This window comes from Wenzhouxiangella sp. YN1, from assembly GCF_056324145.1.
In genome coordinates this window covers 55,927-100,143 of record NZ_JBJNIO010000146.1, presented here as the reverse complement: position 1 = coordinate 100,143, position 44,217 = coordinate 55,927, and the positions used below count along the sequence as shown (strand labels likewise).

Annotated in this window: 41 protein-coding genes (1 of these 41 only partly in view); 19 read left to right on the top strand and 22 right to left on the bottom strand. The window is 61.8% G+C overall.

Annotated elements, in window-relative coordinates:
- Positions 1-163: 163 nt before the first annotated feature.
- From ACEWQZ_RS07270 to ACEWQZ_RS07250, 5 genes are all read right to left on the bottom strand, one after another.
- Positions 164-1,123 (bottom strand): GIY-YIG nuclease family protein, encoded by a 960-nt coding sequence (locus ACEWQZ_RS07270; RefSeq protein ID WP_476482415.1) that lies wholly within the window; start codon positions 1,121-1,123, stop codon positions 164-166.
- Positions 1,120-2,514 carry a restriction endonuclease subunit S gene (locus tag ACEWQZ_RS07265; protein ID WP_476482414.1) on the bottom strand — a complete coding sequence of 465 codons (1,395 nt, stop codon included), beginning with the start codon at positions 2,512-2,514 and terminating at the stop codon, positions 1,120-1,122. The genes ACEWQZ_RS07270 and ACEWQZ_RS07265 overlap by 4 nt, the downstream gene beginning before the upstream one ends.
- Positions 2,511-3,443: an Abi family protein gene (locus tag ACEWQZ_RS07260; RefSeq protein ID WP_476482413.1), complete on the bottom strand. Its 933-nt coding sequence runs from the start codon at positions 3,441-3,443 to the stop codon at positions 2,511-2,513. Before ACEWQZ_RS07260 ends, ACEWQZ_RS07265 begins: the two co-directional genes overlap by 4 nt.
- A 188-nt stretch (positions 3,444-3,631) precedes the next feature.
- Positions 3,632-5,620 (bottom strand): type I restriction-modification system subunit M, encoded by a 1,989-nt coding sequence (locus tag ACEWQZ_RS07255; RefSeq protein WP_476482412.1) that lies wholly within the window; start codon positions 5,618-5,620, stop codon positions 3,632-3,634.
- A 131-nt stretch (positions 5,621-5,751) separates the two neighbouring features.
- Positions 5,752-6,276 (bottom strand): phage integrase N-terminal SAM-like domain-containing protein, encoded by a 525-nt coding sequence (locus tag ACEWQZ_RS07250; protein ID WP_476482411.1) that lies wholly within the window; start codon positions 6,274-6,276, stop codon positions 5,752-5,754.
- A gap of 279 nt (positions 6,277-6,555) precedes the next feature.
- Here ACEWQZ_RS07250 and ACEWQZ_RS07245 point away from each other — a divergent pair, with 279 nt between their 5' ends.
- The 5 genes from ACEWQZ_RS07245 to ACEWQZ_RS07225 all read left to right on the top strand — a co-directional run bounded on the left by ACEWQZ_RS07245 (position 6,556) and on the right by ACEWQZ_RS07225 (position 11,248).
- Positions 6,556-7,374 carry a pentapeptide repeat-containing protein gene (locus ACEWQZ_RS07245; protein ID WP_476482410.1) on the top strand — a complete coding sequence of 273 codons (819 nt, stop codon included), beginning with the start codon at positions 6,556-6,558 and terminating at the stop codon, positions 7,372-7,374.
- On the top strand, positions 7,374-8,003 hold the full coding sequence (locus ACEWQZ_RS07240; RefSeq protein WP_476482409.1) for a nucleotidyltransferase domain-containing protein: 630 nt from the start codon (positions 7,374-7,376) through the stop codon (positions 8,001-8,003). The genes ACEWQZ_RS07245 and ACEWQZ_RS07240 overlap by 1 nt, the downstream gene beginning before the upstream one ends.
- Complete coding sequence (locus tag ACEWQZ_RS07235) at positions 7,996-8,283, top strand: hypothetical protein (RefSeq protein ID WP_476482408.1); 288 nt, start codon at positions 7,996-7,998, stop codon at positions 8,281-8,283. The genes ACEWQZ_RS07240 and ACEWQZ_RS07235 overlap by 8 nt, the downstream gene beginning before the upstream one ends.
- Before the next feature lie 1,099 nt (positions 8,284-9,382).
- Positions 9,383-10,597 (top strand): group II intron reverse transcriptase/maturase, encoded by a 1,215-nt coding sequence (ltrA, locus tag ACEWQZ_RS07230; RefSeq protein WP_476482407.1) that lies wholly within the window; start codon positions 9,383-9,385, stop codon positions 10,595-10,597.
- Between the two features lie 156 nt (positions 10,598-10,753).
- Positions 10,754-11,248, top strand: coding sequence for an anthrone oxygenase family protein (locus ACEWQZ_RS07225; protein WP_476482406.1), 495 nt, complete (start codon positions 10,754-10,756; stop codon positions 11,246-11,248).
- Between the two features lie 157 nt (positions 11,249-11,405).
- On the opposite strand, the gene ACEWQZ_RS07220 is transcribed toward ACEWQZ_RS07225, so the two are convergent.
- A protein-coding gene (locus ACEWQZ_RS07220) for an IS3 family transposase (protein WP_476482405.1) occupies positions 11,406-12,493 on the bottom strand; the annotation gives its coding sequence in 2 pieces (ribosomal slippage) (positions 11,406-12,238 and positions 12,238-12,493; 1,089 coding nt in all).
- A gap of 257 nt (positions 12,494-12,750) precedes the next feature.
- Between ACEWQZ_RS07220 and ACEWQZ_RS07215 the strand changes: the two genes are divergently transcribed.
- The 7 genes from ACEWQZ_RS07215 (at position 12,751) to truD (ending at position 20,661) form a co-directional block, all read left to right on the top strand.
- Complete coding sequence (locus ACEWQZ_RS07215) at positions 12,751-14,985, top strand: NADP-dependent isocitrate dehydrogenase (RefSeq protein WP_476482404.1); 2,235 nt, start codon at positions 12,751-12,753, stop codon at positions 14,983-14,985.
- Between the two features lie 313 nt (positions 14,986-15,298).
- The gene (gene ppnN, locus ACEWQZ_RS07210; protein ID WP_476482403.1) at positions 15,299-16,699 is read left to right on the top strand and encodes a nucleotide 5'-monophosphate nucleosidase PpnN; all 1,401 of its coding nucleotides are present in this window, start codon (positions 15,299-15,301) and stop codon (positions 16,697-16,699) included.
- A gap of 88 nt (positions 16,700-16,787) precedes the next feature.
- A complete protein-coding gene (gene dapE, locus ACEWQZ_RS07205) occupies positions 16,788-17,972 on the top strand; it encodes a succinyl-diaminopimelate desuccinylase (RefSeq protein ID WP_476482402.1) in 1,185 nt (394 codons plus the stop codon).
- Entirely contained in the window at positions 17,957-18,241 is a 285-nt protein-coding gene (locus ACEWQZ_RS07200) for a septum formation initiator family protein (RefSeq protein ID WP_476482401.1), read from the top strand. The genes dapE and ACEWQZ_RS07200 overlap by 16 nt, the downstream gene beginning before the upstream one ends.
- 5 nt (positions 18,242-18,246) lie before the next feature.
- On the top strand, positions 18,247-19,113 hold the full coding sequence (locus ACEWQZ_RS07195; protein ID WP_476482400.1) for a winged helix-turn-helix domain-containing protein: 867 nt from the start codon (positions 18,247-18,249) through the stop codon (positions 19,111-19,113).
- Positions 19,114-19,210: 97 nt separating this feature from the next.
- Entirely contained in the window at positions 19,211-19,636 is a 426-nt protein-coding gene (locus ACEWQZ_RS07190) for a hypothetical protein (protein WP_476482399.1), read from the top strand.
- A complete protein-coding gene (gene truD / locus ACEWQZ_RS07185) occupies positions 19,633-20,661 on the top strand; it encodes a tRNA pseudouridine(13) synthase TruD (RefSeq protein WP_476482398.1) in 1,029 nt (342 codons plus the stop codon). The genes ACEWQZ_RS07190 and truD overlap by 4 nt, the downstream gene beginning before the upstream one ends.
- A gap of 32 nt (positions 20,662-20,693) precedes the next feature.
- Here the strand turns inward: truD and ACEWQZ_RS07180 are convergent, their stop codons facing one another.
- From ACEWQZ_RS07180 to hppD, 10 genes are all read right to left on the bottom strand, one after another.
- The gene (locus tag ACEWQZ_RS07180; RefSeq protein ID WP_476482397.1) at positions 20,694-21,095 is read right to left on the bottom strand and encodes an FHA domain-containing protein; all 402 of its coding nucleotides are present in this window, start codon (positions 21,093-21,095) and stop codon (positions 20,694-20,696) included.
- A 236-nt stretch (positions 21,096-21,331) separates the two neighbouring features.
- Entirely contained in the window at positions 21,332-22,486 is a 1,155-nt protein-coding gene (locus ACEWQZ_RS07175) for a cystathionine gamma-synthase (protein ID WP_476482416.1), read from the bottom strand.
- A gap of 94 nt (positions 22,487-22,580) precedes the next feature.
- The gene (locus tag ACEWQZ_RS07170; RefSeq protein WP_476482396.1) at positions 22,581-23,954 is read right to left on the bottom strand and encodes a pyridoxal-phosphate dependent enzyme; all 1,374 of its coding nucleotides are present in this window, start codon (positions 23,952-23,954) and stop codon (positions 22,581-22,583) included.
- A 143-nt stretch (positions 23,955-24,097) separates the two neighbouring features.
- Positions 24,098-24,316, bottom strand: a complete 219-nt coding sequence (locus tag ACEWQZ_RS07165; RefSeq protein ID WP_476482395.1) for an HP1242/YdcH family protein — start codon at positions 24,314-24,316, stop codon at positions 24,098-24,100.
- A gap of 275 nt (positions 24,317-24,591) precedes the next feature.
- Positions 24,592-25,590, bottom strand: coding sequence for an OmpA family protein (locus ACEWQZ_RS07160; RefSeq protein ID WP_476482394.1), 999 nt, complete (start codon positions 25,588-25,590; stop codon positions 24,592-24,594).
- Positions 25,587-25,970, bottom strand: coding sequence for a DUF4398 domain-containing protein (locus ACEWQZ_RS07155; RefSeq protein WP_476482393.1), 384 nt, complete (start codon positions 25,968-25,970; stop codon positions 25,587-25,589). Before ACEWQZ_RS07155 ends, ACEWQZ_RS07160 begins: the two co-directional genes overlap by 4 nt.
- Positions 25,971-26,012: 42 nt before the next feature.
- A complete protein-coding gene (gene maiA, locus ACEWQZ_RS07150; RefSeq protein WP_476482392.1) occupies positions 26,013-26,681 on the bottom strand; it encodes a maleylacetoacetate isomerase in 669 nt (222 codons plus the stop codon).
- A gap of 15 nt (positions 26,682-26,696) precedes the next feature.
- Complete coding sequence (locus ACEWQZ_RS07145) at positions 26,697-27,683, bottom strand: fumarylacetoacetate hydrolase family protein (RefSeq protein ID WP_476482391.1); 987 nt, start codon at positions 27,681-27,683, stop codon at positions 26,697-26,699.
- Positions 27,684-27,777: 94 nt separating this feature from the next.
- Positions 27,778-28,905 carry a homogentisate 1,2-dioxygenase gene (locus ACEWQZ_RS07140; protein WP_476482390.1) on the bottom strand — a complete coding sequence of 376 codons (1,128 nt, stop codon included), beginning with the start codon at positions 28,903-28,905 and terminating at the stop codon, positions 27,778-27,780.
- 147 nt (positions 28,906-29,052) lie between these two features.
- The gene (hppD, locus tag ACEWQZ_RS07135; protein ID WP_476482389.1) at positions 29,053-30,099 is read right to left on the bottom strand and encodes a 4-hydroxyphenylpyruvate dioxygenase; all 1,047 of its coding nucleotides are present in this window, start codon (positions 30,097-30,099) and stop codon (positions 29,053-29,055) included.
- Positions 30,100-30,254: 155 nt separating this feature from the next.
- Between hppD and ACEWQZ_RS07130 the strand changes: the two genes are divergently transcribed.
- The 3 genes from ACEWQZ_RS07130 to ACEWQZ_RS07120 all read left to right on the top strand — a co-directional run bounded on the left by ACEWQZ_RS07130 (position 30,255) and on the right by ACEWQZ_RS07120 (position 32,622).
- Positions 30,255-30,689, top strand: a complete 435-nt coding sequence (locus ACEWQZ_RS07130) for a MarR family winged helix-turn-helix transcriptional regulator (RefSeq protein ID WP_476482388.1) — start codon at positions 30,255-30,257, stop codon at positions 30,687-30,689.
- Positions 30,690-30,704: 15 nt separating this feature from the next.
- Positions 30,705-31,436, top strand: a complete 732-nt coding sequence (locus ACEWQZ_RS07125; RefSeq protein WP_476482387.1) for a pseudouridine synthase — start codon at positions 30,705-30,707, stop codon at positions 31,434-31,436.
- 61 nt (positions 31,437-31,497) lie between these two features.
- Positions 31,498-32,622 (top strand): M14 family metallopeptidase, encoded by a 1,125-nt coding sequence (locus tag ACEWQZ_RS07120; protein ID WP_476482386.1) that lies wholly within the window; start codon positions 31,498-31,500, stop codon positions 32,620-32,622.
- 56 nt (positions 32,623-32,678) lie between these two features.
- Here ACEWQZ_RS07120 and ACEWQZ_RS07115 read toward each other — a convergent pair whose 3' ends face one another.
- The 4 genes from ACEWQZ_RS07115 to ACEWQZ_RS07100 all read right to left on the bottom strand — a co-directional run bounded on the left by ACEWQZ_RS07115 (position 32,679) and on the right by ACEWQZ_RS07100 (position 38,069).
- Entirely contained in the window at positions 32,679-33,344 is a 666-nt protein-coding gene (locus ACEWQZ_RS07115) for a putative 2OG-Fe(II) oxygenase (RefSeq protein WP_476482385.1), read from the bottom strand.
- A gap of 81 nt (positions 33,345-33,425) precedes the next feature.
- Positions 33,426-36,326 (bottom strand): TonB-dependent receptor plug domain-containing protein, encoded by a 2,901-nt coding sequence (locus tag ACEWQZ_RS07110; protein ID WP_476482384.1) that lies wholly within the window; start codon positions 36,324-36,326, stop codon positions 33,426-33,428.
- 295 nt (positions 36,327-36,621) lie between these two features.
- Positions 36,622-37,287, bottom strand: coding sequence for a response regulator transcription factor (locus ACEWQZ_RS07105; RefSeq protein WP_476482383.1), 666 nt, complete (start codon positions 37,285-37,287; stop codon positions 36,622-36,624).
- 11 nt (positions 37,288-37,298) lie between these two features.
- Complete coding sequence (locus ACEWQZ_RS07100; protein ID WP_476482382.1) at positions 37,299-38,069, bottom strand: 3-hydroxybutyrate dehydrogenase; 771 nt, start codon at positions 38,067-38,069, stop codon at positions 37,299-37,301.
- A 161-nt stretch (positions 38,070-38,230) separates the two neighbouring features.
- Between ACEWQZ_RS07100 and ACEWQZ_RS07095 the strand changes: the two genes are divergently transcribed.
- Positions 38,231-40,054, top strand: a complete 1,824-nt coding sequence (locus ACEWQZ_RS07095) for a 3-hydroxybutyrate oligomer hydrolase family protein (protein WP_476482381.1) — start codon at positions 38,231-38,233, stop codon at positions 40,052-40,054.
- A gap of 16 nt (positions 40,055-40,070) precedes the next feature.
- Here the strand turns inward: ACEWQZ_RS07095 and ACEWQZ_RS07090 are convergent, their stop codons facing one another.
- On the bottom strand, positions 40,071-40,508 hold the full coding sequence (locus ACEWQZ_RS07090; RefSeq protein ID WP_476482380.1) for a hypothetical protein: 438 nt from the start codon (positions 40,506-40,508) through the stop codon (positions 40,071-40,073).
- Between the two features lie 111 nt (positions 40,509-40,619).
- Between ACEWQZ_RS07090 and ACEWQZ_RS07085 the strand changes: the two genes are divergently transcribed.
- The gene (locus ACEWQZ_RS07085) at positions 40,620-41,567 is read left to right on the top strand and encodes a YihY/virulence factor BrkB family protein (RefSeq protein ID WP_476482379.1); all 948 of its coding nucleotides are present in this window, start codon (positions 40,620-40,622) and stop codon (positions 41,565-41,567) included.
- Positions 41,568-41,597: 30 nt separating this feature from the next.
- Here ACEWQZ_RS07085 and ACEWQZ_RS07080 read toward each other — a convergent pair whose 3' ends face one another.
- Positions 41,598-42,638: a tRNA-queuosine alpha-mannosyltransferase domain-containing protein gene (locus ACEWQZ_RS07080; protein ID WP_476482378.1), complete on the bottom strand. Its 1,041-nt coding sequence runs from the start codon at positions 42,636-42,638 to the stop codon at positions 41,598-41,600.
- A 93-nt stretch (positions 42,639-42,731) separates the two neighbouring features.
- Between ACEWQZ_RS07080 and ACEWQZ_RS07075 the strand changes: the two genes are divergently transcribed.
- Positions 42,732-44,036, top strand: a complete 1,305-nt coding sequence (locus ACEWQZ_RS07075; RefSeq protein ID WP_476482377.1) for a replication-associated recombination protein A — start codon at positions 42,732-42,734, stop codon at positions 44,034-44,036.
- A 121-nt stretch (positions 44,037-44,157) separates the two neighbouring features.
- A protein-coding gene (locus ACEWQZ_RS07070; RefSeq protein WP_476482376.1) for a hypothetical protein crosses the window boundary here: on the top strand, positions 44,158-44,217 show its beginning. Its footprint extends 345 nt past the window's final position; 60 of the gene's 405 nt are visible here — the first part of the coding sequence; the start codon lies at positions 44,158-44,160; its stop codon lies beyond the right edge, outside the window.

Sequence of the window (44,217 nt, the reverse complement as noted above, 5' to 3'; positions counted from 1 at the left end):
TCAAAAATGCCAAATCCTGGCGAATCAATGCCATCCAGACCCACCATCGAGCCGAACCTGCAAGCTGGGTGACCAAAATCCATCAAAGCCGGCTTGACTCAGCGTGAAAGAGGCAGTCTGATGAATAAGCTGGGTTAACTGTTATCCGCGGCGCTCTCAGCTTTCAGATTGGCTCGTTGGGCTGAGTCGAAGCGGGCTCGCTTTGTTCAACCTGCTCGCTCTGCCATTCGCCGTAGGTCTTCCGCGTTGTTTTCTCAAGCCACGTAGTGCGCCCGTTTGCAGGCCGCCCCGATATGACCGCAGCGGCAGCGCTGGGGCTGGAAAAGGCCTGATCCGTGGTGAAATGAATATGGCCTGACGAATCGGCCGCCAGCACGCCGCTGTCTTTCAGTTCATTGTAGAGCGCCTGATAACTGGCATATGTGCTCTTGCTCGACCAGGTCTTGCGCGCTCGGCTGCCGGCCAGCACAACAAGCTCGCCGTCCACTTCCCGGGCTTCTGCCGTGATGTCGTACTTGGGGATTTCCATGACGAACGTCGCCGCCGGCTGGTGCTCGTCGTTCTGCTGTTTGAGTCGTTCGGCAAGCTTTTGCTGATCGCGCAGAAAATCAAAGCCGAGCACCGGCAGAATGATGCGTATCTGTTCTGTAAAGAACGCCATGTCCGCCCGATCGGATTCCGGCAGGTTGCCGTAGTCGTGCGCGGTGCCGTTGAGCAACAGGCAGCCACCCGATTGCCCGGCAAGGGCAATCAGCCGGCTCTCCAGGAACTTTACGTGGGCCTTGGTCAGATTTTCATCCTTGCTGGTCACCAGACAGACTCGTTCCCAGAAGTCCTTGCCGCCCTTGCCGGCCTTGCCCTCTGGCCGGTTGTGCTGCGTCAAGCGGGCGGCCACATCATCGGATTCGCCAATATAAACCTGCGGGCGCATCGGGTTGTCCGGGTCCGGGCCAACCAGAAAGTAGACGCCGGTACGGCCGCATTCCTTGCGCTTGATCAGCTCTTTCAGCTTGCTGCGCGGCCCCGTGAGTGCATGCCCGGTCCAGTTAACGATTTCGGCGGTCAGCAGGCCGTTGGGCGTGCCGTCGACCAGAAAGAGCCGGATACTGCGTCCCTGTTTCATACGGTCTCCGTTTGAGTTGCCTCAGCGGAAGTCGATGAACCTGCTGGCGGCTGCCAGCCGCGCACGTCGATCTTGCCGGTCACGGCGGCGGAGATCAGGGCGGAGCGGCGTTCCTGGAGCAGCTCGATGGCTGATTCAGCTTCTTTCACCAGGGCATCGATGCGGGCGGTTTCTTGGTCGAGGAAGGCCTGGATCATCAGCTGGTCTTCATAGGGTGGCCAAGCTATAGCGAAGTTTCGAACGAAATTATCAGGGACACGCTTTTGACCACCAGCGCCGTACATCTCTGATTCACCGAGCGCACGGAAAGACTCAGAAGTGCTGATCCGGTATAGATAGTCGCTCGTCGTCAAGCTCCCCTTGGGCCGCATGACAATGAGCTCAGTCGTGCCAAAGGCGATTCCCTGCTCGAGGTTACGCATGACAGCCCCTTTGCCGTTTTCAAAACACGGTGTAATCTTTGCAATGGCTACATCGCCCTCACGGGCATAGGTATATCCTGCCAAAACTTCGTCAATTGGTCGCGTTTGATCGAGAGACAGGGTTCCATCTTCTCCTATGGACTCCATAGGAATGAAAGTGACTGGTGTGCCGGGAGCTAAAGAACGGACCTCAGACTTTGATGGGTTCAGCTCAATTGCATATCTCAATCGCTTGACATCCCAATGGGCCGGCACCTGGCCCAGCCACTCCACGCCGGAGTCTTTCATCGGCACGTCAGGGTCCAGCCCCTTGGTGACGGCATGGGAGATCACCGCCTGGCGCTTTTCCTTGAGCAGCTCGATCAAGCGCTGTTGCTCCTCGATCAGCGCGTCGATGCGGGCGGTTTCGTGGTCGAGGAAGGAGGTGATGGAGGCTTGCTCACATAGAGGAGGCGCTGTCACTAAGAGATCAGCCACATCTTCAAGTGAGAGCTGAATTTTCGTCCCGCCATAACCTTGGGAGGACAAATAATTCTTCCCGACATCCGACAACGTCACATAGGCAACCCAGCTAGGCAATAGCTTTCTCTGAAAGAGTCTCACAAGAGCTACATGCTGGCTGACATATGCCGTCTCAATGTCATTCGGGACCACTGCAACTGAGCCAAGGTAGGCAGTAATCGAAAACAGCACATCACCTACCTCGACCTTAGTGCGCTCGCCTTCTGATCCGCTAGGGATATTGACGTGCTGCAGATTGGTCAAATCTAGATCGATATGATCTCGGGTCAAATTTCCAATGCGGATGAATACTGCTCCGTCATCCGCGTAATGTGACGCCCAACCCCGAGATCCACTTGTGAGAAACTCCAGGTCACGCTTGATGGGAAATATTTTCCAATGCGCCGGCACTTCCCCCAGCCACTCCACGCCTGAGTCCTTGTATTCGGGATACCTGGGAAAGCTCATTTCTCGACGCTTCCTTCAGAATTGCTGCCCAATACAGCATGCCACTGATCAGGCAGGTGCATTGCAGACCGGGTTTCAGGGGGCTGCTCCTGGAGCAGGGCAGTCAGCCTGCGCGGCCAGGAAGTTTTTGGATTTATCCGCAGCATCAGGTGTCGCAGCATGGCCAGATGATTGTAAATCGCCCCGGATTTCTTGCCGCACGCTTCCGGGTGCAGCATTTCAGGCATCTTCTTGATGCGGGGGTACTTCTTGACGAACTGTCTGTTCCACACTCGGGCGTGGTGTGCGCACAGGTTTCTCAGGTAGCTGAGATTGTGGAGAACACCATGTACGATTTGCAGCGTTGGCAGGTTCAAATGCCGCATCAGCGTGGTTTGTACCTCCGTTCCGCGGGTCGCCTGTATCCAGCTGGATAGCGCTCCAAAGCTTATTGTTTCTGCGGTGACCCACATCGGTGGCAGACCCGGGTCGGCGTATTTATTCGCGTAGTGTTCCACGAAAACTTCGTTGCTTGCCTTCAGCGCTGCGGCTGCTTTGGCAATCTGATTGGCATGCCAGTAGGGACACTTGAAATGGGCGGCCTGCAAGTAGCCGTGCGGGCCGTGGCTGAGAGAAAAGCTGTTGACCCAGCAAGCGCGAATCGAAACTTCTATGCGTTCCAGGGCTTCGAGCAGCAGAATGCGGAGCTTGCGGTCGAAAACATAGCGCGTAAGCACGTGTTCGAATTCCGTGCCCGCGATAAACTCATGCGAGCGCTCAGCAGCGCGGGGCGCCGGCTTCTCGAATGGAAGCCAGTAGGCGCTCAAGCGGTAATAGCCAATATGTCGCAGGTAGTGGGCGGCGCGCTCGCGATCCGGGATCGACATGCCGCGTCTTTCCAGCAGCTCGATCTGCTCACGCAGGCTGGTGGCGGGCTTGTCGTAGATCATTCTGGCCGCCCCGGAAAAAGCAACCCCCCGGTTTGAGCGTCACCGCAGCGAACTGCGGGATAGGCCTGGGGGGTGTTGTTAAGTGAATAATGCCTCATTTGCGGGGGGGTTGTCAAATCAGCGCTGGCAGCGGCTGTGCAAAAGCCAACTTGTTGACTCTGTTTCATATTGTAATGACAGCGGCAGGCTCACACCGCCATCTCCTCGATCATCTGCTTGATGCGGTCGGTGCAGGCCTTGAGGTCGGCGTCGATTTCCTCCAGCGGGCGCGGCGGGGTGAATTGGTAGAAGTGGCGGTTGAAGGGGATCTCGAAGCCGACGATGCCGACCTCGCCGTCGAGCTCGTCGGTTCTGGTTTCGTCGATCCAGGCGTCGGGCACGTGGGGTTTGACCTCGCGCTCGAAGTAGTCATCGACAGATTCGCCCAGCGGCACGTTTTCATAATCGCGCAGGCCGGTGTCGGGCTCGGGGCGGCCCTTGCTGTCGCGGCAGATGTCGGCGTCCGGGTCGCGCTCGGACAGCGCGTTGAGCACCGCCCGCCGCAGCGGCGCGCTGACCTTCATGCCGTCGGGAAGATGCTGCTTGACGGCGGCATCCAGCGTCTGCAGGAAGGCGTCTCGGCTGGTGAAGAGCTGCTCTGAATCGAGGCTGGCGCAGGCGGCCTTGAGCGCTTCGCGCTGGTCGTCTTCAAGCCTTTGTATGGTGCGTTCCTCATCGAGCCGGGCCAGGCGCTCTTCGCTGGCCTGAAAGTTCAGCCGCAGCGGGCGCTCGATGGTGATGCGCCGGTAGCCGAAGGCCTCGATGGGAAAGATCTTGCTGTGGTCGGTCTCGTCAAAGGCGCCATAGAGGCGCACGATGGCGTCGATATCAGCCTCGGTCAGAAACTGGCGCTTGCTGCCGAGCGATTTGCGCATCTTGCTGTGTCGCTCGGTGGCGTCGATGAGCTGCACCTTGCCGCGGCGCTCGGCCGGCTTGTTGTTGGACAGAATCCAGACATAGGTGGCAATGCCGGTGTTGTAGAACAGATCAGTGGGCAGGCCGACGATGGCCTCGACCAGATCATGCTGCAGTAGGTAGCGGCGAATTTCCGACTCGCCCGAGCCGGCGTTGCCGGTAAACAGCGGCGAGCCGTTGAGGATGATGCCGATGCGCGAGCCGCCGTGGCGGCTGGAGCGCATCTTGCTGACCAGGTGCAGCAAGAACAGCAGCGAGCCGTCGGAAACCCGCGGCAGGCCGGGGCCGAAGCGGCCATCGAAGCCCTTGTGCTTGTGCTCGTCGCCGACTTCCTTGCGCACTTTCTTCCAGTCCACCCCGAACGGCGGATTGGCTAGCATGAAGTCGAAATGCTCGCCGGCCAGCTGGTCGTCGGACAGGGTATTGCCCAGCTTGATGTTGTCCACATCCTGGCCCTTGATGAGCATGTCGGCCTTGCAGATGGCATACGACTCGGGGTTGAGCTCCTGGCCGTGCAGCGACACGCTCATGCCGCCGCTGACCTGCTGGATATAGGCGTCGCTTTCCGACAGGAAGCCGCCGGTGCCGGCGGCCGGGTCATAAACGGTCACGATGCCGCCGGCCTTGAGCCGGTCGTCCTGGCCGGTGAGCACCAGCGAGGTGGCCAGATGGACGACATCGCGCGGGGTGAAATGCTCGCCGGCGGTTTCGTTGGAGCTTTCGGCAAAGCGGCGGATCAGCTCCTCGAAGATCAGCCCCATGCCGAAGTTGGAGATCTTTTCCGGGCGCAGGTCGAACTCGGCAAAGCGCTGCACCACCTGGAACAGCAGGTTGCTGGTGGTCAGCCGCTCGACAAAGTCTTCAAAGTTGAAGTGATCGAAAATCTCGCGCGCGTGGCTGCTGAACGATTCCACGTAGCCCAACAGATCCTGGGCCGTTTGGGTATCCGACAGGCTGGCCAGGGTCAGCGCCGAGCCGTTGAAGAACGGCTGCCCGGCCTCGCGCAGCAGAATCTGCTCGCGCACCGCATCGGGCTTGCCGGCATGCGCCTTCGCCGCCGCCTGCACCGCCTCGCGCGTGGGCGCCAGCACGCACTCCAGCCGCCGCAGCAGGGTAAACGGCAGAATCACCCGCCCGTACTGCGACTGCTTGAAATCGCCGCGCAGCAAATCGGCCACCGACCAGATCCAGGCCGCAACCTGAGAATGATTCTCTGTATTCATGACACCCTTCTTTGTGTTGAGTGGCCACACATCAGCCGCCAACGGCTCAGGGCAGTATATCAACGCGCGGGCTGGCCGCTAAACAGCGCTCAATATCCTGGCCCGGCTCCGAACCCGCCGTGGCATACAGATCAATCCAGGGCGATGTTGCCGAGCGGCGAATACGATAAGCCGAAGACATGATCTGCCCCTTGAGATGAGTTTGGGAGCGGATTGCTGACGCGGCAATGCGCGGGGAAGAGCGGTGCGGAATGGACGCTCACACCGCGGCCGTGGGACGCATCATCGGCTGCTGCGGCCAGTGCCCGATCCACCTGAACTTGCAGCGCGGGAATCGTTCGGACCACCGGCAAACGCGTGGAGCGCTTTGCGCGCACTACATTGTCGAGCCAGGGCAATTCCAACTCCAGCACCTTCTGGTAAAGAAACTGAATGGCGTTCAGCGCCAGATTCTGAGTCGAAGGCGCAACATGCCGATCGACCGCAAGATACGTCAAAAACGCCTCGACATGCCCCTTGCCCAGATCACGAGGATGCCGCAAATCGTGAAACCGGATAAACCGGGGAACCCAGTGCACGTATGCCTGCTCCGTCCGATAACTGTAATGCCCCGTGCGCAACACCCGCCGCATCCGATCCAGCAACTTCTCGCCCATGTTTGCTCTCGCAATGAAACCCGTGGCATATTGAATCGCAGCGAGGGCAAAAAGGCAGCGGCAAACCGGCGCGTCCGGCGGTAGGGAAATTCGGAACTACACGTACGATCCGCCGCATAGCAGCAGCTCAGCCAGACGAAACAAAGAGGCAAGACAGGTGGTTATGCGGGCCAGAACAAAACTTGTCAGACTAAACGGCTCATCCGCCGCCTTAGTCACTAAACTCCGCTTTTCAAACCTAGTTGCTAGTTATACCGTATGAAGGATGAGTCTCACGGCATGAATGATCATTTTCGCCCTACGGGCAGGGAAACTATCCCAGACCAAGCTATCGCCCATGACCTTAAAGGCGCAAACCTGAGAAATAAACAATTTGAACGTTTGGTTGCCAAAAAGAAGCGCTTCACAGATTGCGATTTCAGCTACTCGCAGTTCGACTCAGCATACTTGCATAAGTGTGTTTTTGATTCTTGCAAATTTGTTGGGTGTAAATTTACTAACTCAAACCTTAGAGGTAGTAAGTTTGATGGCTGCGTTTTTGATTACGCAGAGTTTTCCCAAACGCAAGTAGAGCCCGCGATTCTTGATACAGGATGCCCCGGACAGGAAAACCTTCAGCAGAAATTTGCCAGAACGCTTAGGGTGAATTTCCATCAAATTGGAAATTCAGTTGCTGCAAACAAGGCGATCAAAATTGAACTTGAGGCCGGTCGTGTTCATTTGTATAAAGCTTGGCGCTCTCGTGAGGCCTATTACCGAAAGCATTATCCAGGTGTGGCGCGAATTAAGGCTTTCTTAGAGTGGCTTGATTTTGTATTGCTTGATGCGTTCTGGGGGAATGGTGAAAGCTTCATAAAGCTGCTTAGAACGTTGCTTTTGGTAATATTGGCTATTGCATTGGGCGAGGTTTATTTCTTAAAGGATCCAGCCTCACTGACCAGTTACGTTGAGGCAGTAAAAAATGCTCCGCAAGTATTCCTTGGTGTCGCTAAGCCAGATGGGTTTTCAGGCCTGCTATTAGCAGGTATCGCGGCTTTGAGGTATGTAATTCTTGCCTGCTTGGTGTCGATTCTAGTTAAACGGTTTAGTCGTCGATAATGCATATCTACGCTTTTGGCTCAATTTGTCGCGGTGATATTTCTGTTGACTCTGATGTTGATCTGCTGGCCCTTGTGGAAGGTCGGGATTCTCGCCTCAATCCTGAGAAATTTTCGATTTATTCGTATGCGAGAATACTTGAGCTCTGGAAAGCTGGTAATGCATTCGCTTGGCATCTGTCTCTTGAGAGCCGCCTGATTTACGCCGCTGATGGGACTGACTTTCTGAAGAGCTTGGGATCGCCGTCTAAATACTCGGGAGCAGTAGCCGATTGCTTGAAATTTCGAGATATATTTGACTCCTCATTTCAGTCTGTTCAAAAAGGCTCGCCGAGTCTCGTGTTTGAGCTTTCAACGATTTTTCTAGCTTTGCGAAATATCGCAACCTGCTATTCGCTTTCGAGGATGGACAGCCCAACCTTCGGAAGGGATTCGGCGAGAAGGCTTGGCCCGAGAAGCCTGGATGTTGATGAGAGTGTTTACTCTTTGCTAATGCAGGCTCGCCTGCTTTCAACGAGAGGAGCCGGAGACAGTATTGGTGATATCGATCTGGCGATTCTATTGCCGGAGTTGAAGCGCTGCCGATCTTGGATCGATGAACTATGCCATGAGGTAAATTTAAATGGATGAGTTTGTTAGCCGAATGGCGACTCAAAGACATGTTCTGGACATGGTCAACTCAAGACTGGATCTTGACGAAAAGCTCTTCGGACTGTCCTCCAGTGCGATTGACCGTTGGGCGGTGAACAACCGACTTGGGCCATCTTCTAGAGTGGTTAACTTACTGAAGAATATCTCATCCGAGCTCTTTTTTATGGCTACTCGTAGCCAAGAGCCAGTGAGTAGTGAATACGAGCTGAGAAGAGATAAAATTATTGAAGCCGTTGCCGCACTTGCGGATGCGGTATAACCAGTGGCTGTTGTCGGACGCACCTACGCTGCGCTTCGGTGCGCCGCAAAGCCAAGCGTTAGATGAACAACGAGGAAATTGTCGAGTTCGTGGCGCCAGTGACCGTTGGATGGTACTTGCACCCTATAGAGGCAGAGATCGCCCGTGGTCGGCTTGAAAGTGAGGGTATTCCGGCATTTCTTCATTCGAACAACCATTCGCAGGTGAATTGGCCTATTACACTTGCGCTTGGAGGCATTAGGCTGCAGGTGCCGTCGTGCGCGGCCCGAGAGGCGATGGAGATCCTGCAATCTGTAGTTCCGCTTCCAGATAGTGAGGAGGAGATAGCTTGCCCTTCTTGTGGAAGCTTAGATACTAAGTCCGAAGAGACATCTTGGGAAATTGCCTTCTTAGTGGTGCATTTTCTCCATTTGCCACTGCCATTTAGGCGCGGTGGGAGAAGGTGCCAAGCGTGTGACAGAAAATGGCATTAGAGACACTGTCATCTAACAAATCGCTCAAGTACGTTCCGGCCCTTCGGGCCTCCACCGGACGCGGCTAAAGCCGCGCCGCTTAGCTCAGACGTGTGTGCCGGGCATGGCACGAAGCTGGGGAGGTGAAAGTCCTCCCACCAGGTATTCGCAGAGCCGAAGGTTAGGAGAAGGGCAAGGGCGTTATCGCGAGGTGGCGTCTGGAGGAAGCCCAATCCAAAGCGGCGGGGCGACGAACAGGAACTGGATATGAGGTGTGACGTAGACGGGGCCAGTGGGCACGTGACCATGAAGCCCTCCATCTGCATCGGGTCTGCGTTTTATAAATCCAGCGTTTGCGCCGTGAAAGTTTCGTGTCTTACCCCGGGAGGTCTCCCCGGTGCGCTGGAGACGGCGCTGAGCGTCGAGCAATTGGCGCTGATCGCCAGGGAGAAGTCAGCCGAGGGCATAGTAGATGGGTGGCGCCATCGAAGGCCCGAACGATGAACGAGGACGATTGACCGAGTATGAGCCACCGGACCGCCTCAGAGAATCGACGCGAGTCGGCCGTGCCAAGTGCACGGGAGGAATCGGCGGCTGGGGAAAGGATCGCTTCGGCCTCACCATCAACCGCTTCGCTGTGGGACCAAGTGCTCGAACGCAGCAACCTGCAGCGGGCACTGAAGCAAGTACGCCAGAACAAAGGCGCGCCGGGCATCGACGGTATGCGCGTCGATGCACTGCCGGACCTCCTTCGCCAGAACTGGCCGATGATCCGCGACCAACTGGAAGCGGGGCAATATCGCCCGCAACCGGTCAAACGCGTGCGGATTCCCAAGGCCGACGGACGGGAACGCCTGCTGGGCATCCCGACGGTTCTGGACCGCTTCATTCAGCAAGCCATTGCGCAGGTGATATCGGCGCAATGGGAGCCCCACTTCCATCCGCGCAGTTACGGCTTCCGGCCGGGCAGATCGGCGCAGCAGGCGGTCAGACGCCTGCAAGCCGATGTCCGGTCGGGCCGCCGATGGACGGTGGACCTGGACCTGGCGGCCTTCTTCGACCGGGTCAACCATGACCGGTTGATGCACCGGCTCAAGGTCCATGTCCCGGATCGTCGTCTCCTGCGACTGATCAACCGTTTTCTGACGGCTGGCGTGCTGGATGGGGACCACTTGAGCCCGACCGATGCCGGCGTGCCGCAAGGCGGCCCGCTGTCTCCGGTACTGGCCAACGTGATGCTGGACGAACTGGACTGGGAGCTGGACCGGCGCGGCCACCGCTTTGTCCGATATGCTGACGACTGCCAGATCCTGGTGGGTAGTCATCGAGCGGGCGAGCGGGTGATGGACAGCGTGTCGCGCTTGATCGAAGACTCACTCCGGCTCGAAGTGAATACACGAAAGAGCGCGGTCGATCGACCATGGAAGCGCCAGTTCCTGGGCTTTACGGTCACCCGCGGGTCTCACCGGCTCAAAGTGTCACCCAAGGCGCTGCACCGATTGAAGACCCACCTGCGGGTATTGACCCGCCGCACGCGAGGCCACCGTTTAGCCGATGTCGTGGCAGACCTGAGAGACTACCTGCTTGGTTGGAAAGCGTACTTCGGAATGGCCGAGGTACCGAGCCCGCTGCGCGAGATCGACAAATGGCTGCGGCGACGACTACGCTGTTATCTCTGGAAGCAATGGGGTCGCTCGGGCTACCGCCAACTGCGCCGAATGGGCGTGAGTGTACGCGAGGCCTGGCAGACGTCGAAATCGGCCCACGGGCCGTGGCGGCTATCGCACACCCCGGCGTTAAGACGGGCCCTGCCCGCGAAGTACTTTGCTGACCTGGGGCTACCGAGCCTGGTGGCGCGGTAGCGATGTTCATCGAATCGCCGTGGTACGTGATCCGTATGCCCGGTGGTGTGGGAGGAGAGGCATCGTAAGGTGCCTCCCTATCCCGATTGGGTGTCAATGTGCAGACCTTACGCTGGTAGGTGACCTCGCGCCTACGGTACGGATGGAGCAAATAACGTGACGCTTTTGGGCATTAGTTTGATCTTGGCCGTTTTCTTCTGCGCGCTTGTTGCCGGATTCCTGTTTGCATTCGCGGTCGTCGCGATGCCGGGATTGAAATCACTCAGCGACGGTGATTTCATCCGGGCATTTCAAGGAATGGACGGCATCATCCAGAACAACCAACCTTTGTTTGTTGCGATCTGGCTTGGCTCGATCGCTTCGGTCGTTGCGAGCGCCGGCTTAGGATTTATGTACCTCGGCGGGCCAGACGGTGCTCTGCTGTTGATAGCAGCGACCGTATATGTCTTTCTCGTTCAGCTTCCAACCTTTCGGATCAATATTCCACTCAACAATTACATTCAATCACTCGATACGAGCTCGATGGCAGAGGACGCTTTGGAGGAGGCGCGTAAACGGTTTGAGCCAAAGTGGGTCCGGTGGAACAACTTACGAACAGTATCATCGTGTGTTGCCGTCTTCATCTTGATAGCTGTTTTGTATCGCTACTGAGGCGGAGTGCAATTGATGAGGATGACACCCAACAAATCGCTGCAGGTGACGTTTGACCCGCCACCTACTTTTGCTATCGCAAAAGCAGGGGTCGCCTCAAACGCACCGGAGCTCAGGGGGTAATCCCCCCATTTTTGGTGCGCCTCAGAAGTAGAGCCTAGGCTACAAGGGCCAACTTCTGTTTCGGGGTGATGCCACCCAAGGCCATGTTCGGCCGTTCGTGATTGTAGGTCCAGAGCCATCGCGTTGCATACTCTCGGACCTGGTCAATCGTTCTAAATAGGTACTGATTGAGCCAATCGTAACGGACTGTTCGGTTATAGCGCTCGACATAGGCGTTCTGCTGCGGCTTTCCAGGCTGGATGTGCTGGATCTGGATCTCGTGCTTCTCGGCCCAGGCTCTCAGCGCCTCGCTGATGTACTCCGGACCGTTGTCGCATCGCAGCAGTGTGGGCTTTCCACGCCACTCGATAATCTGCTTCAGGGTCCGTATGACGCGCTCGGAGGGCAGTGGGAAGTCGACCTCGATGCCCAGCCCTTCGCGGTTGTAGTCGTCGATCACATTAAGCAGGCGGTAGGGGCGGCCACACTCGAGGCTATCGTGCATGAAGTCCATCCACCAGGTCTCGTTCATCGCGGTCGGGACCGCCAGAGGCTCGGGCACTTCCCGAACAATGCGATTCTTGGGCTTGATCCGCAGATTCAGCTCCAGCTCGCAGTAGATCCGGTAAACCCGCTTGTGATTCCATCGGGAGCCCTTAACGTTGCGCAGGAACAGAAAGCACAGCCCGAAACCCCAGTTCTTCTGGTTGTGGGTCAGCCGGACCAGCCAGTCGGCGATCTCGGCATTCTCGTCTGAGAGTTTCGGCTTGTACCGATAGCAGTTCTGGCTGATAAACAGCGCCTCGCAAGCCAGGCGAATGCTGATGTCGCGGCCCTCGACCGCTTCCCTGGCCATCTCTCGACGTCGAGATGGCCTTAGAGCTTTCCCTCGATGACCTCCTGGCGAATCTCGGCCTTGATCCGCTCCTCGGCGTACATCTTCTTCAACCGGCGGTTCTCGGCCTCGAGCTCCTTAAGGCGGGCCATCAGCGAGGCATCCATGCCGCCGAACTTGGCTCGCCACTTGTAGAACGTCGCACTGCTCATGCCGTGCTCGCGGCACAGGTCGGGAACCGGGGTACCGGCCTCGGCCTGCTTGAGAATGGCGAGGATCTGGTGGTCGCTAAAGCGTGATTTGCGCATGTGGAATCTCCTGTTGCTTCATTATGAGAATATTCCACTTCTGAGCAACACCAATTCCCGGGGGGATTACCTGATCACCGGTAGCGCATCGGCTGACTTCAATGCGCGAGCTCGGTTCGGGGAAATCTCCGACGCGAGGCTGGGCCAGCGCTCTCCGGCAGTTTTCGGGTAAGGAGCGGCGGTTCTGCGGGGGTTTGGCAGCGTTCCGGGTTTTCGGCGACAATAGCGGGCTGTTTCGTCTTTGGAGAGTCTGAACCATGTCCACGCCCAAGATCATTTACACGCTGACGGATGAGGCGCCGTTTCTGGCCACCCAGTCGCTGTTGCCTATTATCGACGCCTTTACCGACACGGCCGGCGTAGCGATGGAGACCCGCGATATTTCGCTGGCCGGGCGTATTCTGGCGCAGTTTTCCGATCGTCTCGATGACGATCAGAAGGTCAGTGATGATCTTGGCGAGCTGGGGCGGCTGGTGTTTGACGAGTCGGCCAATATCATGAAGCTGCCCAACATCAGCGCCTCGCGGCCGCAGCTCAAGGCGGCCATTGCCGAGCTGCAGGGCAAGGGTTTTGCGCTGCCCGACTACCCCGATGAGCCGCAAACCGACGACGAGCGCGATATTCAGGCTCGCTATGCGCGCGCCATGGGCAGCGCCGTCAACCCGGTGCTGCGGCAAGGTAATTCCGACCGCCGTGCGCCGCGCGCCGTCAAGGCCTTTGCGCGCAAGCATCCGCATCGCATGGGCCAGTGGAGCAACGACTCGAAGACCCACGTTGCCCACATGGACGACCATGATTTCTACGGCAGTGAAAAATCGGCCACGCTCGAGTCGGCAGGCAGTCTGAGCATCACCTTTCATGGCAAGGACGGCAGTCAGACTGCGCTGCGCGACCCGGTCGAGGTCGAAGAGGGCGAGATTGTCGATGCCGCGGTCATGAGCCGTCGCGCCCTGGCCGATTTCGTCGCCCGCCAGATCGACGATGCGCGCGAGAAGGGGGTGCTGTTCTCGGCCCACTTCAAGGCCACCATGATGAAGGTCTCCGATCCGATCATGTTTGGCGTGGTTGTCAGCGAGTTCTTCAAGGATGTGCTGGAAAAGCACGGCGATGTGCTCGATGAGGCCGGCTTCAGCCCCGATAACGGCCTGGGCGATCTTTACGCCTGTCTGGACAAGTTGCCGGCCGATACTCGAGAGTCCATCAAGGCCGATATTGCCGCTCAGTATGAGCAGCGGCCGTCGCTTGCCATGGTCAACTCTCACAAGGGCATCACCAATCTGCACGTGCCTTCCGATGTCATCATCGACGCTTCCATGCCGGCCATGATTCGTGACTCCGGCAAGATGTGGAACGCCGATGACGAGCGCCAGGACTGCAAGGCACTGATTCCAGACCGCTCTTATGCCCGCATGTATCAGATCGTCATCGAAGACTGTCAGGCCAACGGTGCTTTCGATCCGGCCACCATGGGCACTGTGCCCAACGTCGGGTTGATGGCCAACAAGGCCGAGGAATACGGCTCGCACGACAAGACCTTCCAGATTCCGGCCGCCGGCGTGGTCAAGGTGACCGACGACAACGATCAGGTCATCTTCGAGCATGCAGTCGAAGAAGGTGACATCTGGCGCATGTGCCAGACTCGGGATGTGCCGGTACGCGACTGGGTCAAGCTGGGTGTGACCCGCGCTCGCCTGTCGGGCATGCCGGCGGTGTTCTGGCTGGACGATCAGCGCGGTCACGATGTGCAGGTGCGCGCCAAGGTGGAGCGTTATCTCGAGGACCACGACACCGACGGGCTCGACATTCGCATCATGACGCCCGAAGCGGCCATGAGGCACTCGCTGGAGCGCATTCGCCGCGGTGAAGACACCATTGCCGTGACCGGCAACGTGCTGCGTGACTACCTGACCGACCTGTTTCCCATTCTGGAGCTGGGCACCAGCGCGAAGATGCTTTCCATCGTGCCGCTGATTGCCGGCGGTGGGCTGTTTGAAACCGGTGCGGGCGGCAGCGCACCCAAGCATGTTCAGCAGCTGCTTGAAGAAAACCACCTGCGCTGGGATTCGCTGGGCGAATTCCTGGCCTTCGGGGCCTCGCTGGAACACCTGTCTCAGGCCTACGACAATGCCCGGGCCGGCGTGCTGGCAGAAACGCTCGACACCGCGACCGGTCGACTGCTCGACAACGGCAAATCGCCCAGCCGCAAGGTCGGTGAGCTCGATAACCGCGGCAGCCATTTCTATCTGGCGCTTTACTGGGCCGAAGCCCTGGCCGCCCAGGACAAGGATGCCGAGCTCAAGGCAGCCTTTGCCGACATCGCCGGCCAGCTGCGCGATAACGAAGAGCGCATTGTCGAAGAGCTCAACGAGGTGCAGGGTAGGCCCGTGGACATGGACGGCTATTACAAGCCAGATGCTGACAAGGTGAAGTCCGTCATGCGCCCCAGCGCCACTCTGAACCGCATTCTGGATGCCTTGAAAGACAAAGCCTGACCTTCGCATTCTTCGCAAGAACGCGGCTGCCAGGCGGCCGCCAGAGGCTCCTGCACTGACTCGGTGCAGGAGCCTTTGCCTATCTGGGTGGGCTGCAAGCCCACCGGCTACAGGGTTTTCCTGCGAGGTTTCCGTACGCTTCGGGAGCCTCTCGCGCCGGGCCCTGCGTTATGATTCATGTCTGCCCGTTTTGCGCGGCGGAAACGAACGCGCCCGCGCACTGCGCCGACTCTGGCAGGCACGGTCGGGTTTGAGCCCGTCCGTCGTCGTTTGACGGGCATCATTCCAGCCATGGCAATCAATCGAGAGCGTGATGAATCAAACCGCAGCGCACAGCATGACTCCGGCAACGGACAAGGTTTCGACCCGTGTCTACCCGGCCCGCAGCCTGAAGGTGCTCTCCTGGGCCGAGGTGGCGCGCCTGTCGGACGCGACCGCAGAGGTCGGGGAGCTCTTGCGGCAGGTGGCGCTGGCCGTGCTCACCTCGGGTGAGCAGGGCGATGATGCCGAGCGCATGCTCGAAACCTATCGCGACTTCCGCATCGAGGTGCATCAGGTCAATCGCGGCATGCGCATCGATCTGGAAAATGCACCGGGCCGAGCTTTTGTCGATGGCAAGATGATTCGCGGCATTCGCGAGCTGCTCTCGGCGGTGATTCGCGACATCGTCTATTTCCACACCGAGATTCATCCCAGCCCGTATTTTGATCTCGACAGCTCCGAAGGCATCACCAACACGGTCTTCGAGATTCTGCGCAACGCCCGGCTGCTCGATACCGAAATCGAACCGCGCCTGGCGGTGTGCTGGGGCGGCCACTCGATCAGCAGCGAAGAATATGACTACTCCAAGAAAACCGGCTATCAGCTGGGTTTGCGGGGCATGGACATCTGCACCGGCTGCGGCTCGGGCGCGATGAAGGGGCCGATGAAGGGTGCCACCATCGGCCACGCCAAGCAGCGCACCCTGCCGGGCCGCTACGTGGGCATTTCCGAGCCCGGCATCATTGCGGCCGAGTCACCCAATCCGATCGTCAACGATCTGGTGATCATGCCCGATATCGAAAAGCGGCTCGAGGCTTTTGTGCGCCTGGGCCACGGCATCATCGTGTTTCCCGGCGGGGTGGGTACGGCTGAAGAGATTCTCTACCTGCTGGGGGTATTGCTCAACCCGGAAAACAGCGACATGCCGTTTCCCCTGGTGTTCACGGGCCCGGAATCGGCGCGCGACTATTTCGAGGAGATCGACCGCTTTGTTGGGCTGACGCTGGGCGAGGCGGCGCGCAAACGCTACCGCATCATCATCAACGACCCGGCGGCGGTGGCGCGCTACATGGCCGAAGGCATGCAGCGCGTGCGTCAGTGGCGGGTTGATACCAACGATGCCTTCTATTTCAACTGGATGCTCAAGACCTCTCCTGATTTTCAAGCGCCGTTCGAGGTCACCCACGAGAACATGGCCGGGCTCGACATTGCTTTCGGCTTGCCATCTCACGAGATGGCCGCCAACCTGCGGCGGCTGTTTTCAGGCATCGTCACCGGTAACGTCAAGCCCCACGGGCTGCGCGCCATCCGCGAACACGGGCCTTTCCAGATTCGGGGCGAGCCGGCCATCCTGCGGGCCCTGGATGATCTGCTCAGGCGTTTTGTCGACCAGCAGCGCATGAAGCTGCCCGGCGGCAAGCCGTATCAGCCCTGCTATCAGATCGTGGATTGAATCAATGCCCGGCAGCCGGGTCGGGTGGCGAGGCATTCGGGCGGGATGAATCCGACGCCGGCCGGTGAATGCGGTAAGCTTTGTTCCCATGGTAAACAGGCCTTCTGAAAACGACTCTGATGCGCTGCTGGAGCTGACCCGCGAGCTGATTTCGCGCGCGTCGGTAACGCCCGAAGATGCTGGCTGCCAGCCGCTGATTGCCAATCGGCTGGAGGCGGCGGGCATGACCGTCGAGTCGATCGATGTCGAAGACGTACGCAACCTCTTCGCCCGGCACGGCAGCGGCGCGCCGCACTTGATGCTCATAGGGCATACCGACGTGGTGCCGTCGGGGCCGGAAGCGGCCTGGCGCTCGCCGCCGTTCGAACCCGAGATTCGTGACGGTGTGCTGTATGGCCGCGGTGCGGCCGACATGAAATCTTCGGTGGCGGCTTTCGTTCTGGCGCTGGAGGCGTTTCTTGCCGCCCGCCCGGATCATGCGGGCACCATCTCCATTCTGCTGACCTCCGACGAGGAGGGGCCGGCCCGCTACGGCATTCGCGCTGTGGTGCCCGAGCTCGAAGCGCGCGGCCTGATGCCGGATGCCTGCCTGGTTGGCGAGCCCTCCAGCCGCGATCGTCTGGGTGATGTCATCCGGATCGGAAGACGCGGTTCCATCCAGGGGCAGCTGCTGGTGCACGGCGTTCAGGGGCATACGGCCTATGCCGATCCGCAGGACAATCCTGCCCACCGGGCCGGGGCCCTGCTGGCCGAGCTGGGCCGCCTCGAGTTCGATGATGGCGACGAGTTCTTCCCGCCCACGCGGCTGCAGATCTCCAACCTGCGCGCCGGCACGGGCGCCGACAATGTCACCCCCGGCGAGCTCGAGGTCCTGTTCAACCTGCGCAACAACCCCAACACCTCCGCCGACGAGCTGGAGGCGCGCCTGCGCGCGCTGATTCAGAAGTGTGACCCCGGCCGCTGGGAGCTTCACTGGCGGGTCTCCGGCGAGCCCTTCGGGCCGGCGACCGGAATACTGCCCGGCATCGTGCAAGCGGCCTGTGTGGATCTTCTGGGCGTGGAGCCGACGCCGGATACCAGCGGCGGGACGTCCGACGGTCGCTTTTTCGGACCGCGCGGCATCCCCGTTGTCGAGCTGGGCCCGGTCAATGCAACCATTCATCAGGTCGATGAATGCATCGCGGTCGATGAATTGCTCTTGTTGCCGGGCCTGTATCGTCGCATCATCGAAGATACGCTCGCGTCCGGGAAGGCCTCGTGCGCGTCATCCTGATCGCCCTGCTGGTGGTCTTGCTGTTCCTGCAGGTACAGCTGTGGCGGCAGTTCAGCGAGGTCAGCACCCTGGGCGAGCTGGTCGAGCAGCAGCAAAAGCGAAACCAGGAGCTCGAGCGGCGCAACGCGGCGCTGGCCGCCGAGGTTGAAGATCTGCGTGCCGGCCTGGAGGCGATCGAAGAGCGGGCCCGCTCGGAGCTGGGTCTGATCCGGGACGGCGAGTCCTTCTTTTTGATCGTCGACCCCGAGGATGCGGAACCGCAAGGGTAGCTGCCGTGGCGGTGCGACAGTTCGCCAATCTGACCTTCAATCCGGACGACGGCCAACTGGCGACCGCCGGCGGCCGCGGCGTTCAGCTGCGCCCCAAGGCCGCGCGGTTGCTGGAGTGTCTGCTTGATCATGCGGACGAGGTGGTCACGCGCGAGCGGCTGGTCGAAGCGGTCTGGGACGAGAGCACGGTGGTCGATTTCGAGTCCGGCCTGGCCGCACTGCTGCGTGAGCTGCGCCAGGCCATTCGTTCTCTCGATGGCCCTGCGGAACTGATCGAGACCTTGCCGCGACGCGGCTATCGGCTCAATGCCGCGGTTGAGCGTTCTGCCGGGGTGCGTCCCGTGCGGCGCTCGCGGCGCGGGCGCTGGCCGACCGTGTTGACCGCCATTGTTCTGCTGCTGGCTGCGGTCAGCTACGGCCTTTTGCGACCACCTGCCGGTACCGCACCTGAACCGGCGCAGTGCAGCGTGGCCATCCTGCCGTTCACGGTCTATCAACCGCCCCCGGGGCTTGCCGGCAAGGCCGATCTGCTGCTTGCAGACCGCCTTCTGGGGATGCTGCTGCGCGCGCCGCTGGCGGGCATGAGCCTGGTGGGGCGCACCAGCCTTCAGCCCTATATCGGGCGCAGCGATGTGGCCGCAGCGGTAGCTCAAGACCTGGGCGTCGACTGGTTGATCGAAGGCACGGTGCAGCCCGCCGGGGCAGGGCAATGGCGCATCCAGGCGCGTTTGCTGGAGCTGCCGGCCGGCCGCGTGCTGTGGTCTCAGAGCGTGACCTTCACGCCGGAGCAGACGCAGGATCTGGACGCAGTGATGACGCCGCTGACCGATTCTCTTGCGAGTGCCTGGCCCCGCCTTTGTCCAACTCGTTGATGACAGGCGGATTTCATGACAATTTCAGGCTGCTTTCATGGACTGGTCGCCGGCGCGGCGCCATCATTGTCATCAAATCACATAGCAGGAAAGGGCAATGAGAACTTTCAATCGTGTTTTTCTGACGCTTTCGGTGCTGGGGCTCGTCGCCATCGGGCAGCCGGCAATGGCCGATGTTCCGTTTGCCAAGTGGGGCAGCAAGGATGCAGCCAAGGTCGTGGGAACGGTTGGCCGGCAGGCCGCGTACATCTATCCGGTCGAATTCATTCGCGTTGATGACGACAATATCGGCGAGCGCGAGGTCATGTGGCTGGAGCCCGGCCGTTACGAAATATCCGTTCGTGCGGGGGTCATCAATCCGCCGCGCCTCACCCGCTCGGGCGCGCGCCTTGGTGATAATGCCAACCGCATCGAGCTGGAGCTCGAGGCCGGCAAGGTGTACCACGTCGGGCTGCGTTACAACGTGGACAATTATCGCTCTCCCTATTCCACGGTGCTCTATCGCGTTGAGGATCAGGAATGAGTCAGGAGCGCGACACGAGCCCCGGATTCGCCTGGGGCAGCCCGTCTGCCAGGGGGCGCATCCGGGTGCATCCGGAAGACTTCCGGGTCGCTGAGATCCTGGGCCACGAACCTGACGGGCAGGGTGAGCATCTATGGCTTTGGGTGTCCAAGCGCGAGCGCAATACGGTGGATGTGGCGGCAGATCTGGCGCGGGCCGCCGGGATCCGTCCGCGCGAGGTGGGCTTTGCCGGCCTGAAAGACCGTAATGCCGTCACCGGCCAGTATTTTTCGCTGCATCTGGCCGGGCAGCCCGACCCGAACTGGCAGCGGTGGGCGATCGAGGGTGTAACCATCGAGTCGGCCGCGCGCTGTTCGCGCAAGATCAGACGCGGACGTCTGCGCGGCAATCGTTTCGAGCTGGTCGTGCGCGATATTGAAGCTGACCCGGCAGCATTGGAGCGGCAGCTCAAGGCGGTTTGCGATCACGGCGTGCCCAACGGATTCGGCGAGCAGCGCTTCGGCGGCAACAACGTTGCCCGGGCCCTGTCGCTGTTTCGCGGCGAGCTGCACAGAAAACCCTCGAAGACCAAGCGCGGGTTCTATCTGTCTGCCGCGCGCAGCCTGGTGTTCAATCACGTGCTGGCCGAGCGGATTCGGGACGGCAACTGGAACCAGTTGATCGACGGTGACCTGGCCATGCTTGACGGCAGCCGCTCGTTTTTTGTTGCTGACGCCAATGACCCCGACCAGGTTCGCCGCTGCGCCGAGCAGGACATCCACCCCAGCGGCCCGCTGCCGGGGCAGGGTGACAGCCCGGCCGAAGGCGCGGCAGCCGAGATCGAGCGCCGCCAGTTCGAGGCTCACCGCGAGCTGATCGAGGGTCTGGCGAGGTTCGGCATGAAACAGGAGCGCCGGCCTCTGCGAATGCGTGTCAGCGAGCTGGAGTGGTCGTTTGCCGACGAACACACTCTGAAGCTGGCATTTTCGCTTGGCACCGGCAGTTACGCCACCGCGGTCTTGCGCGAGCTGGTTGATTACGAGTGAGTTGAATCCGTGGTTACCCGCTTTTCCGTTGCTTACTGCAGCGGCCAGTAGACATACACCGCGGCCGCAGCGCTGCCGGCGGCGATGACGCCCAGCGTAATCCACAGCCAGGTGCGGCTCTTGCGCGGTTCGGCGTCCTTGAGCACGCTCGGCGGGCGCAGCCCGGGAGCCTGCAGCACGAAGCGATATTCGCCCATACGGATTTCATCTCCGGACTTCAGCGGGCGGCGCTGCACCGGCTCGCCGTTGATCCAGACCTTGCCGGCGGGTTCGAACATCAGTATCTCGCCGTCGTAGACAATCCGGGCGTGGCGCTCCATCAAGCCATCAAGGCGGATGTCGGCGTCTTCGGCCGAGCCGATGGAGGTGTCCTGTTCAAGCGGAAAGTTCTGGCCGGTAATCGATCCGGAGGCGGCTTTCAGACGAAATTGCATCTTGGTCTCGCGGCTGTGGTTGATTCTGGTGGCTATTCTAGCGCTCAGGATGGGGTTCACGCCGAGCCGCGTGGTGGCGGGAGCCAGCAGAGAAAGGCTGGCTCGCCACGGGCTCGCGTGGGGGCGTAAACCCCGGGAACGGGGGAAAGCGCCGAAGGTCACGCAAAGCCTGTACTTTCAGGCTCTCCGGATCAGGCCCGACGAGACGTCGGGCCTGACGCACTCCGGGGATTTACCTATACCTGATCGAGGGCCGTCGACAGGTCGGCAATCAGGTCGTCGACGTCTTCGATGCCCACCGACAGGCGGATCAGGCTGTCGCTGATACCGAGCTTGTCGCGGTTTTCCTTGGGTACCGAGCCGTGGGTCATGATGGCCGGGTGGTTGACCAGCGACTCGACGCCGCCCAGCGATTCGGCCAGGGCGAACAGCTGGGTGTTTTCCAGAAAGCGGCGGGCGCGGGCCAGGTCGCCGCCAATATCGAAGCTGACCATGCCGCCAAAGCCCGACATCTGCTTTTCGGCCAGTGCCTTCTGCGGATGATTGTCGAGGCCGGGGTAGATGACCTTCTCGACCTTGGGGTGTTTGCTCAGCCATTCGGCGATGCGGCCGGCGTTGTCGCAGTGGGCCTGCATGCGCAGCGCCAGGGTCTTGACCCCGCGCATGACCAGAAAGGAGTCGAACGGCCCCTGGACGCCGCCGGCGGAGTTCTGGATGAAGCCGATGTCCTCGGCCAGTTTGTCGTCGTTGACCACCAGCGCACCGCCAACCATGTCGGAGTGGCCATTGAGATACTTGGTCACCGAGTGGACGACGATATCGGCACCCTGAGTGATGGGGCGCTGCAGCATCGGCGTGGCAAAGGTGTTGTCGACCACCAGCATGGCGCCTGCCTCGCGGGCCAGCTCGGCCATGGCGGCAATGTCGACCAGCTGCAGCATGGGGTTGGTGGGCGTTTCGACCCAGATCATTTTCGTCTTGTCGGTCAGCGCTGCCCGCGCCGCGTCGGTGTCGGCCAGATCGACAAAGCTGAACTCCAGCCCCGAAGCCGGCCGCCGCACGCGCTCGAACAGGCGCCAGGTGCCGCCGTAGAGATCGTGCATGGCGAGCACATGGTCGCCCGGTTCGAGCAGATTCATCAGCGCGTCGGTTGCCGCCATGCCCGAGGCAAACGCAAAGCCGTGACTGCCGCCTTCCAGGTCGGCGATGCAGGCTTCCCAGGCCCGGCGAGTGGGGTTGTGCGTGCGCGAATACTCAAAGCCCTGGTGGTCGCCCGGGCTTTTCTGCACGTAGGTGGAAGTCTGGTAAATCGGGGTCATGATGGCCCCGTTGGAAGGATCCGGCGACTGGCCGGCGTGAATGACGCGTGTTGCAAGCTTGCTCATGTTGATTGACTCGTTTGATCGTTGGTTTGTTGGCTGGTTGGCCTGAGCGCCAGGTTCCGGAGCCTCTTGACCCCGGTGTCTTTTGACCCGGGGGCCAGAGTTATCGGTCGGCGCGGCGGCGCAGATAGTTCAGTAGATCCACCCGCGTGATCAGGCCCATGAATTCCTCGCCGTCGAGGACGATGACAACCAGGTCGCGGTTGAAGATCGGCAGCAGCTCGTCGATGCCGGCGTTGACCTGTACGGCCTCGAGCTGGGTGACCATGGCCGTGGATACCGGCTCGGCAAAGCCTTCTTCCCGATCGTAGACGGCCAGCAGCAGGTCGGATTCGTCGATGATGCCGACGATTTTGTCTCCCTCGATGACCGGCAGTTGGGAAACATCATAGAGTTTCATGCGCTTGTAGGCGTTGGACAGTGGCTCGTCGGGGCCCACGATGATGGCGTCCCGGCTCGCGGCCGGCCTGGCGATGAGGTCGCGCAGGTCACCGTGCTGTTCAATATCGAGAAAGCCCTGCTCGCGCATCCAGGTGTCGTTGTACATTTTCGACAGGTACTTGTTGCCGGTGTCGCAGACGAGTGTGAGCACTTTTTTCGGTTCGGTCTGCTCGCGGCAATATTTCAGCGCGGCGGCCAGCAGGGTGCCGGTGGAAGAGCCGCCGAACAGGCCTTCCTTTTCCAGCAGCATGCGGCCGGTCAGAAAGCTCTCCTTGTCCGAAATTGAATAGGCTTTGCGAACGCGCGTGAAGTCGCTGATGCTTGGCAGAAAGTCCTCGCCAATGCCCTCGACCGTCCAGCCGCCAGCATCCTCCGGGATGTTGCCGGTGGCAATGTATTCGGCCAGGATCGAGCCCTCCGGGTCGGCCAGAACCAGCTCGAGCTCAGGCGCAGCTTTGGCAAAGTACCGCGACAGGCCGGTGACCGTGCCGCTGGAGCCCGCGCCCACGACCACTGCGTCAAGCTCGTTGTTCATCTGCTCGAGAATTTCCGGCCCGGTGTCTTCCTCGTGTGTTCTGGGGTTGTCGGGGTTGCCGAACTGGTTGATGAAGTAGCTGTTTTCGGTTTCTTTGGCCAGTTTTTCGGCCAGATCCTGATAGTACTCCGGGTGGCCCTTGCCCACGTCCGAGCGCGTGATCACCACTTCTGCGCCCATGGCCTTGAGGTTGGAGATCTTTTCGCGGCTCATCTTGTCCGGAATCACCAGGATCAGGCGGTAGCCTTTCTGGGCGGCAACCAGGGCCAGGCCCAGGCCGGTGTTGCCGGCGGTGCCTTCGATGATGGTGGCGCCGGGCTTGAGGTCGCCGCGACGTTCGGCTTCCTCGATCATCTTCAGAGCAATGCGGTCTTTGATGGAGCCGGCCGGATTGTAGTCTTCGAGCTTGAGGTAGAGCTCGCAGGGGCCGGTATCGAGGTTGCTCACACGCACGATCGGTGTGTTGCCGATCAGTTCAAGGGTGTTGCCGTGGACGCTCATGTAAAACGCTCGGGTCGGAAGGGTTGCCAACCGAGCACGATAGCGCAAACGGCCCTTGGCGGGCAAGCTGCGACCGAATCGAGCACCGGTTCAGGCGCCCGGCCCGGCGGCCGGGCGTCAAAAACGATGCGGTGGGTTCGGGCTCAGGCGGCCTGGTTCTGTTCCATGATCCGGGTGAGCTCGTCTTTGGTGCGCAGCTTTTCACGCTTGAGATCATTGAGCGCCAGGTCTTCCATCGGCGCGGTGCCGTTTTCAGCGGCGGCAACGCGTTTGTCGAGCTTCTGATGGTAGTTGTAGAGTCGGCGGAAGTCCTCGTTCTCGTTGAACAGGGTTTCCATCTGGTCGGGCTGGTTTTCGAACATGGGCAGACTCCTTGTCATTCGGGGTCGTGAGAAGACGTGCGTTGCCGAACGGCGCGCACAGAAAACAACGGGCCGCACTGAGGCGGCCCGTGAAAGCTCGGGAATGAGAGGCTGCGCCGCCGGAAAGACGTCCGGGAAACCGGACCAGCGGCGGCTGGATGCTGCGAGCAGGTCACTCGAGTATTCAACCATCACACCTACTTTATAGCGTCAACTCTCCGGATGTTCAAGGGAAGGCACCGGGCTCGATCTGCGCCATTGCCGGCAAGGCAGCCTCAGTCGTTGAGCAGAATCACGTCGACCCGACGGTTCTTGCGGCGGCCCTCGGCCGTCTCGTTGCTGGCAATGGGAAAGTCCTCACCCATGCCGACGGCCTGAATGCGGTCCCTGGCAATTCCCTGCTCGCTCAGGGCGTCACGGACGGATTCGGCGCGCTGACGCGAGATGCGCATATTGGCACTGGCGGATCCGGTGGAATCGGTGTGCCCTTCGATGCGTATCTGCTTGTCGGGCTCGCCCTGAACCAGATTGACCACATCCTGAAGCTGGTTCAGCGCGTCCGGCTGCAGCGAGGTTTCTCCGGTCTCGAAAAGCACGTCGCCCAGAGTGACGACGACGCCGCGGTCGGTTTCGCGCAGCTCCAGATATTCCAGTCGCCGCCGCAGCGACTCGGCGGCTTCGGTTGCCAGGTCGGCTTCGCGCCGGGCAAGTTCGATTTCGCTGGCCTGCGCTTCAGCCAGGCTGCGCGCGGCCCGGGCCTCTTCACGCGCCTGTTGTTCACGACGCGAGGCTTCTTCGCGCAGTTCCTGGGCGGTCATCGCTTCCATGCGCGAGCGCTGGGTCTCTTCCTGGGCGGCCTCGCTTTGCAGCAAGGCCCGCTCGGCCTCGCGGCGGGCTTGCTGTACCTCCAGGCGGCTGGCGCGCAGCAACAGGCGGGTACGCTCATCGTCCACTTCGTCGAGCTGATCGCGGGCCTGGGCGCGGAAGGCCTCGGCCCGTGCAATCTCGATGCGCTTCATCGCCAGGTTGATGCGGTGAGACAGCTCGGCCTCGGAAAGGCCTTCGGCGTTGGCCGCGTGGACTGCTCTTTTGGCGTTGGCCAGAGCCAGCGGCACGCGGTCGGACAGTTCGCTGTTGGACTGGAATTCCTGGAAATCGCTTTCAAGATTACGCAGCGCCGCATTTTCCCGGGGGGGGTGCATGGCGCAGGCCGTGAGCGCCAGCACAGCCACTGCCAGCAAGGCGTCACGCGCGGGTTGATACATCGGTTTCATCGCTGGATGGCCTCCTCGCCGAACTCTTCGGTCAGATCGGTGCGGATCTGCTCGAGCTCTTCCTGCTTGCGCTGCAGCTCGGCACGCGCCTTGGCGGCCAGCGTTCGGGAAAGCGCCAGTTGCGCCTGGACTTCGGCCTGCTCGACGAGGCGCCTGCCGTCATCGGGGCGATCGTTCTCGAGCGCCTGACGCGCGGCTGTCAGCCGCTGGTTGGCGTAGCGCAGTTCGATCGGGGCGTATTCTTCGGCTTCGGCGGACTCCGCCCGGGCAATGGCATTGCGGGCGGAGTCGAGTACCGTCAGATCGGGCGGGGCGGTGGCGCAGGCGGCCAGCAGCGCCAGTAGCGCGCCGCCAGCCAGCAGACGAGAGCGTTTCATCATCGGATTGTTCACTGTTTTCCCGTTCTCAGGTGGTGATGCGTCTCAGGGCGCGTCCAGCTGGTTTTCCGGTTTTGCAGCGGCTACGGCCGGCAGCGTTTCGAGCGCACTGCAGATGCTCCGGATGCGCTCGAAGGCATCGATGTCGCAGCCGAATCTCTCGGCATTATAGACCTGTGGCAACAGACAGCAATCAGCCATGCCGGGTTCATCGCCGTGGCAGAATCGCCCGGTGCGTGCCGTTGCAAGCATTTTTTCGACGGCGGCGAGGCCGGATTCGGTCCAGTGCCGGTACCAGGCCAGTTTGGCGTCTTCGCTCAGGCCGGCGGTGCCGGTCAGATATTTGAGTACGCGCAGATTGTTGACCGGGTGAATCTCGCAGGCAATGGCCTGTGCGATGGCGCGCACGCGGGCGCGCTCGACGCTGCCGGGCGGCAGCAGGGCCGGTTCGGGGTGGCGCTCTTCGAGATATTCGAGCATTGCCATCGACTGGGTGATCACGGTATCACCGTCGACCAGGGTGGGCACCAGCTGCTGCGGGTTGAGTTCGCTGTAGTCGTCGCTGAACTGCTCGCCGCCGTCGCGCACCAGATGCACGGGGCGGATCTCGTGGTCCAGCCCCTTGAGATTGAGCGCCATGCGCACCCGGTAGCTGGCCGAGGAGCGCCAATAGCTGTAAAGCACCATGCCGTGTTCGGGCGAGGAGTGGCTCATGTCAGGCTCCGTCAGCTAGCGTTCGTACTGGACGACGGTCTGCTCGATGGCACCGAAGATGGATTCACCTTCGCGGTCTTTCATCTCGATGCGCACGACGTCGCCGAACTGCATGAACGGCGTGGATGGCTTGCCGTCGGCGATGACCTCGAGCATGCGCTTTTCCGCCAGACAGGAAGCACCGCGCTCGGTGTCCTGATTGGCGATGGTCCCCGAGCCGATCAGCGTGCCGGCGCCCAGCGGGCGCGATTTGGCCGCGTGCGCCACCAGCTGGGCAAAGTTGAACTGCATGTCCTCGCCAGCCTCGGGCTCGCCGAACAGCTCGCCGTTGTAGTGGGTGAGCAGTGGCAGGTTCAGCTTGCTGTCCTGCCAGGCATCGCCCAGCTCGTCGGGCGTGACCACCACCGGCGCCAGTGCCGAGCGCGGCTTGGACTGGACGAAGCCGAAGTTCTTGGCGAGCTCGCCGGGGATCAGGCCTCTCAGCGAGACGTCGTTGAGAATCGTGATCAGCTGAATGTGTTCGGCACACTCTTCCGGGGTGGCGCCCATCGGCACATCGTCGGTGAAAACGCCGATCTCGGACTCGAAGTCGATGCCCCATTCGGTCGAGGCCATGGTGATCGGGTCGTGGGGCGCCAGGAAACCGTCGGAAACCGCCTGATACATCAGCGGGTCGGTAAAGAAGCTTTCGGGTACCTCGGCGCCGCGCGCCTTGCGCACGCGCTCGACGTGCGGCAGGTAGGCCGAGCCGTCGAGAAACTGGAAGCAGCGCGGCAGCGGCGCGGCCAGAGTATCGATGTCGAGGTTGAAACTGCCCTCGGCCGTGCCTTCCATCAGGTCTTCGTACAGGCTGGCCAGGCGCGGCGCGGCGGCGTCCCAGTCATCCAGGGCGCTTTGCAGGGTGGGTGCAATGCCGTCGGCGCGGACGGCCCGGGTCAGTTCGCGGTTGACGACGATCAGCGTGCCGTCGCGACCGCCTTCCTTGAGCGTAGCTAGTTTCATTGGAGTTGTGCCTTTTGCAATACGGGGTTCGTGAAGCCGGGCAGCAGGCAGGTGTCATTTTCAGCCGGCCTGGTGCGCGGGTTGAAAGAGGTCGTCAGTCTTTGGGTTTCCAGCTGTCGACGTAGCCGGTCCATTCGATCTTCTCGGCCTCGGGGGTGACCTCGAGGGCGTCACGGGTGTCGAGCATGACCGCGACCTCCTCGGTCTTGTCCGTCTTCGGCGTGAAAGCGTTGTTCATCGCCTTGGGGTGTGGGCCGTGGGTGAAGCCGCAGGGGTGATGCGTCATCATGCCGGGGTGAATGTTGTCGCGCGAGAAGAAGTTGCCGGCGTGATAGAACAGCACTTCGTCATAGTCGTCGTTGTTGTGGAAGAACGGCACCTTGAGCGCGTCGTCGCTGGACTCGAACGGCCGCGGAGTAAAGGTGCAGATGACAAAGCGGTGGGCCACGAAGGTGGTATGCGCCGATGGCGGCAGATGATAGCGGTGGCTCATCAGCGGGCGAATGTCGCGCCAGTTGATGCGCACCGGCATGAGGTCACCCTTCCAGCCGACCGCATCGAGCGGGTTGAAGGGATAGGTGACCGTCGAGATCTGCTGGCGGCGCTTGATCCGGACCTGCCATTCATCCTTGCCCTGCTGGGCGCGAAAGGCCTCGTCGATCTTCGGCGTGTCGAGCATGGCCGGATCAAAGATGGCGTGCGGGCCAACCAGCCCTTTCTCGGGCAGCATGTAGCTGGAGTTGGTCGCTTCGATCAGCAGCATCTCGACCGGGCCGTCGGATTCAATGCGCCACATGGTGCCGCGCGGCAGCATGATGTAGTCGCCATCGCGGAAGGGCAGGCGGCCAAAATCGCAGAACAGCTCGCCGGCGCCGTCATGAATGAACAGCAGCTCGTCGCCGTCGCCGTTGCGCACCAGGTGGTTCATCTTGCCGTTGGAATGCCAACAGCGGAACTTGCAGTGCGCGTTGGACAGCAGCTCGCTGGCGTGCCACGGCGAGTCGGTACCGTCTTCCAGCTTGGTAGTGTCGAAAGCGCGCGGCTGCAGCGGGCCCTCGAAATCGGTCCAGCCGGTGGGCATGTGTGCGTGATAGAAGTGCGTGGCCGGGCCGAAAAAGCCCTCCTTGCCCATCTCGCGCTCATACGTGCCTTCGGGGAGGTTGACGTGCGCCTGTCGGCTGGCCTTGCCTTCAACCTTGGAGTGAGAAATCCACTTCTTCATCTTTGCCTCCGCTCTCGATGGGAGCGTTCTCTGATCTCGGAATTGGAACCACGAAGTTCACGAAGGGCACGAAGCCGGTGAACCGAAAGCTGTTTCCCTGATTCTTCTTCGTGATCTTCGTGCCCTTCGTGGTTGATGGTCCGACCCTCAAAGTACCCCGCGCTTTTCCTGATCGCGCTCGATGGCTTCGAACAGGGCCTGGAAGTTGCCGTCACCAAAACCATCGTTGCCCTTGCGCTGGATGACCTCGAAGAAGATCGGGCCGATGTTGGTCTGGGTGAAGATCTGCAGCAGCTGCAGGTTGGGGTTGTCGGGCTCGGCGTCGATCAGGATCTTGTTCTTGCGCATGCGCTCGACGTCTTCGCCGTGATTGGGAACGCGTTCATCGACGGCGTCGAAGTAGGTGTCGGGTGTGTCCAGAAACTCGATGCCGTTGGCGCGCAGCGCTTCTACGGTCTCATAGATATTGTCGGTGTAGAGCGCGATGTGCTGCACACCTTCACCCTTGTACTCATTGAGATATTCGTTGATCTGGCTCTTGGGGTCGCTCGACTCGTTGATGGGGATGGCAATCTTGGCGTTGGGGCCCATCATCGCCTGCGAACGCAGTCCGGTGGCCTTGCCCTTGATGTCGAAGTACTTGCGCTCGTAGAAGCCGAACAGACTGGTGTAGAACTCCGACCACTGGCCCATGTTGCCCTCATACACGTTGTGAGTGAGGTGGTCGATGAAGTTCATGCCCACGCCCTTCGGGTGGCGCTCGACACCGGGGTCAAAGTCGAAGTGCCGATCGAGATCAGCCTCGCCGCCGGTCAGGTACAGCACCGAGCCACCGATGCCTTCAATGCGCGGCACGTCGATGGGCAGGGTGTCTGCCTTGTTGCTGAAGTCTTTGGCGCCCTTGGAAAGAACGGATCGGTGAGCGTCGGCCGGGTCGCTCACGCGCAGGGCAAAGCCGGTGCAGCACGGGCCGTGCGCCGCGGCAAACTCGCTGGCAAAGGAATCCACGGTTTCGTTGACCAGAAAGTTCATGCCGCCCTGACTGTAAAGCGTTACCGGCTGGGTCTTGTGGCGGCCCACGGCAACAAAGCCGAGCTTCTGGAACAGGTCGTGCAGCAGCGCCGGGTCCGGAGCGGCGTACTCGATGAACTCGAACTGCTCGACGCCGAGCGGGTTGGGATGCGACTGACTCATGGTTCGATCTCCTTGGAAGAAATGCGTCAACGGCAGATATGACGCCAGGGCCATAAACGCCGAAAAATCTGATTTCGGACAATGCACTTGCCGAATACGGGCAATATAGTTACATTTGTAACTTCTTTCAAGCGGGCCCCCTTTTTTTGCAGACCATGCTCGATCTCGAGGACTTTCTTCCTTACCGGCTGTCGGTTCTGTCCAACCGGATCAGCAACGCCATTGCGCAAACCTATGAGTCGCGCTTCGATCTGAGCGTGACGCAGTGGCGGGTCATCGCCATTGTCGGGCGCTATCCCGGCGTGACCGCCACCGAGGTGGCCGAGCGGGCGGCGATGGACAAGGTCGCCGTCAGCCGTGCCGTCAGCGGGCTGCTTGCCGCCGGTCGGCTCGAACGGCGCGACAATCACCCCGATCGCCGCGCCCGACGCCTCTATCTCAGCCGTGAGGGCGAGTCGATCCACGACGCCATTGTTCCGGCCGCGCTGAGGTTCGAGCACGATCTGCTCGCGGCGCTCGAGCCCGAGGAAAGGCGCCGTTTCCTGCACAGTCTCGAGGCGCTGGCCCGCGCTGCCGAGGGTCACGACTGAGCGCCGGAGCGTTCGATGTCCTTCGAAATCCTGCATCGAGATGAGTGGCTGTGCGCCGCCATCAAGCCGACCGGCATCATGGTGCACAAAAGCAGCATCAGCACGGATCGTGAATTCATGATGCACAAGCTGCGCGACCAGCTCGGGCAGCGCGTCTGGCCGGTACACCGGCTCGATCGTGCGACTTCGGGCGTGCTGCTGTTCGCGCTCGATCCGGAAACGGCCAGGGTATTGGGTCAGGCCTTCACCGATCGCCGCGTCGACAAGCGTTATCTGGCGGTGGTGCGCGGCTGGACGGATGAACACGGCTGCGTCAATCACCCGCTTGCCCGGCACCGGCGCGCAGAACCGCGTGAGGCGGTCACGCGCTACCGGCGCCTGGCTGCCGGCGAGCTGCCGATCCCGATCGGTGGCTTCGACACCGCTCGTTATTCGCTGCTCGAGGCGATGCCGGAAACCGGCCGGCGGCACCAGCTCCGGCGCCACTTCAAGCACATCTCGCACCACTTGATCGGTGATACCACGCATGGCGATGGCCGCCACAATCGCCTGTTTCGCCAGCACCTGGGTTGCCATCGCATGCTCCTGCACGCCAGCGGGCTGGCGCTCGAGCATCCGCGCAGCGGCCGGCGGCTCGCTCTGACAGCCCCGCTCGATGGCGCGTTCGCGCGGGTGGTGCAGGCTGTCTTTGGCCGCGACGACCAGATCGCGCCAGCGGATATTGCGTTGACGCCTGCGATAAACTGAAAGCCGTTGTCCCGGATGCGAGCATCCGAATCCCCCAAAAACCCGAGACCCGAGTAAAGCCATGCAGATCAATTCAACCTTCGACAGCGGCAATATCGAGATTCTGGAAGCCGAGTCCGCAGACAATATCCGTCTCAAGATTCGCCCTGACGCGGGCGGAGAGCACATGCAGTGGTTTCATTTCCAGCTGTCGGGCGCGCGCGGGGTCGACTGTCGCATGGCCATCGAAAATGCCGGCGAAGTTTCGTATGTCGGTGGTTTCGAGAACTACCAGGCCGTGGCCAGCAGCGACCGTGTGCACTGGTATCGCGTGCCCACCGAATTCGACGGCCGGCAGCTGATCATCCGCCATCGGCCCGAAAGCGATAGCGTTCACTATGCCTATTTCGCGCCCTACACTCAGTTCGAACACGACAACCTGATCGCCGCCGCTCTGGTCGATCCCCGGGTTCGCGCCGAAACGCTGTGCAGCACGCCCGATGGCCGACCGCACACCATGTTGCAAATCGGTGAGCCCGCGGAAGATCGCAAGAAGATCTGGGTGATTGCGCGCCAGCATCCCGGTGAGTCGATGGCCGAGTGGTGGGTTGAAGGCTTTCTGGAGCGTCTGCTCGATGCCGAGGAGCCGGTCGCTCGCAGGCTGCTGGAGCAGGCCGTGATCTACCTGGTGCCCAATATGTGCATCGATGGCGCCGTACGCGGGCACCTGCGCTGCAACGCCAAGGGGCGCAATCTCAACCGCGAATGGCTGGAGCCATCCGAGCAGGATTCGCCCGAGGTCTACTTCACGCGCCAGAAAATGCATGCCACCGGCGTTGATCTGGCCTTTGATGTGCATGGTGACGAAGAGCTGCCCTACAACTTCATCGCCGGAGCCGAAGGCACGGCCTCATGGAACGAGCGCAAGCAGCACCAGCTCGACACCTTCAAAAGTCTGCTTGCCGGCATCAGCCCCGATTTCCAGACGCGCTACGGCTACGAGGTGGATGCGCCGAACAGTTCGGACATGAAGAAGAACACCGACTACATGGCCGAGACCTTCGACTGCCTGGCCATGACCCTGGAAATGCCGTTCAAGGACAATGCCGACATGCCGATGCCGGAGATCGGCTGGTCGCCGGATCGCTGCAAGCATCTGGGCTCGGCCTGCGTGGATGCTTTCTGGCAGATTCTGCCCGAGCTCTGAAGCCCCCGCGTGTTCGACGGCAGGCCGTCTGTTGCCTGCCGTCTTCTTCCCTTGCTCTATTGCGCTGATCGAAACCAGAAGTTCGACGCCACCGTGATGCGCTCGCTCTGGCCGTGGTAGGGCGCGACCTCGTGCATCAGGTGTGAAGGAAAAATCACCAGCTGCCCCGCTTGCAGGCGATAGTTGATTGATCCATGCCCGTAGGGCCGTCGCAGATGCATGTTGCCGGGGTCAAGATACATGCTGGCCGCCGGCCGGGCGTCGAGGAAGCGCAGCACGCCGTTGTCCGGGTTTCTGGCGCCCTCGTCATCGCCGGGCGAGACGCAGTAAACGCTGGAAAAGGCAGCCATCGGATGATTGTGCACCGAGGCATAACCCCCGCGGCGCGTGATGTGAAACCAGCTGTGGTTTGAAACCTGGAGCTGCTGCATCTGCGCGTTGCTGTAACCGTTGAGTTCGCTGACCACGCGCACCACGCTGCCGATCACGAAGCGCTTGAGCGCCTGGACGCAGTCGTCGGGCCAGCTGAACAGGCTGAAGTGCGATTCGAAGACGTTGTGCTTCAGGGTGGGGGTCGGCGGCTGCGGCCGGATCTCCGGCCCCTCACGTTCGAGAAACAGCGCGCGTAGCGCCTGATTGAGCGGTTCCGGCTCGGGGTGGCGCGTCTCGATCAGGGGTGCGGCAAACGCCGGGGTGATGTTCAGTGAAGACTGTCTGGACATGATGTGGGTCAACCTCCAATGGTAAAAGGCCCGCAAGCGAGTCGCTTGCGGGCCTTGTGCTTTCAGGCTTTCGACGCTGAGTCAGAAGTCGAAGCTGATCCGGCTGTAGAAGAACTGACCGGGGATGCGGTGCTGCGTTGCATCAAAGCTGTTGGAGAAAGCCGCTGTCGAAACCGGCGGATCACGATCGAAGACGTTGTCGACGCCGATCGTGAACTTGCCGTCGGCAAAGTCCACCAGATCATCCAGATAGTAGGACAGCTGAATGTCGTTGTAGACCACGGAAGACAGCTTGTTGGTCGGGTTCTGCGGGTCCGGGTTGGAGCACAGCCCCAGCTCCGAGAGGCTTGGCGACAGGCCGTCGCTGCAGGCTTCGGTATAGCTGTGGACATAGCTTGCGTTCCAGACTGCTTCCCAGGGGCCCATCGACCAGATCAGGTCGAGGTTGCTGCGCCATTTCGGGAAGCTGCGGTCAGGCTGACCAGGCAGCAGGGTGCCGAGCAGGTCGCGGACCTCCGGCGGCGCGTCGGGGTTGGAAAAGTCGGGAACGATTTCCTCGAACTTCGAGGTGTAGTTGCCACGCCAGACGGCCCGCAAGGCGCCCCAGGGCATGTCGCCAAAGCTGTAGTCCACCGACCAGTCCACGCCGGCGGTTTCGGTGCCACCGAGGTTGACCCGGGTATCGAGCAGACTGGTGATTTCGCCGGAGCCCGTGCGCTCGACCAGGTCGCACAGCCGTGCCGAGTAGGCGCAGGCGTCGAGGATGCTCTGCGCACCCAGCGAGCTGATGGAGTTCTCCAGTTCGATATTGTAGTAGTCAACCGATACGTTCAGTCCCGGAACGAACTCGGGGCTCCACACGGCACCGGCCGTGAAGGACTCCGAGGTTTCCGGTTCCAGGTCCGGGTTGCCGCCGGTGGTAATGCGGATCTGGGGGTTGATCTGCTCGTAGCTGCCGTCAGCCGGCACGCCCTGGTTGATGCAGTTGTCGATGACCGACTGGGGCGCGTTGGTGTCGAGGAAGTTGGAGCAGGGGTCGGCCAGCTCGGGGTCGGACACGCCCTGACCACCGTAGAGCTCCTGAATGCCCGGCGCGCGGAAGCCTTCGGCATAGCTGGTGCGCAGCAGCAGGCTGTCGACCGGACGCCAGCGCAGGCCGAGACGGCCGGTGGTGTCGGAGCCCAGTTGTTCGAAGTCCGACGAACGCAGCGAAGCGTCGATTTCGAGCATTTCCGCGCCCGGCGCGTTGGCCAGCAGGGGAACGTTGACCTCGGCATACCAGGCCTCGAGGTTGAGCCGGCCCGAAGTCGGTGAACGCTGGCCACCGCTGACGCTGGCGGCGCCCGATCCGGCCTGGGCCAGCGGGTCCGGAGTGTCGGCGGCATACTCGCGACGCTTTTCGAAGCCCGCGGCAAAGGCCAGAGGGCCGGCCGGAAGGTCGACGATCTCGCCGCCGATATTGGCCAGCCAGCTGATCATCTCCTGTTCGTTCTGCTCGAGCGCGGTGTAGGTGACGTAGTCGACCATCTCGGGCGTGATCGAGCCGCCGCTGCCCGGCGCGCTGCCGGTGCCCTGCTGCCCGCCGAAGAAGTTGAACGGCACGCAGTCGTCGGTGCACTCATCGATCGGTCCCAGAGCGCGGCGCAGGCGGTCGTGGTTGAGCAGGTTCTCGATGCTGGCGTTGCGTTCCGAGCGTGAGTAGGTGTATGACACATCCCAGTCAAAAGGCCGACTGGCGAGGTCGAAGCTGCCTTCCAGGCCGCCGGTCCAGCGCCAGGTGTCGACCTTGCCGTTGTAGTTTCGCGTGCCGGCTTCGATGAAGCGGCGGCCCGCCAGCTCCAGATTTTCACGCGGATCCAGGTCGATTCCGAACGGGTTGTAGGGGTTGCTCGCCGAGACACCGATATCCAGCGGCAGGGTGCCGCCCGAGCCCAGGCCGATGGGCACCGGGGCCTGCAGCTGGGTGGACTCGCGGCGGTTGTAGAAGGCTTCGGAGAATACCCGCAGCTGGGGCGCGAACTCGTGCGCGGCCTGGATGTAGGCCGAGGTCTGCTGCAGCGGAATCTGCAGGTAGTTGTCCGGAGCATAGTTGTAGCGGTCCGCGGTGCCGTCGAACGGACGGAAGTCATCACGTGACGGCATGCCGGTGCCCGAATCACGGGTCAGGTCGAATGATTCGCCGGTTCGCGGGTCTGTGAAGATGAAGCGCCCTTCGGGCGTGAACGAGGAGCCGCGGCTGATCGGGCCACCGAAATCGTCGGCGCCATACTGCGGCACGCGCGAGATCTTGCGGTCGGCGGCCATGATCGCTTTCTGCTTGGTGTAGCTGAGGTTGACCAGCACATTGCTCTGGTCGTTGCCGCGGCCGATGGTGAAGCTGTAGGCCTCTTGCTCGCCGTCACTCTCGCTTGTCTGGCCATACTGTGCGCTGGCCGAAACGCCGTCGAAGTCGGTACGCGTGATGATGTTGATCACGCCGGCAATGGCGTCGGAGCCATAGACCGAAGAAGCGCCGCCGGTGAGCACTTCGATGCGCTCGACCGCCGCGGCCGGAATGGTACTCAGATCAGCCGCGTTGGCCACGCCGGCCTGGGTGGTGGCCTTGACCCAGCGACGGCCGTTGACCATGACCAGGGTTCTTTCCGGGCCGAGATTGCGCAGTGAAACGCGCGTACCACCGTCACCGCCCTGATCGGGCGCGTTGAATGCGGTGTTGATCGCCGAGCCCGACGAGGCCAGGTCCTGCAGCACATCACCGAGCCGTGCGTGGCCCGTCCGCGCAATGGCTTCGGCGTCGATGACCGTGACCGGCGCGGTGCCTTCAAAGTCCGTCCGCTTGATTCGAGAGCCGGTGACCTCCACGCGATCGAGCGAGGAACCTTCGGTTTCCTCCTGCGCGCTCGCGTTGCCGGCCAGCATCAGCGGAAGCGCCGTGGCGAAGGCCGCCGCGAATACGCTCAGCCTGGGTTGACGTTGCTTCATTTGAGTCTTCTCCCAACAATTTGTCATTGGATATGTGGATTGTGTCCCCCCTCAGCCGCATGAAAATCCCACAAAACTGGTGGCAATTGCAAGCATCTGGTTCACTTTTGTGAAAAGCGTTCAGCGTTGTGCGATTCATCCCGCGATTCATCGCATGATCGAGGTTGCATGCTCGCCCGCGATGCGCGCGAACGCGGCAAACTGCAAGGGGCGCTGAAGACGTTGCCGTGCGGCGGTGCGGCTGGTCTGGGGGGCTGAGGAAGGGGCCGGGTTCGGGTTGACGCCGGCGGTGAAGTCAGTCGAGCCGGCTGGCCGGATCAACCAGTTCGAGCCGCCGGAGCGCGATGCCGGCCTGCGTGCGATTGCGAGCGTTGAGCTTTTGCAGGATTTCGCTCATGTGGGCCTTGACGGTGCGCTCCTGAATGCCCAGTTCGTCGGCGATCTGCTTGTTGAGCCAGCCGTCTGCCACCAGCGCCAGAACGCGAAACTGCTGCGGCGTGAGGGCGGCAATGCGTTCGGCCAGCACCAGATCTTCATCGTCGGAGTCGAGCTCGGCCACGGCGCGTTCCAGGTGGGCCGGCACCCACTCCCGGCAGTCGAGCACGGCGTTGAGCGCGGTGGTCAGGTCGTTCAGGCCGGAGCTTTTGGGTATGAAGCCGGCCGCGCCATGGTCGAGCACGCGGCGGATCACGCGCGGGTCTTCGTTGGCCGAAACGACGACAACGGCAACCGCGGGATGATTGCTGCGAATCGAGGCCAGCCCGGCGAGGCCATGGCTGCCGGGCATGTGCAGGTCGAGCAGCACCAGATCCACGTCTTCATGCCGTGCAAGTGCCGCGGTGGTTTCCGGAAGGTCGCGGGCTTCGAGGATCTCCAGATCGTCCAGACAGGCGCCGAGCGCCTGTACCAGAGCGGCCCGGAACAGCGGATGATCGTCGGCGATGAGAACGCGGGTGTCCATGCCTGCCTATGCTATTGCACCGTCCAGCCGCCGTCGACGACGATGCACTGGCCGGTGATGTTGCGCGCCGCCGGGCTGGTCAGAAAGGCGCAGATGCCGGCCAGTTCCTCGAAGGAAATGAACACGCCCTTGGGCATGGGCTTGAGCATGATTTCGTCGACGACGCGATCTTCGGAAATTCCGTGGGTCTTCGCCTGGTCGGCGATCTGCTTTTCCACCAGCGGCGTCTTCACGTAGGTCGGGCACACGGTGTTGACGGTGAGGTCGGTGTCGGCCGTTTCCAGCGCCAGCACCTTGGAAAAGCCGGTCAGGCCGTGCTTGGCGGCCACGTAGGCGCTCTTGAACGGGCTGGCGACCAGCGAATGGATCGAGCCGATGTTGATGATGCGGCCAAAGCCTTGCGCGCGCATGGTCGGCAGTAGCGCGCGGCTCAGGCGCGCGCTGCCGGTCAGCATCACCTGAACGAGCTGATCCCACTGGTTCATGGGAAAATCCTCGAGCCGGGCAACGTGCTGCAGACCGGCGTTGTTGATGAGCACATCAACGCCGTCATCCAGCGCCGACATCAGTTGTTCGACGCTGTCGTCGCGAGTGACATCCACGGCGAACGACTGCGCCATGCCGCCGGCTTCGGCAATCGCCGCGGCGCTTGCCGCGGCGGCGTCGGCGTCCAGATCGGTGGCGAGGATGCGGTGGCCGGCGCGCGCCAGTTCGGCCGCAATGCCGGCGCCGATGCCGCTGCCGGCGCCGGTAATCAGAATGCGCAGGGGACGGTCGTTCATGATCGGGTCGGGCTCCGGAAGCAGGTTGTTCAGCGTGAGCGAAAGCCTAGCAGAGGCACTGGTCTCCGGCTGCTGTACCAAAGTCCATTGGGAGCATGCGAGCGCGCCCTGCTAAAGTGACTTGCCCGACCGTTCCCACCTGAAACCGATCGAGAAAGCCGATGAAACGACTGAGTTCGATTGCCTTCCTGCTCACCTTGCTCTTGTTGGTTGCCTGCGATCCGGGCCGGACGTCTGCTGGCGACCCAGATGCCGCAGCAGAACTCGACATCCGGGCGACTACGCACCGCGACGGCGACGATCTGCTGAGCGCGGGTCTTGGCCTTGACGGTCTGGCCGGCCCGCCACCGCAAGCCATTGATCCGCAAGCGCCGACGCCGGCGGAGCTGCGCCGCCTGGCGATCTACAAGTCCTGGACCGGCATCCAGAGCTTCACCCCGGCCGGCGGACTTGGCGGCTTGCTTGATGAACTACCGGCGGTCCCCGGCCGCGAATTTCAGGCGTTTCTCACGGTGGCCGAGGCAAGCCGACCGGTGCGCACGCTTATCCAGCTGCCTGACGATTTCGATACCACCTCGCCCTGCCTGGTGGTGGCGCCCGCCTCCGGTTCACGCGGCGTCTACGGCGCCATTGCCCTGGCCGGACCGCAGGCCTTGCCGGCCGGCTGCGCCGTGGCTTATACCGACAAGGGCGCCGGCAGCGACATCTTCGACTATTCCACCGCCAGCGGCGTGGCCCTGGACGGGACGCGCGCTGCACGTGACGAGGCCGAACTGGGCTTCGACCCCGGCGCCATCCCCGCCGCCGCCGACGACTCCGATCGGGCCGCCCCCGATCCAATGGCCGTGGCGCTGCCGCACGCGCACTCCGGCGACCACCCGGAGGCCGATTGGGGGCGCCACGTTCTCGCCGCGGCGGATTTTGGTCTGCGGGTGTTGTCCGACGAGCTCGAGGGCGACTATTCGGCCGACAACACGCGCGTGATTGCCGTCGGCTTGTCCAACGGCGGCGGTGCGGTACTGCGCGCGGCTGAACTTGATGAGGCTGGCCTGCTCGACGCCGTGGTGGCCATTTCGCCCAACGTCACCGCACCCGGCGCGAGGCCGCTTTACGACTACGGCACGGCTGCGGCGCTTTACCAGCCCTGCATGCTGGCTGACGCAGAAAAGCTTGACGCCATGCCGCTGGGCAATCCGATGCTGGCCGCCCTCGGTGAGCTGCGCTGCGCTTCGCTGGTTCGCGTCGGGCTGCTTGAGGCGCCCAGCGCCGAAGCTGCCCGCACGCGGCTGCAGGCCATGGGTTTTGAGCAGCCGGCGCTGGAGCAGGCAGCCGTCAATACGACCCTTGGCCTGTGGCGCTCGGTTGCCGCCAGCTACGCCTCGGCCTATCTGCGGCGCAGCACCTTCGACATGCCCTGCGGCTTTGCCTACAGCGCTGCAGAAGCCACGACTGCCCAGCGTCAGTCCTGGTGGGCAACCCATTCCGGAGTCGGCGCCGGCGAGGGCATCGTGCTGACCGACTCGCTGGGCGAGGGTGAAGGGCAGGACGTGCAGTTGCCCGCGTTGCGCTGCCTGCGGTCGCTATGGGACGGCAAGGGCAGGGAAACGCGCGGCCTGCGCGAGGCGGTCGAGGCGACCCGCGCTTCTGGTGCGCTGCCTGGTGATACGCCGGTGATGGTCATTCACGGCGCCGCCGATGGGCTGATTCCGGCCGCGTTCAGCTCGCGGCCCTGGGTCGAGCAGGCACGTGCTGCTGGCGGCAACGTGACTTATTGGGAAGTCAACGACGCGCAGCACTTCGATGTGCTGCTTGGCGCGCCGGGCGTGGCCGGGCGCTACGTGCCCCTGCTGCCCTACGGCTGGAAGGCCATGGATCGGCTGCAAGCGGTGCTCGACGGCGAAGGTACGATCGGTGAAGATCGCAACATCGATCCCGAACCCGCCCCCGCCGGTGAGCCGCTGGAATGGCCGGACCTGGGCCTGTAGACGGTCTCCCCGGTGTCTATTCGAGCACAGCGCGCCTGAGCATGGCGCGGCTGTAGAAAACCAGGAAGATGCCGATGGCGACGATCACGACCGAGAAGAACATGCCGCCGGTGCCCATGATTTCGGCTCCGTTCGAGAGCACGAAGTTCTGGAACGAGGTCGCCAACATGGCGATCAGCGAGATGATGAACAAATGGCAGGCCCAGCGCCGGCGAACGAGCATGGCCAGCGAGCCGATCAGCGCACCCCAGGTGGCGATGCCCCAGGTGATCACCGCCCAGGTCGGAATGGCATGAAAATACGCCAGCTGCTCTTCGCTGAAAGCGGACATGTAGGACTCCAGCGGCAGTTGCGTAGCCAGGAAGTCGAAGGCGCCAACCGCGTTCCAGAGTACGGCCAGGACCGCGATGATCCAGAAATGGAGCGGTGCCTTGATGGCGGTTGCCTCGGTCATCGGGACGGCCCTCTTGTGGTTGCCGACTGGCCGTATTCTGCGCCTGTTCCGGGCGCTCGGCAAATCACCGATTCCTCATTTCGCTGATCGATACTTCGGTATCCTTTGACAATGACAGGCAGGTTCGTGACATCGGTGTTCGCGTTTGTTCGGCGCTGGGTGGGCATTCTCCAGGCGGCGGGCAAGAACTGGCTCGACAGCCAGGCTTTCATTTATGCGGCGGCGCTGGCATTTTTCACCGTCTTCTCGATCGCGCCGGTCATCATCGTCGTCGTCGCGCTGGTCGGCGTGTTCCTGGGCGAGGATACCGCCCGCGCAGAACTGATGAGCCAGCTCGAGGCGGTGCTGGGGGAGCAGGCAATCGGGGTGGTGGAAACAGCCATCACCAACTCCCGCATCGAAGACAGCGGGCTGTGGCCGACGCTTGCCGGTATTGGCGCCACTGCAGTTGGCGCGACCACGGTGTTCGCCCAGATGCAGAAATCGCTCAACCAGATCTGGGACGTGGTGCCGCGTCCTTCGCGCAACAGCATCTGGCTGTTCGTCAAGGCGCGCATGCTGTCGCTGACCATCGTTCTGGCAATCGGTTTCGTGCTGCTGGTCTCGCTGCTGCTCAGCGTGGTGGTGCGCGCGATCATGGTGCATGCCGAGCAGTGGTTGCCGATGCCGGCCGAAGCCATGGTTGGCGTTGAGCTGCTGCTGTCGCTGACGGTGGTCACGATGCTTTTTGCGGCGATCTTTCGCATCTTGCCCGATGTGGTTCTGCGCTGGTCCGAGGTGCTGGCCGGAGCGTTCATCACGGCCTTGCTGTTTACCGTCGGGCGCTCGTTGATCGCGTGGTATCTGGCCAACACGGCAGCGGCCTCGGCTTACGGCGCGGCCGGCTCACTTGCGCTGCTGCTGCTGTGGGTCAACTACTCGTCGCTGATTCTGCTGTTCGGGGCTGCCATCTGCCGCGCCCATCTGGAAGCGCGCGATCGCAGCATCCGCCCGCGCAATACGGCAGTGCGGGTGCACCACGAGCTGCTGGAAGATACCGCGTCAAGAAAAGAGAGCTGACGCGCCGGGTTTCTCGGAAGCGGCAGCAGCTTATGCAAGCAAAGTGGTCTGCCATCTTGCCCTGAGTCGGCTTTCCAGCCATTCATCCACTGGCGGCGGGTGCATGTCGGCGCCTGTCAGCAGCTCTTCGAGCTTTTTGGCCAGGCTGTCGGCGCTTCCCGCCGGGTAACGAAAACGCGCCGGGTACTGCTCCGGGTAGCACAGGGCGTCCGGCACTATCGGAATGGCGCCCGCGCTGACGGCTTCGAGCATCGACAGGCCCTGAAACTCGTGGGCCGCGGTGGATACCACCACGCCGGCGCGAGCGACCACGGCCTGATATTCATCGCGGGGCAGAAAGCCATCGGCAACAATGCGATTCGGCAGGGCCTTGCGCAAGCGCTCGAGAGCGGCAACGGATTTGAGGCCGCGTGCGCCGAGCAAGGCAAGCCGGAAATCGATGCCGCGATCGGCCAGGGCAGTGATGGCCTGGGCGAAGACCTCCGGCTGCTTGTCGTACTCCCAGCGATGGTTCCAGAGAATCAGGCGGCGATCCTTCTTGATCGCTGGCTGAATCGGTTCGACACCGACCGGCAGAACCGCTGATTTTTCACGCAGTCGTTGCCCGATTCCAGCGGGAACATGATCGGGCATTCTGGCCAGCAGTTCGGATACGCCGGCGAGATAGCTGTCGCGGTTGAAGGCGGAGTTGAACCGCAGGCGGTCGGCGGCCAAGCCGGCGTAGATCTGCACCATGGCCGGCTCCACCGTCCTGATCTGGTGCTTGCTGACCGGGTAGGCAAACTGGTTTTCATGAAAATAGAGGAGGCTCGGCACTTCGGCAAGCTGCGGGTTGAGGCCCTTGAGCGTGGCCAGGTCGACCATCGAGGTGGCCAGCACGAGATCTGGTCGGGGGTATGCGGGCAAAGCGTCAATCCAGCTCAGGGGGTTGGAGCGAATGCGCCAGGCGAAGTGCCGACCGGGCAGCTCGTATACCTGCCAGTCGAATTCGTCGAGCTCGCGCCTCAGCCAGTCAACCCAGTGAGCATGGCTGTGGGAACGATAAGCCGACAGCAGAAGAATGCGCCGCATGCCGGGTTAATACCTCCCGTGGAGTGTCGCGTCGGAGTATAGCAATGCGCAGGGCGATCCCTGCGGCGGGCCGGGGTACATTAAAATGCCGCCATGAATGATCTGTTTGCATCCGGGGCCGACGATCAGACGCCTGCCGGACCGCTGGCCGACCAGCTGCGGCCGAGTGATTTTGACGAAGTGGTAGGGCAGGACCACCTGCTGGGGCAGGGCAGGCCGCTGCGGCGGATGGTCGAGTCCGGACGCGTTGCCTCCCTAGTGTTCTGGGGGCCGCCGGGCACCGGCAAGACCACCCTGGCGCGGCTGCTGGCGCAGGTCGGCGAACTCGAGTTCGTCCAGCTCTCGGCCATCTTCTCCGGCGTGGGCGATCTGAAGAAGATTTTCGAGGCCGCGCACCTGCGTCGCCGCGGCGGCGGTCAGGGTACGCTGCTGTTCGTCGACGAGATCCACCGCTTCAATCGGGCGCAGCAGGACAGCTTTCTGCCTTATGTCGAGGACGGCACGATCACGCTCGTTGGTGCGACGACCGAAAACCCTTCTTTCGAACTCAACGGGGCGCTGCTGTCGCGGATGCAGGTGCTGGTGCTCGAGCGGCTGGACCACACCGCCCTCGATGGCCTGCTCGACCGGGCTCAGGCGCGGCTCGAGCGCGCGCTGCCCGTCAACGAAGAGGCGCGCCGCCTGTTGCTGGCCATGGCCGACGGCGACGGGCGCTATCTGCTCAACCTGGTTGAGGTGATTTACCAGCTGGTCGGCGCCGGTGAGACGATTGACAGCGAGCGCCTGAAAGAGATCGTGCAGCAACGGGCGCCGGCCTACGACAAGGACCGTGAAGCCCATTACAACCTGATCTCTGCGCTGCATAAATCGCTGCGTGGCTCTGATGCCGATGCGGCCCTGTATTGGCTGGCACGCATGCTCGTTGGCGGTGAGGATCCGCTCTACATCGCGCGTCGGTTGATCCGTATCGCCTCCGAGGATGTCGGGCTGGCCGACCCACAGGCGCTCACCCAGGCCCTGGCAGCACGCGAGGCCTTCCAGGTGCTGGGCTCGCCCGAGGGCGAGCTGGCCATCGTTCAGGCGGCGCTCTATCTGGCCACCGCGCCAAAGTCCAACGCCGTCTACAAGGCGGCGGGCGCGGCCTGGCACTCGGCGAAGAAAACCGGCTCGTTGATGCCGCCGGCACATGTTCTCAACGCGCCGACCAGGATGATGAAGGAGCTCGGCTACGGGCAGGGCTATGTTTATGATCACGACACCGAGACCGGGTTTTCCGGGCAGGACCATTTCCCCGAGGAAATGCAGCGCCAGTCGTTCTATCAGCCGGTGGAGCGGGGGTTCGAGCGTGAGGTGCGCAAGCGGCTGGAATGGTGGGCGCGGCAGCGACGAGGTGAATGATGGAACGTTTGCCCGACGAGTGGATCGAATGAAAAATTCAGGGTTATTTGCAAGTCGCGTGATGTGTAGCGCTAAAAGACCCTTATAATGTGACTCACATCAATTTCTTGGGGTTTGAGCAATGCGCCGGGAAGACGATGACGATACCTACGAGTACCTCAGCAGCGACACGATCAAGCGG

Coding starts and splice junctions, on each gene's coding strand:
- ACEWQZ_RS07270 (WP_476482415.1), bottom strand. CDS start 1,123: ATGAAACAGGGACGCAGTATCCGGCTCTTTCTGGTCGACGGCACGCCC.
- ACEWQZ_RS07265 (WP_476482414.1), bottom strand. CDS start 2,514: ATGAGCTTTCCCAGGTATCCCGAATACAAGGACTCAGGCGTGGAGTGG.
- ACEWQZ_RS07260 (WP_476482413.1), bottom strand. CDS start 3,443: ATGATCTACGACAAGCCCGCCACCAGCCTGCGTGAGCAGATCGAGCTG.
- ACEWQZ_RS07255 (WP_476482412.1), bottom strand. CDS start 5,620: ATGAATACAGAGAATCATTCTCAGGTTGCGGCCTGGATCTGGTCGGTG.
- ACEWQZ_RS07250 (WP_476482411.1), bottom strand. CDS start 6,276: ATGGGCGAGAAGTTGCTGGATCGGATGCGGCGGGTGTTGCGCACGGGG.
- ACEWQZ_RS07245 (WP_476482410.1), top strand. CDS start 6,556: ATGAATGATCATTTTCGCCCTACGGGCAGGGAAACTATCCCAGACCAA.
- ACEWQZ_RS07240 (WP_476482409.1), top strand. CDS start 7,374: ATGCATATCTACGCTTTTGGCTCAATTTGTCGCGGTGATATTTCTGTT.
- ACEWQZ_RS07235 (WP_476482408.1), top strand. CDS start 7,996: ATGGATGAGTTTGTTAGCCGAATGGCGACTCAAAGACATGTTCTGGAC.
- ACEWQZ_RS07215 (WP_476482404.1), top strand. CDS start 12,751: ATGTCCACGCCCAAGATCATTTACACGCTGACGGATGAGGCGCCGTTT.
- ppnN (WP_476482403.1), top strand. CDS start 15,299: ATGAATCAAACCGCAGCGCACAGCATGACTCCGGCAACGGACAAGGTT.
- dapE (WP_476482402.1), top strand. CDS start 16,788: ATGGTAAACAGGCCTTCTGAAAACGACTCTGATGCGCTGCTGGAGCTG.
- ACEWQZ_RS07190 (WP_476482399.1), top strand. CDS start 19,211: ATGAGAACTTTCAATCGTGTTTTTCTGACGCTTTCGGTGCTGGGGCTC.
- truD (WP_476482398.1), top strand. CDS start 19,633: ATGAGTCAGGAGCGCGACACGAGCCCCGGATTCGCCTGGGGCAGCCCG.
- ACEWQZ_RS07180 (WP_476482397.1), bottom strand. CDS start 21,095: ATGCAATTTCGTCTGAAAGCCGCCTCCGGATCGATTACCGGCCAGAAC.
- ACEWQZ_RS07170 (WP_476482396.1), bottom strand. CDS start 23,954: ATGAGCGTCCACGGCAACACCCTTGAACTGATCGGCAACACACCGATC.
- ACEWQZ_RS07165 (WP_476482395.1), bottom strand. CDS start 24,316: ATGTTCGAAAACCAGCCCGACCAGATGGAAACCCTGTTCAACGAGAAC.
- ACEWQZ_RS07160 (WP_476482394.1), bottom strand. CDS start 25,590: ATGAAACCGATGTATCAACCCGCGCGTGACGCCTTGCTGGCAGTGGCT.
- ACEWQZ_RS07155 (WP_476482393.1), bottom strand. CDS start 25,970: ATGATGAAACGCTCTCGTCTGCTGGCTGGCGGCGCGCTACTGGCGCTG.
- maiA (WP_476482392.1), bottom strand. CDS start 26,681: ATGAGCCACTCCTCGCCCGAACACGGCATGGTGCTTTACAGCTATTGG.
- ACEWQZ_RS07145 (WP_476482391.1), bottom strand. CDS start 27,683: ATGAAACTAGCTACGCTCAAGGAAGGCGGTCGCGACGGCACGCTGATC.
- ACEWQZ_RS07140 (WP_476482390.1), bottom strand. CDS start 28,905: ATGAAGAAGTGGATTTCTCACTCCAAGGTTGAAGGCAAGGCCAGCCGA.
- hppD (WP_476482389.1), bottom strand. CDS start 30,099: ATGAGTCAGTCGCATCCCAACCCGCTCGGCGTCGAGCAGTTCGAGTTC.
- ACEWQZ_RS07130 (WP_476482388.1), top strand. CDS start 30,255: ATGCTCGATCTCGAGGACTTTCTTCCTTACCGGCTGTCGGTTCTGTCC.
- ACEWQZ_RS07125 (WP_476482387.1), top strand. CDS start 30,705: ATGTCCTTCGAAATCCTGCATCGAGATGAGTGGCTGTGCGCCGCCATC.
- ACEWQZ_RS07120 (WP_476482386.1), top strand. CDS start 31,498: ATGCAGATCAATTCAACCTTCGACAGCGGCAATATCGAGATTCTGGAA.
- ACEWQZ_RS07115 (WP_476482385.1), bottom strand. CDS start 33,344: ATGTCCAGACAGTCTTCACTGAACATCACCCCGGCGTTTGCCGCACCC.
- ACEWQZ_RS07110 (WP_476482384.1), bottom strand. CDS start 36,326: ATGAAGCAACGTCAACCCAGGCTGAGCGTATTCGCGGCGGCCTTCGCC.
- ACEWQZ_RS07105 (WP_476482383.1), bottom strand. CDS start 37,287: ATGGACACCCGCGTTCTCATCGCCGACGATCATCCGCTGTTCCGGGCC.
- ACEWQZ_RS07100 (WP_476482382.1), bottom strand. CDS start 38,069: ATGAACGACCGTCCCCTGCGCATTCTGATTACCGGCGCCGGCAGCGGC.
- ACEWQZ_RS07095 (WP_476482381.1), top strand. CDS start 38,231: ATGAAACGACTGAGTTCGATTGCCTTCCTGCTCACCTTGCTCTTGTTG.
- ACEWQZ_RS07090 (WP_476482380.1), bottom strand. CDS start 40,508: ATGACCGAGGCAACCGCCATCAAGGCACCGCTCCATTTCTGGATCATC.
- ACEWQZ_RS07085 (WP_476482379.1), top strand. CDS start 40,620: ATGACAGGCAGGTTCGTGACATCGGTGTTCGCGTTTGTTCGGCGCTGG.
- ACEWQZ_RS07080 (WP_476482378.1), bottom strand. CDS start 42,638: ATGCGGCGCATTCTTCTGCTGTCGGCTTATCGTTCCCACAGCCATGCT.
- ACEWQZ_RS07075 (WP_476482377.1), top strand. CDS start 42,732: ATGAATGATCTGTTTGCATCCGGGGCCGACGATCAGACGCCTGCCGGA.